General features: G+C 65.8%; 56 protein-coding genes (2 of these 56 running past the window's edge). 23 read left to right on the top strand and 33 right to left on the bottom strand.

All coding sequences use genetic code 11. The features are described 5' to 3' along the window. A protein-coding gene (gene apbC / locus HMPREF9710_RS12100; protein WP_005666710.1) for an iron-sulfur cluster carrier protein ApbC crosses the window boundary here: on the bottom strand, positions 1-444 show its 5' portion. Its footprint begins 645 nt before the window's first position; 444 of the gene's 1,089 nt are visible here — the first part of the coding sequence; the start codon lies at positions 442-444; the stop codon falls past the left edge of the window. 151 nt (positions 445-595) lie between these two features. On the opposite strand from apbC, the gene metG reads away from it, so the two are divergent. From metG to HMPREF9710_RS12070, 6 genes are all read left to right on the top strand, one after another. After that, a complete protein-coding gene (gene metG, locus HMPREF9710_RS12095; protein WP_005666708.1) occupies positions 596-2,737 on the top strand; it encodes a methionine--tRNA ligase in 2,142 nt (713 codons plus the stop codon). 163 nt (positions 2,738-2,900) lie between these two features. Further along, positions 2,901-4,217, top strand: a complete 1,317-nt coding sequence (locus HMPREF9710_RS12090) for an enoyl ACP reductase FabMG family protein (protein ID WP_005666707.1) — start codon at positions 2,901-2,903, stop codon at positions 4,215-4,217. 76 nt (positions 4,218-4,293) lie between these two features. Further along, complete coding sequence (locus HMPREF9710_RS12085; RefSeq protein WP_005666706.1) at positions 4,294-4,503, top strand: DUF3460 family protein; 210 nt, start codon at positions 4,294-4,296, stop codon at positions 4,501-4,503. A 16-nt stretch (positions 4,504-4,519) separates the two neighbouring features. Next, entirely contained in the window at positions 4,520-5,386 is an 867-nt protein-coding gene (locus HMPREF9710_RS12080) for a segregation and condensation protein A (RefSeq protein WP_005666705.1), read from the top strand. 26 nt (positions 5,387-5,412) lie between these two features. Continuing rightward, positions 5,413-6,252, top strand: a complete 840-nt coding sequence (panC, locus tag HMPREF9710_RS12075; RefSeq protein WP_040776163.1) for a pantoate--beta-alanine ligase — start codon at positions 5,413-5,415, stop codon at positions 6,250-6,252. 103 nt (positions 6,253-6,355) lie between these two features. Then, complete coding sequence (locus HMPREF9710_RS12070; protein ID WP_005666703.1) at positions 6,356-7,120, top strand: flagellar brake protein; 765 nt, start codon at positions 6,356-6,358, stop codon at positions 7,118-7,120. 10 nt (positions 7,121-7,130) lie between these two features. Here HMPREF9710_RS12070 and HMPREF9710_RS12065 read toward each other — a convergent pair whose 3' ends face one another. The 13 genes from HMPREF9710_RS12065 to HMPREF9710_RS12010 all read right to left on the bottom strand — a co-directional run bounded on the left by HMPREF9710_RS12065 (position 7,131) and on the right by HMPREF9710_RS12010 (position 18,496). After that, a complete protein-coding gene (locus HMPREF9710_RS12065; protein ID WP_005666701.1) occupies positions 7,131-7,694 on the bottom strand; it encodes a GNAT family N-acetyltransferase in 564 nt (187 codons plus the stop codon). 1 nt (position 7,695) lies between these two features. After that, positions 7,696-8,121, bottom strand: a complete 426-nt coding sequence (locus HMPREF9710_RS12060) for a F0F1 ATP synthase subunit epsilon (RefSeq protein ID WP_005666699.1) — start codon at positions 8,119-8,121, stop codon at positions 7,696-7,698. A gap of 11 nt (positions 8,122-8,132) precedes the next feature. Next, positions 8,133-9,002, bottom strand: coding sequence for a F0F1 ATP synthase subunit gamma (gene atpG / locus HMPREF9710_RS12055; protein WP_005666697.1), 870 nt, complete (start codon positions 9,000-9,002; stop codon positions 8,133-8,135). 37 nt (positions 9,003-9,039) lie between these two features. Then, positions 9,040-10,083, bottom strand: a complete 1,044-nt coding sequence (locus HMPREF9710_RS12050) for a hypothetical protein (protein ID WP_005666696.1) — start codon at positions 10,081-10,083, stop codon at positions 9,040-9,042. 12 nt (positions 10,084-10,095) lie between these two features. After that, the gene (locus HMPREF9710_RS12045; protein WP_005666694.1) at positions 10,096-10,356 is read right to left on the bottom strand and encodes a hypothetical protein; all 261 of its coding nucleotides are present in this window, start codon (positions 10,354-10,356) and stop codon (positions 10,096-10,098) included. An 11-nt stretch (positions 10,357-10,367) separates the two neighbouring features. Beyond that, on the bottom strand, positions 10,368-11,150 hold the full coding sequence (gene fabI, locus HMPREF9710_RS12040; protein WP_005666691.1) for an enoyl-ACP reductase FabI: 783 nt from the start codon (positions 11,148-11,150) through the stop codon (positions 10,368-10,370). Then, entirely contained in the window at positions 11,147-11,830 is a 684-nt protein-coding gene (locus tag HMPREF9710_RS12035) for a 3-oxoacid CoA-transferase subunit B (protein ID WP_005666689.1), read from the bottom strand. The genes fabI and HMPREF9710_RS12035 overlap by 4 nt, the downstream gene beginning before the upstream one ends. A gap of 20 nt (positions 11,831-11,850) precedes the next feature. Beyond that, entirely contained in the window at positions 11,851-12,498 is a 648-nt protein-coding gene (locus tag HMPREF9710_RS12030; protein WP_005666686.1) for a 3-oxoacid CoA-transferase subunit A, read from the bottom strand. Next, positions 12,495-13,697, bottom strand: a complete 1,203-nt coding sequence (locus HMPREF9710_RS12025) for an acetate/propionate family kinase (protein ID WP_005666684.1) — start codon at positions 13,695-13,697, stop codon at positions 12,495-12,497. The genes HMPREF9710_RS12030 and HMPREF9710_RS12025 overlap by 4 nt, the downstream gene beginning before the upstream one ends. Before the next feature lie 4 nt (positions 13,698-13,701). Further along, entirely contained in the window at positions 13,702-14,640 is a 939-nt protein-coding gene (locus HMPREF9710_RS12020) for a phosphate acetyltransferase (RefSeq protein ID WP_005666682.1), read from the bottom strand. A gap of 11 nt (positions 14,641-14,651) precedes the next feature. Further along, on the bottom strand, positions 14,652-17,039 hold the full coding sequence (locus HMPREF9710_RS12015; protein ID WP_005666681.1) for a DUF3141 domain-containing protein: 2,388 nt from the start codon (positions 17,037-17,039) through the stop codon (positions 14,652-14,654). Between the two features lie 446 nt (positions 17,040-17,485). Then, positions 17,486-17,944 carry a hypothetical protein gene (locus HMPREF9710_RS27870; protein WP_157225555.1) on the bottom strand — a complete coding sequence of 153 codons (459 nt, stop codon included), beginning with the start codon at positions 17,942-17,944 and terminating at the stop codon, positions 17,486-17,488. A gap of 12 nt (positions 17,945-17,956) precedes the next feature. Next, complete coding sequence (locus tag HMPREF9710_RS12010) at positions 17,957-18,496, bottom strand: lysozyme (RefSeq protein ID WP_005666679.1); 540 nt, start codon at positions 18,494-18,496, stop codon at positions 17,957-17,959. A gap of 125 nt (positions 18,497-18,621) precedes the next feature. On the opposite strand from HMPREF9710_RS12010, the gene HMPREF9710_RS12005 reads away from it, so the two are divergent. Then, positions 18,622-19,113, top strand: a complete 492-nt coding sequence (locus tag HMPREF9710_RS12005; RefSeq protein ID WP_005666678.1) for an Hcp family type VI secretion system effector — start codon at positions 18,622-18,624, stop codon at positions 19,111-19,113. Between the two features lie 431 nt (positions 19,114-19,544). Here the strand turns inward: HMPREF9710_RS12005 and HMPREF9710_RS12000 are convergent, their stop codons facing one another. The 15 genes from HMPREF9710_RS12000 to flhD form a co-directional block, all read right to left on the bottom strand. Further along, complete coding sequence (locus HMPREF9710_RS12000; RefSeq protein WP_005666676.1) at positions 19,545-20,759, bottom strand: EAL and HDOD domain-containing protein; 1,215 nt, start codon at positions 20,757-20,759, stop codon at positions 19,545-19,547. 32 nt (positions 20,760-20,791) lie between these two features. Continuing rightward, positions 20,792-21,433, bottom strand: a complete 642-nt coding sequence (gene cheZ, locus HMPREF9710_RS11995) for a protein phosphatase CheZ (RefSeq protein WP_005666675.1) — start codon at positions 21,431-21,433, stop codon at positions 20,792-20,794. A gap of 1 nt (position 21,434) precedes the next feature. After that, the gene (gene cheY / locus HMPREF9710_RS11990; RefSeq protein WP_005666673.1) at positions 21,435-21,833 is read right to left on the bottom strand and encodes a chemotaxis response regulator CheY; all 399 of its coding nucleotides are present in this window, start codon (positions 21,831-21,833) and stop codon (positions 21,435-21,437) included. 141 nt (positions 21,834-21,974) lie between these two features. Beyond that, positions 21,975-23,039: a protein-glutamate methylesterase/protein-glutamine glutaminase gene (locus HMPREF9710_RS11985; protein WP_005666672.1), complete on the bottom strand. Its 1,065-nt coding sequence runs from the start codon at positions 23,037-23,039 to the stop codon at positions 21,975-21,977. 23 nt (positions 23,040-23,062) lie between these two features. Beyond that, positions 23,063-23,662 carry a chemoreceptor glutamine deamidase CheD gene (gene cheD / locus HMPREF9710_RS11980; protein WP_005666670.1) on the bottom strand — a complete coding sequence of 200 codons (600 nt, stop codon included), beginning with the start codon at positions 23,660-23,662 and terminating at the stop codon, positions 23,063-23,065. A gap of 15 nt (positions 23,663-23,677) precedes the next feature. Next, positions 23,678-24,532 carry a CheR family methyltransferase gene (locus HMPREF9710_RS11975; RefSeq protein WP_005666669.1) on the bottom strand — a complete coding sequence of 285 codons (855 nt, stop codon included), beginning with the start codon at positions 24,530-24,532 and terminating at the stop codon, positions 23,678-23,680. A gap of 80 nt (positions 24,533-24,612) precedes the next feature. Continuing rightward, the gene (locus HMPREF9710_RS11970) at positions 24,613-25,116 is read right to left on the bottom strand and encodes a chemotaxis protein CheW (protein ID WP_005666668.1); all 504 of its coding nucleotides are present in this window, start codon (positions 25,114-25,116) and stop codon (positions 24,613-24,615) included. Positions 25,117-25,147: 31 nt separating this feature from the next. Further along, positions 25,148-27,310 carry a chemotaxis protein CheA gene (cheA, locus tag HMPREF9710_RS11965; protein WP_005666665.1) on the bottom strand — a complete coding sequence of 721 codons (2,163 nt, stop codon included), beginning with the start codon at positions 27,308-27,310 and terminating at the stop codon, positions 25,148-25,150. Between the two features lie 48 nt (positions 27,311-27,358). Further along, a complete protein-coding gene (locus HMPREF9710_RS11960) occupies positions 27,359-27,724 on the bottom strand; it encodes a response regulator (protein ID WP_005666664.1) in 366 nt (121 codons plus the stop codon). A 68-nt stretch (positions 27,725-27,792) separates the two neighbouring features. Continuing rightward, positions 27,793-28,341, bottom strand: coding sequence for a hypothetical protein (locus tag HMPREF9710_RS11955; protein ID WP_005666662.1), 549 nt, complete (start codon positions 28,339-28,341; stop codon positions 27,793-27,795). A gap of 40 nt (positions 28,342-28,381) precedes the next feature. Then, entirely contained in the window at positions 28,382-29,314 is a 933-nt protein-coding gene (gene motB, locus HMPREF9710_RS11950; protein ID WP_005666661.1) for a flagellar motor protein MotB, read from the bottom strand. A gap of 52 nt (positions 29,315-29,366) precedes the next feature. Continuing rightward, the gene (gene motA, locus HMPREF9710_RS11945) at positions 29,367-30,221 is read right to left on the bottom strand and encodes a flagellar motor stator protein MotA (RefSeq protein WP_005666659.1); all 855 of its coding nucleotides are present in this window, start codon (positions 30,219-30,221) and stop codon (positions 29,367-29,369) included. 147 nt (positions 30,222-30,368) lie between these two features. Continuing rightward, the gene (locus tag HMPREF9710_RS11940; RefSeq protein ID WP_005666658.1) at positions 30,369-31,175 is read right to left on the bottom strand and encodes a class I SAM-dependent methyltransferase; all 807 of its coding nucleotides are present in this window, start codon (positions 31,173-31,175) and stop codon (positions 30,369-30,371) included. Beyond that, a complete protein-coding gene (flhC, locus tag HMPREF9710_RS11935; RefSeq protein ID WP_005666657.1) occupies positions 31,132-31,731 on the bottom strand; it encodes a flagellar transcriptional regulator FlhC in 600 nt (199 codons plus the stop codon). The genes HMPREF9710_RS11940 and flhC overlap by 44 nt, the downstream gene beginning before the upstream one ends. 67 nt (positions 31,732-31,798) lie before the next feature. Next, complete coding sequence (gene flhD / locus HMPREF9710_RS11930) at positions 31,799-32,116, bottom strand: flagellar transcriptional regulator FlhD (protein ID WP_005666655.1); 318 nt, start codon at positions 32,114-32,116, stop codon at positions 31,799-31,801. A 600-nt stretch (positions 32,117-32,716) separates the two neighbouring features. Between flhD and kynU the strand changes: the two genes are divergently transcribed. From kynU to HMPREF9710_RS11890, 8 genes are all read left to right on the top strand, one after another. After that, complete coding sequence (gene kynU, locus HMPREF9710_RS11925; protein ID WP_005666653.1) at positions 32,717-33,991, top strand: kynureninase; 1,275 nt, start codon at positions 32,717-32,719, stop codon at positions 33,989-33,991. A 12-nt stretch (positions 33,992-34,003) separates the two neighbouring features. Then, on the top strand, positions 34,004-34,852 hold the full coding sequence (gene kynA, locus HMPREF9710_RS11920) for a tryptophan 2,3-dioxygenase (protein WP_005666651.1): 849 nt from the start codon (positions 34,004-34,006) through the stop codon (positions 34,850-34,852). A 59-nt stretch (positions 34,853-34,911) separates the two neighbouring features. Beyond that, positions 34,912-36,060, top strand: coding sequence for an acyltransferase family protein (locus tag HMPREF9710_RS11915; RefSeq protein ID WP_005666649.1), 1,149 nt, complete (start codon positions 34,912-34,914; stop codon positions 36,058-36,060). Next, positions 36,050-36,598, top strand: coding sequence for an RBBP9/YdeN family alpha/beta hydrolase (locus HMPREF9710_RS11910; protein WP_005666648.1), 549 nt, complete (start codon positions 36,050-36,052; stop codon positions 36,596-36,598). The genes HMPREF9710_RS11915 and HMPREF9710_RS11910 overlap by 11 nt, the downstream gene beginning before the upstream one ends. Further along, positions 36,595-37,122, top strand: coding sequence for a GNAT family N-acetyltransferase (locus HMPREF9710_RS11905; protein ID WP_005666646.1), 528 nt, complete (start codon positions 36,595-36,597; stop codon positions 37,120-37,122). Before HMPREF9710_RS11910 ends, HMPREF9710_RS11905 begins: the two co-directional genes overlap by 4 nt. Further along, positions 37,119-37,517: a GFA family protein gene (locus HMPREF9710_RS11900; protein WP_005666645.1), complete on the top strand. Its 399-nt coding sequence runs from the start codon at positions 37,119-37,121 to the stop codon at positions 37,515-37,517. The genes HMPREF9710_RS11905 and HMPREF9710_RS11900 overlap by 4 nt, the downstream gene beginning before the upstream one ends. 7 nt (positions 37,518-37,524) lie before the next feature. Beyond that, entirely contained in the window at positions 37,525-38,421 is an 897-nt protein-coding gene (yddG, locus tag HMPREF9710_RS11895; protein WP_005666643.1) for an aromatic amino acid DMT transporter YddG, read from the top strand. A gap of 132 nt (positions 38,422-38,553) precedes the next feature. After that, the gene (locus HMPREF9710_RS11890) at positions 38,554-38,841 is read left to right on the top strand and encodes a DUF3325 family protein (protein WP_040776157.1); all 288 of its coding nucleotides are present in this window, start codon (positions 38,554-38,556) and stop codon (positions 38,839-38,841) included. 52 nt (positions 38,842-38,893) lie between these two features. Here HMPREF9710_RS11890 and htpG read toward each other — a convergent pair whose 3' ends face one another. After that, positions 38,894-40,813: a molecular chaperone HtpG gene (htpG, locus tag HMPREF9710_RS11885; RefSeq protein ID WP_005666640.1), complete on the bottom strand. Its 1,920-nt coding sequence runs from the start codon at positions 40,811-40,813 to the stop codon at positions 38,894-38,896. Between the two features lie 201 nt (positions 40,814-41,014). Between htpG and HMPREF9710_RS11880 the strand changes: the two genes are divergently transcribed. Further along, positions 41,015-41,506: a VOC family protein gene (locus HMPREF9710_RS11880; RefSeq protein WP_005666638.1), complete on the top strand. Its 492-nt coding sequence runs from the start codon at positions 41,015-41,017 to the stop codon at positions 41,504-41,506. 5 nt (positions 41,507-41,511) lie between these two features. Here HMPREF9710_RS11880 and HMPREF9710_RS11875 read toward each other — a convergent pair whose 3' ends face one another. Then, entirely contained in the window at positions 41,512-42,921 is a 1,410-nt protein-coding gene (locus HMPREF9710_RS11875; protein ID WP_005666636.1) for an aminotransferase-like domain-containing protein, read from the bottom strand. Between the two features lie 112 nt (positions 42,922-43,033). Between HMPREF9710_RS11875 and HMPREF9710_RS11870 the strand changes: the two genes are divergently transcribed. The 4 genes from HMPREF9710_RS11870 to HMPREF9710_RS11855 all read left to right on the top strand — a co-directional run bounded on the left by HMPREF9710_RS11870 (position 43,034) and on the right by HMPREF9710_RS11855 (position 47,419). Beyond that, positions 43,034-43,954 carry a DMT family transporter gene (locus HMPREF9710_RS11870; protein WP_005666634.1) on the top strand — a complete coding sequence of 307 codons (921 nt, stop codon included), beginning with the start codon at positions 43,034-43,036 and terminating at the stop codon, positions 43,952-43,954. 75 nt (positions 43,955-44,029) lie between these two features. Beyond that, positions 44,030-44,491: a RidA family protein gene (locus HMPREF9710_RS11865; protein WP_005666633.1), complete on the top strand. Its 462-nt coding sequence runs from the start codon at positions 44,030-44,032 to the stop codon at positions 44,489-44,491. 163 nt (positions 44,492-44,654) lie between these two features. Continuing rightward, complete coding sequence (locus HMPREF9710_RS11860) at positions 44,655-45,848, top strand: aminotransferase-like domain-containing protein (RefSeq protein WP_005666631.1); 1,194 nt, start codon at positions 44,655-44,657, stop codon at positions 45,846-45,848. A gap of 212 nt (positions 45,849-46,060) precedes the next feature. Next, entirely contained in the window at positions 46,061-47,419 is a 1,359-nt protein-coding gene (locus tag HMPREF9710_RS11855) for a diguanylate cyclase (RefSeq protein ID WP_005666630.1), read from the top strand. Positions 47,420-47,556: 137 nt separating this feature from the next. Here the strand turns inward: HMPREF9710_RS11855 and HMPREF9710_RS11850 are convergent, their stop codons facing one another. Further along, complete coding sequence (locus HMPREF9710_RS11850) at positions 47,557-49,167, bottom strand: glycerol-3-phosphate dehydrogenase/oxidase (RefSeq protein ID WP_005666626.1); 1,611 nt, start codon at positions 49,165-49,167, stop codon at positions 47,557-47,559. After that, on the bottom strand, positions 49,164-50,771 hold the full coding sequence (locus HMPREF9710_RS11845) for an FAD-binding oxidoreductase (protein WP_005666625.1): 1,608 nt from the start codon (positions 50,769-50,771) through the stop codon (positions 49,164-49,166). The genes HMPREF9710_RS11850 and HMPREF9710_RS11845 overlap by 4 nt, the downstream gene beginning before the upstream one ends. 88 nt (positions 50,772-50,859) lie before the next feature. On the opposite strand from HMPREF9710_RS11845, the gene HMPREF9710_RS11840 reads away from it, so the two are divergent. From HMPREF9710_RS11840 to HMPREF9710_RS11830, 3 genes are all read left to right on the top strand, one after another. Next, a complete protein-coding gene (locus HMPREF9710_RS11840; RefSeq protein WP_005666623.1) occupies positions 50,860-51,900 on the top strand; it encodes an AraC family transcriptional regulator in 1,041 nt (346 codons plus the stop codon). Positions 51,901-52,153: 253 nt separating this feature from the next. Continuing rightward, positions 52,154-54,325 carry a TonB-dependent siderophore receptor gene (locus HMPREF9710_RS11835; RefSeq protein WP_005666621.1) on the top strand — a complete coding sequence of 724 codons (2,172 nt, stop codon included), beginning with the start codon at positions 52,154-52,156 and terminating at the stop codon, positions 54,323-54,325. Positions 54,326-54,335: 10 nt separating this feature from the next. After that, positions 54,336-56,084, top strand: the 5' portion of a protein-coding gene (locus HMPREF9710_RS11830; RefSeq protein WP_005666619.1) for an arylsulfatase. It continues 132 nt past the right edge of the window; the window shows 1,749 of its 1,881 coding nt (coding positions 1-1,749); it begins with the start codon at positions 54,336-54,338; its stop codon lies off the right edge, out of view.

Genomic DNA, 56,084 nt, shown 5'->3' with positions numbered 1-56,084 from the left:
CACGCCCAGCATCATCGGCTGCGATGGGCCGTAGATGTCGGCGTCGAGCATGCCGACGCTGGCGCCCTCGGCGGCCAGGGCCAGGGCCAGGTTGACGGCCGTGGTCGATTTGCCAACGCCACCCTTGCCCGAGGCGACGGCGATGATGTTCTTGACGTTCGGCATGACCTTCATGCCGCGCTGCACGGTGTGCGACACGATCTTGCTGTAGGCGCGGATGGCGACGCCTTCGACGCCGGGCAGTTCCAGCACGGCGGCGGCGGCCATGCCGCGCAACATTTCGACCTGGCTGGCGGCCGGGTAACCCAGCTCCAGCTCGAAGGTGACCTGGCCGCCTTCGATCTTGATGTTCTTGACCGACTTGGTCGTGACAAAATCTTTTTGGGTGTTAGGATCGATGACTTCCGACAAAGCGGTCTTGACGTCGTTCTCAGTGATGCTCATGGTGCTCTCCGGATGATATTGGGGCGAAGTGTAGCGCAAAACGGCCGGCTTGCTGGGCCGATGGACGCAAAACCGGGCAATACCCCCTGAGCGCGCAGGGCCATCCACTGGTAAAATGCTTCTTTTCATATAACCCGAGCGTTTCGACACCATGACCCGCAAGCTGTTCGTCACCACCGCACTGCCCTACGCCAATGCTGCCTTCCATATCGGCCACATGATGGAATACATCCAGGCCGACATCTGGGTGCGCTTCCAGCGAATGCAGCGCGACAATGGTACGCAACGCGAGGTGCATTTCGTCTGCGCCGACGATACCCACGGCACGCCGATCATGATCGCGGCCGAGAAAGAAGGCATCACGCCGCAGGAATTCGTGGCCAAGATCGCTGCCGGCCGCCCGCAATACCTGAACGGCTTCCATATCGCCTTCGACAACTGGTATTCGACCGATTCGCCGGAAAACGTCGAACTGTCGCAGGGCATCTACCGCAAGCTGCGTGATGCCGGCCTGATCGTCACCAAGACCGTCGACCGCTTCTACGACACCGCCAAGGGCATGTTCCTGGCCGACCGCAACATCAAGGGCGAATGCCCGGTCTGCCACGCCAAGGACCAGTACGGCGACAACTGCGAAGTATGCGGCGCCGCCTACCAGCCGACCGAACTGATCAACCCGTTCTCGGTGTTCACCGGCTCGACCCCGGTGCTGAAGCCATCGGAGCAGTATTTCTTCAAGCTGTCCGATCCGCGCTGCTTCCAGTTCCTGAAGGAATGGCTGAACACCCCGGGCCGCCTGCAGCCCGAGATGGTCAACAAGGTGTCGGAATGGCTGGGCGAAGAAGGCGAAAAGCTGGCCGACTGGGATATCTCGCGCGACGCGCCCTACTTCGGCATCCCGATTCCGGATGCGCCGGGTAAATTCTTCTACGTGTGGCTGGACGCGCCGGTCGGCTACCTGGCCAGCCTGAAAAATTACTTCGAGAAGCAAGGCAAGGACTTCGACGCCTTCCTGAACGATCCCGACGCCGAACAGCTGCACTTCATCGGCAAGGACATCGTCTCGTTCCACCTGCTGTTCTGGCCGGCGATGCTGAATTTCTCGGGCCACCCGATCATCGACAAGCTGAAGGTCGCGGTGCACGGCCACCTGACCGTCAACAACGAAAAGATGTCCAAGTCGCGCGGCACCGGCATTTCGCCGCTGCGCTACCTGGAACTGGGCATGAACCCGGAGTGGCTGCGCTACTACCTGGCCTTCAAGCTCAACGCCAGGGTCGAAGATTTGGACTTCAATGGCGACGACTTCGTGGCCCGCGTGAACAGCGACCTGATCGGCAAATACGTCAATATCGCCAGCCGCTGCGCCGGCTTCATCGCCAAGCGCTTCGACGGCAAGCTGGCCGACAGCCTGTCGCAGACCGCCCGCGACACCATTTGCAAGGCCCTGATGGCAGACGGCGCCGAGCGCCAGACCAGTATCGCCGCCGCCTTCGAGGCGCGCGAATATGGCCGCGCCCTGCGCGAGATCATGGAAATCGCCGACGTCATCAACCAGTACGTCGACGAGCACAAGCCCTGGCTGCTGGCCAAGGATGAAACCAAAACCGCGCAATTGCACGACGTATGCACCACGGCGCTCATCCTGTTCCGCCAGCTGACCATCATGCTGGCGCCGGTGCTGCCGAACGTGGCGGCGCGCGTGACGGAATTCCTGGGCGATGCCGAACTGAGCTGGGCCGACACCCATGGCGCCGCCGTCTACGAAACCATGCTCGGCCGCACCATCGGCGCCTATGCGCACCTGATGCAGCGCGTCGATGCCAAGATGGTCGAGAACCTGTTCGACAAGCCTGCGCCTGCCGCGGTTCCTGCACCGGCGCCGAAGGCTGAGGCAACGCAAGCACCGCAGGCCGAGTCGGCCGGCGACAGCGACATCGAAGCCCTGGCCCCGGAAATCTCGATCGACGACTTCACCAAGATCGACCTGCGCGTGGCCAAGATCGTCAACTGCGAACATGTGGAGGGCTCGAGCAAGCTGCTGCGCCTGACCCTGGACGTGGGCGAAGGCCGTCACCGCAATGTGTTCTCGGGCATCAAGTCGGCCTACCAGCCGGAAGACCTGATCGGCAAGCTGACCGTGCTGGTCGCCAACCTGGCGCCGCGCAAGATGAAATTCGGCGTCTCGGAAGGCATGGTACTGTGCGCCTCGAGCGCCGACGAGAAAACGAACCCGGGCCTGTACCTGCTGGACCCGATGCCGGGCGCGACGCCGGGCATGCGTATCCGCTGAATTGTTAAGGCATGAGGCCGCTCTACCACCGGCACGGCTGGTCGTAGAGCGGCCTCATGCAAGCCTCGGGAAGCATTCCCGAGCTTGTGGCGTGTGTGTACAATGCCATGTTTTAAATATGACAAAACGCCGCCACAAACTCTTTTGATAGGTAGCTAATAATATGACCGATTTGACTCCTCTCCGCCATATCCCAGAAGCCAATGTGTTCCGTAAGGGCGACGTCTTCGTCCTGTTCGGCGAACTGTTCGGCCGCGGCTATGTGAACGGCCTGATCGACCAGGCGCGCGCCGCCGGCATGACCATCGTCGGCGTCACCGTGGGTCGCCGCGACGACAGCGGCGCCCTGCGCGCCCTGAACGACGAAGAACTGGCCGAGGCGGAAGAGAAACTGGGCGGCCGCATCATCAATGTGCCGCTGATGGCCGGCTTCGACATGGACGCCCCGGAAGGCGAACAGAACCCGACCGAAATGCTGTCCGGTATCACCCTGAAGAACTGGCAGGAAGAAAAGCTGGACTGGGAACGCATCGAGCGCTGCCGCGCCGCCGGTGTGGCCCGCTTCACCGGCTCGGCCGCGACCGTGATGGCGGAGATCGACAAGCTGGTGCCGGAAGGCGCCAACGTCTTCTTCGCCCACACGATGGCCGGCGGCATCCCGAAGATCAAGGCCTTCCTGGCCATCGCCAACCGCATCTACAAAGGCCGCGGCGAGCGCTTCATGTCGTCGCGCGCCCTGCTCGACAGCGACTTGGGCAAGCTGATCCTGATGAACTTCGACGAAGTCTCGGCCAACACGCTCAAGTACCTGATCGATGCGTCCGCAGCCATTCGTGAGCGCGTGACCCAGGCTGGCGGCGAAGTGCGCTACACCGCCTACGGCTACCACGGCACCGAGATCCTGATTGGCGACGAGTACCAGTGGCAGACCTACACCAACTACACCCAGGGCTACGCCAAGATGCGCCTGGAATCGATCGCCGAAGCGGCCTGGAAGAACGGCACCTTCGCGACCGTGTTCAACTGCCCGGAGATCCGCACCAACTCGTCCGACATCTTCGTCGGCGTCGAGCTGTCGCTGTTCCCGCTGCTGCGCGCGCTGAAGAAGGAAGGCGGCGGCGCCTGGGCCGACGAGCAGTGGCGCATCTGTGAAGAGCTGCTGGGCGAAGGCACCTCGCTGCAACAGTTGCTCGACACCATCGAGGGGTACAATAACGATGCGACCAGCGCCACCTTCCGCAACTTCGAAGCCTGGCCGATGGACAACACCCCGGAGCTGGCCGACGTCATGATCGGCACCTCGGAAGCCATCACCGGCCTGCACAAGGACAAGAAGGCGCTGATCACCGATCACCTGTCGAGCCTGGTGCTGGAAGGCGCCGGTCCGTTGATGTTCCATGGCGCGTCGGAAAAAATCGCGCCGGTACTGTGGCTCAACCACGACATCATCGCCCGCCAGCTGAACGAGTTGCACAAGTAAGACTTGACGCCGGCGGCGGGTGGCAGAAGAATCTGCCCGTCGCCGGCAACCAGCCGTCATTTATCTTAAGCGAACCATGATCTTCTCGAAAAAACACGTGATGTACGAATCCGAGCACACCAAGTTCATCTCGGAGCTGAAGAAGCAGAATCCGCACCTGGACGCAGGCCAGGTCGCCGGCCGCGCCCTGCTGTGGGACAAGGAGCCGGTCTCGCTCGACGAGCAGGCCCGCATCCAGGAATCGCGCCTGCGCCAGCAGGCCTACCCGTACCAGACCAAGGTCTGAGGCCAGGAGCGCGCGCATGATGCCCCAGGGGGCGGCCGAGGGGGAGGATATCCCTCTGGAAGCCGCCGTGGATGACCAGCATGCCGCGCCATCCTCGCCGGAAGACGCCGCGATCGCGCGCCTGTATGGCGAACCGCTGACGCGCCTGCCCAACGACCTGTACATCCCGCCCGACGCGCTCGAGATCTTCCTCGACGCCTTCGAAGGTCCGCTCGACCTGCTGCTGTACCTGATCCGCAAGCAGAACTTCAACATCCTCGACATCCCGATGGCGCAGGTGACCCTGCAATACCTGGAATACGTGGAACAGATCCGCAAGAGCAACCTCGAGTTGGCGGCGGAATACTTGTTGATGGCTGCGATGCTGATCGAGATCAAATCCCGCATGCTGCTGCCGAAGCGCCAGGACGACCTGGTCGAGGATGTCGGCGACCCGCGCGCCGAACTGGTGCGCCGCCTGCTGGACTATGAGCAGATCAAGTCCGCGGCCGTCGCGCTTGGCAATGTGCCGCAAGAAGGCCGGGACTTCGTGCGCCCGCAACTGTTCGTGGAACAAGGCCTGAACACCGCCCTGCCCGACGTCGATCCCTGGGACTTGCAGCGCGCCTGGCTCGACGTGCTGCGCCGCGCCAAGCTGACCCAGCACCACCGGATCGGGCGCCAGGAATTGTCGGTGCGCGAGCATATGTCGGCCATCCTGCGCACCCTGCAATCGCAGCGCTTCGTCGAGTTCGGCGATCTGTTCGCGGGCCAGCATACAGTACCGATCGTGGTCGTCCATTTTGTCGCCATGCTCGAACTGGCGAAAGAAACACTGATCGAAATTACCCAGGCCGAGCCCTTTGCACCGATCTACGTGCGCCTCGCCTATTCGCCGGCTTGATGCCGGTTTATTCTCATCCGTTCACCATGAAAATCATTTCTTCCATTGACGAATTGCGCGACCAGTTGCGCGGCCAGCTGCGCACCGCTTTCGTGCCGACAATGGGCAATCTGCACGAAGGCCACCTGTCGCTGATGCGCCTGGCGCGCCGTCACGGCGACCCGGTGGTCGCCTCGATCTTCGTCAACCGCCTGCAGTTCGGCCCCAACGAGGATTTCGACAAATACCCGCGCACCTTCCAGGAAGACGTGGCCAAGCTGGAAAAAGAAGGCGTCTACGTGCTGTTCGCGCCGACCGAGAAGGATTTGTATCCCGAGCCGCAGGAATACCGCGTGCGTCCGCCGGAAGGCCTGGGCAATACGCTGGAAGGCGAGTTCCGCCCCGGCTTCTTCGAGGGCGTGTGCACCGTCGTGACCAAGCTGTTCTCGTGCGTGCAGCCGCGCGTGGCCGTGTTCGGCAAGAAGGATTACCAGCAATTGATGATCGTTCGTAATATGGCGCGCCAGTTCGCCCTGCCGACCGAAATCATCGGCGCCGAGACTTTCCGCGCCGAGGACGGCCTGGCCCTGTCCTCGCGCAATGGTTACCTCTCGAGCGACGAGCGGGCCGAAGCCCCGGTGCTGTACCAGCACCTGAACGTGGTGGCCGACACCATCCGCGGCGGCGAGCGCGACATCGAAGCCGTCGAAGCACGCGCGATGGCGGCCCTGGCCGGCCGCGGCTGGAAACCGGACTATGTTTCGGTGCGCAAGCGCATCGACCTGCAGGCGCCGGAAGCTGCCGACCTGGAGCGCGGCGAGCCGCTGGTGGTGCTGGCGGCGGCCAAGTTGGGCGCCACCCGCCTCATCGATAACCTGGAAATTTGATCGATGCCAATGCTGCACGATTGATTTCCGGATTGCAACAAGATTGCAAAGAGCGTTATACTTCCGTGCAGCAGCATTTTACAATCACGTCCAGGACCCCGCCGTGAACGTCTCCGATGCCGTCGCCATTGCCCGCAAGGGCCCGCCAAAGTCTTCCGACCTCTTGAGCCGCATTCCCGGCAATGCCGCGCCACACCAGATGTCGGATCCTTTCGACATCGGCGAAGCCTTGACCGCCCTGTCGCTCAGCGGCGATCCGGTGACCGTCTATTCCGGCATCCAGGAGCCGATCCTGGTGCGGATCGAGTCGGTCGATCCGGAGTTGCCACACTTCGTGCTGGATTTCACTGGCAGTGAATTGCCAATGACCCACCACGCCACCTTCGTCAGCGCGATCGGCGGCAACGCCAAGCTGCAATTCGAACTCGAAAGCGACTGGGACAGCCTGCCCGGCCAGCCGCACCTGGTGCCGGCGACCTTCCCCGAACACTGCCTGGTGCTGAACCGGCGCTCGGCGCGCCGGGTCGAGACCCCGGTCGGCGCCAACTACAGCGCCAGCTTCGGCCTGTCGGGCCGCCAGGTCGAACTGCCGCTCTACGATTTTTCCCAGGGCGGCGTCGGCATGCGGGCCACGCCCGAACAGTGTTTCGGGCTACACGTCGGCAAGAAACTGATCGGCGTGCGGCTCGAACTCGGGCCGGCGCTGGTCATCACGGCCGACCTCGAAGTGCGCCTGATGCGCCCGTTCCGCACCTTCCTGCTGGGCGACCAGGTGCAGATCGGCTGCAGCTTTTGCAGCATCTCGATGCAGATGCAGCAGACGCTGGAGCGCTTCCTGACCAGCGAGCGCCGCACCGCGGCGCGCTGACCGGCGCCCTCTATCCTGCGTCGGCGACGCCGCCGGCCAGGTCCAGCCTGACCACCCGCAGCGTGGCGTCGTCGTCGCATTGCCGGTCGACGAAGCCCAGGCGCCTGGCCAGCCGCCGCATCGGCGTGTTGGCGGCAAGCACATACCCCTCCATGCAGCGCAATCCGCGCGCCGTGGCCTGCGCGATGAGTATCTCCAGCAAGCGCCGCGCCAGGCCGAGTCCGTGCCAGTCGTCGGCGACGGTGACGGCGAACTCGCAGGTATCAACGCCCTGCGCGCCGACATAGCGCGCGCCCGCGACGATGTCCTGGTCCGGCCCGCCCTCCCCGCTGACGGCGACCAGCGCCAGGTCATGGTCCGGGTGTGGGCGCGTCGCCGCCGCCAGCATGGCGGGCGACGGCTCGCGCACCGGCATCATGAAGCGCGCGTAGCGCGAATCCGCCGACAGCCGATGGAAGGCGTCGCGCAGTTCGTCTTCGTCCTGCGTCCGGATCGCGCGCAGCCAGACCGTGCGGCCGTCGCGCAGTTGTACCAGGGCCGGCAGCCCCGCTCTGCCAGGTGGGTCGTTCTGCATCTCAGCGCCGTTTCTTTTGCCGCGACAGGGTCTGGATTTGCGCAATCGCGATCGCCAGTTCCGACTGCGCCTTGGCGTAGTCGATCTTGGTGTCCCGGTTGCGCAGCGCCTCTTCGGCCTGCCTGCGCGCCTCGTTCGCGCTGGCTTCGTCCAGGTCGCGTCCGCGGATGGCGGTGTCCGCCAGCACCGTGACCTCGTACGGCTGCACTTCCAGGATGCCGCCGGCGACGAACACCAGTTCTTCGTCCTCCTGCCCCGGCACCTTGATGCGCACCGCCCCCGGCCGGATCCGTGTCATCAGGGGCGTATGCGTGGGATAGATGCCGAGCTCGCCGCTTTCGCCGGGCAGCGCGACGAACTCCGCGTCGCCCTCGAACACTCCTTCCTCGGCCGAGACGACGCTGACGTGGATCGTAGGAGTTGCCATGATGTTCTCGCTCAGACCGCCGCCGCGCCGGAGACGATCTCGGACAGTTCCTTCGTGATCGCCGCCTGGCGCGTCTTGTTGTAGACCAGCTTGAGGTCGTCGATGATGCTCGCCGCGTTGTCGCTGGCCGCCTTCATCGCCATCCTGCGCGCCGAATTCTCGGACGCGAAGCTTTCGGCCACGGCCTGGTAGATCAGCGCCTCGACATAACGGATCAGCAGGTCGTCGATCACCTGGGCCGGTTCGGGCTCGTACAGGTAGTACCAGCCATGCGTGCCCCGTTCGGCCCGCACGTTTTCCGGCACCAGCGGCACCAGCTGCTCGATGACCGCTTGCTGGCTCATCGAATTGATGAACTTCGTGTAGCACAGGTGAATCGCGTCGACCTGCGCGTTCTGGTAGGCGTCGAGCAGCACCTTGGCCGGGCCCAGCAGCCGTTCGAGGTGCGGGGTGTCGCCCAGTTGCACGGCATGCGCGACCACCCTGGCGCCGATGCGGTTCATGAAGGACAGTCCCCGGTTGCCGATGACGACCAGGTCGCTGCCGATGCCGCGTTCCTGGTGTTCGCGCATGGCCTGCGTCACGGTGCGCAGGATATTGGTGTTCATGGCGCCGCACAGGCCCTTGTCGGTCGTGACCACGATGAAGCCGACCCGCTTGCCCTCGCTGTGCGTGATGAGGAAGGGATGGCTGTATTCGGGGCTCGCCTCGGCCAGGTGCCCGGTGATGTTGCGGATCTTGCGCACATAGGGACGCGCGGCGCGCATCCGCTCCTGCGCCTTGCGCATCTTGGACGTGGCGACCATTTCCATCGCCTTGGTGATCTTCCTGGTGCTTTCCACGCTCTTGATCTTGTCGCGTATTTCCTTGCCCCCAGCCATGATGTCTGCTCCTTGTAAGCTGCCTGGTGAACCGGCATCAGGACCACAGTCCCGACGCCAGCAGTTGCTCGGCTTCCTCGAACACGCTTTTTTCCGGTAGCAGGCTGGTCCGCGCAAAGCGCACCAGCGCGAATGCGCGCACCCGCGGTGGCAGCGTCGGCAGGCGCGCGATCCGGAATTCGAGGTCGCTCATTGGCGCGCCCGTCGGCGTGCCCGGCTCGACCACGACGTTCATCCGGTCCAGGGTCAAGCGTCTGGTCGACACCGACAGATGCCGTGCAGGCTGGGCGAACACCGCGCGCACCTGCTCGAGTTCGCGCTCCAGCGCGTCTTCGCGCAGCCCCAGCCCGGCCAAGTCGCGCGCGTTTTCCTCGACCCGCTCTTTCAGCCGCGCCAGCTCGCCAAGGTCGCTCGCGACGTCGCCGCCGATCACCGAGCGGATGCCGCGGCCCTGGCGTTCGAGCAGTTGCAGCCGCGTCTTGAGCAGCGCACGTTCGCACTCGAGCGCGGCGCGGCGCGACTTGTCCGCGGCGCTGCGCGCCAGTCCCGCCAGCGCGAGCTCGTCCAGCAGGCGCCGCACGATCTCATCCCTGAGTTCGGCGTCGACGCGGCCGCACATCCTGACCTGGTGGTCGCCGAAACTCAGCGTGGTCTGCGGCACGTCGCGGCGCATCGTTTCACCCTCTGCCCTGGCGCCCAGGACGTGGCGTTCGACCAGCTCCATCCCCAGCACCGCATACGCTTCGGGCACGTCGCCGTTGTCGGCGAAATAAGCCCGCAAGTCAGTCGAGTGGCTGATCCGCAATGCGACGTCGTCGGGTCCGGCGAACCAGGCGTGGATATAGGGGTCGCCATCCCAGGCCGCGGCGCTGGCCTCGCGCGCCGCCGGCACGGCATCGACCAGCGCGCGCACATAGGCGTACGAGGTCGCCACCGCCGGCGCGAGATGCTTGCGGCAGTGGCGCGCCAGGCCCAGCTGCGGATGCAGCGCCAGCAGGCGTTCGATCGCCGCGTTGACGCTTTCCCTGTCCTGCGCCGTGGCGTTATCGCCCTCGCGCCTGATCCTGTCGAGCAAACCCATCGCCGGTCCTCGTTACTGCTGGTTATAGCGTTCGTTGACGATATGCACATGAATCTTCCGGTTGTTCCAGAACATGTCCTGGACGCGCGGCAGCAGAGTGCGCAGCGCTTCCGGCGGCGCATCCCGGAACGTCAACAGCACCGCAGGCCGCGAACCGTTGCCGGGCAGGTGTTCGATCTCGTCGAACGGCGGAAACCCATACTTGACCAGGAAGGCCTTGATATCCTCGTCGCTGGTGCCCGCCTCCACGTTTCCCATCACTAAGTCAGCCATCGCAGCTCCTTTCAGGCCATGATGTGCACGCCGCCATCGACATACATGGTTTCGCCGGACAGCCGCCTGGCATACGGCGTGGCCAGGAAGGCGCAGGCGAAACCGACGTCCATGATGTCGACCAGCTCCCCGAGCGGCGCGCGCTCGGCCGCCTGCGCGAGCAGCAGGTCGAAGTCCTTCAGGCCCGAGCCCGCGCGCGTCTTGAGCGGCCCCGGCGACATGGCGTGCACCCGGATATGCCTGGGCCCGAGTTCGTAGGCCAGATAGCGCGCACACGCTTCCAGCGCCGCCTTCACCGGCCCCATCAGGTTGTAGTTGGCGACCACCTTGTTGGCGCCGTAGTAGCTCATCGTGAACATGCTGCCGCCGTCCTTCATCAGGCGCGCCGCCTGGCGCGCCATGCGCACGAAGGAGTGGCACGAGATGTCCATCGCCTGGCCGAAGCCCTCGGCGCTGCTGTCGAGCAGCCCGCCCTGCAGGTCTTCCTTCGGCGCCCAGGCGATCGAGTGCACGAACAGGTCGAGCTTGCCCCATTGCCGTTCGATTTCGCCGAACACGGCCTGGATGTCTTCCGGCCTGGTCACGTCGAGCGGCATGAAGATCGGCGCGCCGAGCTCGCGCGCGAGCGGTTCGACATAGGTCCTGGTCTTTTCGCCGGTATAGGTGATGGCGAGTTCCGCGCCGAGCTCGCGGAATGCCTTGGCGCATCCGTAAGCGATCGAATGCTCGTTGGCGATCCCGGAGACCAGGGCCTTCTTGCCCTCCAATATCGGGCGGTGGCGTTCATTCGTCATGACGAAGCTCCTTCGATTGAATTCATGCCCTCGATCCGCATCTGCGGCACCTGGCCCGGCACCACCAGCTCGGCCTCGGTGGCGGCCAGCACCTGTTCCACCCCGACGCCGGGCGCGGTTTCCAGCAAGGTGGCGCGTCCGCCTTCGAAGCCGATGACGGCCAGTTCGGTCACCAGGAGGTCGATCGCGCGCGTCGACGTCAGCGGCAGCGAGCATTGCCGCACGATCTTCGGCTTGCCCTTGGCGGTATGCTGCATGGCGACGATGACACGCCTGGCGCCCGTCACCAGATCCATGGCGCCGCCCATGCCGGGCACCATCTTCCCGGGAATCATCCAGTTGGCCAGCAAGCCCCCCTGGTCCACCTGCAGGCCGCCCAGCACCGTGAGGTCGAGGTGCCCGCCACGGATCAGGCCGAACGAGAGCGCGCTGTCGAAGGTCGCGGCGCCAGGCAGGGCCGTGACCGGCTGGCCGGCGGCGTCGGTCAGATAGGACTGCGCCAGGCCTTCCTCCGGAATCGGCCCGGTGCCGATCAGGCCGTTCTCGGACTGGAAGTAGATGTGCATCCCGGGCGGGACGTAGTTGGCGACCAGGGTCGGAATGCCGACGCCGAGGTTTGCCAGCATCCCCGCGCGCAGTTCCTGGGCGATGCGTCTGGCGATCAGGGTGGGAGCGTCCATGGTACGGCCTTCCTCGTTTATCACCTGTGGGCCACGAGGTAATCGACCAGCACCGCCGGCGTCACGACATGGTCGGGCGAAATCATCCCCACCGGCACGATATGGGCGGCATCGACGATCACGGTGTTGGCGGCCATCGCGATCACGGGATTGAAATTGCGGGCGGTCAGGGCATAGACCAGGTTGCCCTCGTAATCGGCAAGAAAGGACTCGACCAGGGCGAAATCGGCCCCGAGCGCGGTCTCCAGCAGATAGGGCGCGCCGTCGACCTCGATCTTGCGCTTGCCCTCTTCGACCGCGGTGCCGACGCCGGTCGGCGTCAGGACGCCGCCCAGGCCATGGCCGGCGGCGCGCAGGCGCTCGATCAGGGTGCCCTGCGGCACCAGTTCGACCTCGATGGCGCCGGCGATCATCTTTTGCTGGGTTTCCGGGTTGAGTCCGATATGGCTGACGATCGCCTTGCGCACGGCCCCGGCCGTGACCAGCTTGCCAATGCCACGGCCTGGGGTGGCGGTGTCGTTCGCGATCACGGTCAGCTCGCGCTTGCCCTGGCGCGCCAGTTCGTCGACCACCCGCTGCGGCGTGCCGACGCCCATGAAGCCGCCGATCATGAGGCTGGCCCCGTCCGGTATCATGGCGACCGAGTCCTCCAGGCTGACCGTTTTCATGCCGCCGCCCTCACTGCTTCCTTGCGCACGACTGCTCTCGTATGGCGCGCGATCATCAACTCCTCGTTGGTCGGAATCACCCAGGCCGAGACCTTGCTGCCCGCCGTGCTGATGCGCGGCCCACCGGCCGCATTGGCGGCCGGCTCGAGGTCGACCCCGAGCCAGCGCGCCGCGCGGCAGACCCGTTCGCGGATCAGCGCCGAATGCTCGCCGATGCCGGCGGTGAACACCAGGGCGTCGATGCCCTCGGTGGCGGCGGCCAGCGAGCCGAGTTCGCGGCCGATGCGGTAGACGAACAGGTCGACCGCGAAGCGCGCCCGCGCATCGTCGCTGTCCAGCAAGGTCCGCATATCGCTCGAGATGCCCGACACGCCGAGCAGGCCCGACTGCTTGTAGATCAGGTCTTCGATGGCGCGCGCATCCATCTTGAGATAGTCGATCAGGAACAGCACCACGCCCGGGTCCAGGTTGCCGCAGCGGGTCCCCATCGGCAGGCCGTCGACGGCGGTGAATCCCATGGTGCTGGCCACGCTCTTGCCGCCCGCCAGCGCGCACAGGCTCGAGCCATTGCCCAGGTGCGCCACCAGGGTGGCGCGGGCGGCGCCCAGCTCCGGATAGGCCGGCAGCACCGACGCGATGTATTCGTACGACAGGCCATGAAAGCCATAGCGCCGCACCCCCAGCCTGGTGATGCTGTCCGGCAGCGCATAGGCCTGCGCCACCTCGGGCTGCGCGCGGTGGAAGGCGGTGTCGAAGCAGGCCACTTGCGGCAGGTCCGGCCGCGCATCAAGCAGGGTGCGGATCGGCGCCAGGTTGTGCGGCTGGTGCAGCGGCGCGAGCGGCGTCAAACGGTCGAGCGCTTCGATCACGGCCGGGGTGACGAGCGCCGCTTCGGTGAACTGCACGCCGCCATGCACGACGCGGTGGCCGACCGCCACCAGCCGGTGCTCTGCGCGGTGGCTGCGCAGGAAGTCGCCGATGTAGTCGGTCGCCTCCTGGTGTCCGAGCGCGGCGTCGGCTTCCCAGCGCCGCTCGCCGATCAGCGCCCCGTCGGCGTCCTTCGCGCTGAATTTCGCCGCATTGTAGAGCCCTTCGACCTGGCCGTGGAGCACGAGCTCGGGTTCGGCCGGGCCGGCGTCGAAGGCGCGGAACTTGATGCTCGACGAGCCGGCGTTAAGCACGAGAATGAGGTCGGCCATGGCGTCACCTCACCGGCTTGCCGCTCTCGCGGCGCGCCTTGACCACCAGCGTGGCGACCGCGCACGAGGCCAGCCGGGTCACCATCGAGTCGGCGCGGCTGGTGAGGATGATCGGCACCCGCGCGCCGAGGACGATGCCGGCCGCATCGGCGCCGGCCAGGAAGGACAGGCTCTTGGCCAGCATGTTGCCGGCCTCGAGATCGGGCACCAGCAGCACGTTGGCGCGCCCGGCGACGGGCGAATCGATCTTCTTGATCCTGGCCGCGTCCGGGTCGATCGCGTTGTCGAGCGCCAGCGGGCCGTCGACCAGGGCGCCGTGGATCTGGTGGCGGTCGACCATCTTGCACAGTGCGGCGACCTCGACCGTGGAAGGCACTTTCGGGTTGACGGTTTCCATCGCCGACAGCACCGCCACCCGCACTTCCCTGAACTGCAGGGCGTGCGCGAGGTCGATGGCGTTCTGCAGGATGTCCATCTTTTCTTCCAGCGTCGGCGCGATATTCACGGCGGCATCGCTGATGACCAGCGCATCGGCATACCCGGGCACGTCCATGACGAAACAGTGGCTGACGCGGCGCGCGGTGCGCAGCCCAGTCTCGCGCTTGACCACCGCGCCCATCAGCTCGTCGGTATGCAGGCTGCCCTTCATCAAGGCCTCGGCCTTGCCCTCGCGTACCAGCTCGACGGCCTTCGCCGCCGCCGCATGGCTGTAGGCCGCCTCGACGATCGGCACGTCGCCGATCCGCAAGCTATTCTCTTGCGCCACCGCCTCGATCCGTGCGCGCGGCCCGACCAGGACCGGGGCGATCAGGCCGATCCGCGCGGCTTCCAGCGCGCCGGTGAGCGAGCTGGCGTCGCAGGGATGGACGACGGCGGTCGGCAACGGCGGCAGTTCCTTGCAATAGTCGATCAGCCGCTGGTATTTCTCGTGCTTCGGTTCCATGTCGGGTCCTTTCAATGAAGGCGCGTGGAGGTCCGCGAATCCGGCACCGGCCGGAAGGCGGGCCGCTGGCCGTCCTGGCCGTCGGGTTCGGCCCCGGGTTCGCCACTGAGCAATGCATGCAGCCGCTCCACCATGGCCAGCTGCGCGCTCGTCGGCGGCGTCGCCTGCACGCGCTCGTCGGCCATCAACTCGTCGATCAGGCTCAGGAGCCGCTCGCGGTCGCCCGGGTCGCTCAGCAGCGCCGGCAAGGTGGCGATCGCCTTCTCGGGTTCGTAACTGGTGATGATTTCCTGCTCGCCGCGCAGGCGGCGCCACTGGTCGAGCGGCACGTCCGGCAGATAGTCGGCATAGGCCTGCGCCAGTTCCTTGCGCTTGACCAGACGCGACAGCGGCAGCAGCGCGCCCTGCTGGGCGCGCAGGCTGGCCAGGCGGGCGAAGGCCTCGGCATAGCCACCCTCGGCGATCGATTCCAGCGCTTCCTGGACGTAAGGCAGCGCGCGCGCATCCTGCGTCTCGGGCGCCGCTTGCGCCGGTTTGCGGTCCGCCAGGTAGAGCGAGTACATGTTCGCGTAGATGCTGAAGAAGCCCGCTTCGGTGTTGGCGTCGCGCACCGCCCGATACAGGTCCAGCGACGCGCTGACCAGTTCGGCGCCGGCGTCTTCCAGGCGCCGCCACGGATCGCCTTCGCCCAGCGCTTGGCGCTGCTCCCGGACTGCCCGCGCCGCGGGTTCGAGCCACGCCATCCAGGGGTTGCGGCTCGACAGCGCCCAATTCTGCACGCGCAAGGGATGGAAGATGCGCAGCAGGCGCGCGCTCAGGTCGTTGGACATGGCCTTCACCAACGGTTGCACGAACAGCTCGTAGCCCCGCTGGTTGAAGTCGGACAGCGCCGCCACCGCCTCGAACGGCTGTTCGTCGACGCGGTTGAAGCGATTGAACTGGGTGCTGACGTCCTCGAGCCGGCGTTCGTGGAAGGTGACCTCGTATTGCGGCTTGCCATCAAGGCTGCCGTCCCTGGTTTCGGTGATCTGCATGCCGTACAGGCCGGGCGGCAGGAGCTCGACTTCATTGAGCACCGAGACCAGCTGCGTATACTCCTTCTTGGCCACCTTGCCGGAGACGAAAATGCCGAGATGGCCGATATTCTGGTGCAGCAGGCCCACGATCACCTGGCCGCGCGCCTTGATTTCCTCGGTGCTGCCATAGATGTCGGCCACCCAGTTGAAGGCTTGCTCCGGCGGCGTGATGTTGTCGCCCATCGATGCGAACAGGACGATCGGCATCTCGATGGCGCGCAGGTCGAAGGCCTGGCCGGTATTGCCCTTGACGTCGCCGGACCACAGCTTGTTGCCGACGAACAGGTTGCGGGTGATGAATTCGATCTCTTCGCGGTTCAGCAGGTAATAGGTGCCCCACCAGCGCTCGAAGTCCAGATAGCGTGCCGGCTCGGTGTCGGCATGCTGGTACACCTTGTAATACTTGTCCCAGAGCGAGTTGGCCGGGTTCAGGTTCTCGAAGTTCTGTACCAGGTGTGCGCCGTCGAATACGCCGTTGCCGAGGTCGGCGACGAAGGAGGACAGCCAGGTGCCGCCCAGCATCCCACCGGCATAGCGCATCGGATTGTCGCCCTCGCCTTCGTTCCAGGCGCCGCTCACATACGACATCGGCGCCCCGTTGATCAGGAGCGGTCCGGTATCGTCGGGGCTGGAGGCGGCCAGCATCATCGCCGCCCAGCCCCCCTGGCAGTTGCCGATGATGGCCGGTTTCTCGCTGGCCGGGTGCAGCGCGCGCACGTGTTTCACGAACTGCCCTTCGGCGCTGCACACGTCCAGCATCGTCTGCCCCGGTTCGGGGTCGCGGAAAAAGCTGACGAAGTACACCGGATGGCCGGCGCGCATCGCCACGCCCGCCTGCGAATCGTCCTTGAAGCCGCCGATGCCGGGGCCATGGCCGGCGCGCGGATCGATGATCAGATAGGGGCGCTTGGCGGGGTCGAGCGTGACGCCGGCCGGCGGAACGATCCGCAGCAGCGCATAGTTGACCGGCCGCGCGAAGCCGCGCCCGTCGAGGACGGTTTCGTAGTCGAAATGCAGGACCGGCGCCGATCCCTTCGCCGCGCGCTCGAGGAAGTTGTCTCCGCGCTGGCGCAAGGTGTCCCAGAACAGGATGGAACGCTGGAAGGCGTCGACCGCATAATGCTGGTACGACCAGGGATTGAGTCCGGCCATCCAGGCCGCAGGCCCAACCTTGGCGTCCGGGACCTTGTCGCCCGCCGCCTCTTCCACCGCCGCCCGGGCGCGCTGGCCGAACTGCGCCAGCGCGGTCTTCACGCGCTTTTGATGGATGAGACTGATCTTGGTGCCGATCTCATGGCTCCGTGCAAGGTGCTTAGTGTCCATGTACGAACCTCAAAGGGAGGAAAGCCGTTGCTCGGGAAACGAAGGTGCGTGCCGCTTGATCCGCTGCAGCTCCCATTCTCGGCTTATCTGATCAAGCCACAATCAGACCATGGTCCCACTTTGCCGCCGCTTCATGGCGGTTGCGGGCGGGCCGGTGCGCCGGCTGTTCAGCCGAAAAGTATGGGAGTGGAAGTCGCACGCGCCCTGGACACGTCGGGCTGCGGATAAGTGATGGCACGGATGGGAAGCAGTGTCAGCTCGCTGCGAATCCGTCCTTACAATTAGATGTCCGCGATGGCTAACTACTCGCATCGAACGCTCAGGATTCGGCCTTATCGGGAAACGCGCCGAATCTGTGCGATGAGTCTTTGAACTGACACTGAAAATTATTTCGCCGGAGCATCTGGAATATTTGCGCAGATACCCGGCGCAATGCAAGCCGCTGATTACTTCCTTACTCGCACGGCATCAAAGAACCAACCGTCCCAGAATATAACAAGCCTGTTCCGATTTCTAATAAAAACTGAGGTGCAACTAATTTCAACAACCGTAACCGGATTGGGGAGTTTGAGCCCTTCGACGGTTGAGTTAAATGCTTTACGCAAGTATAGGGTCGGCTCAACTTTCTTTGCTTCAAACCCGGTCTCTCCGCAGTCCTCCTTACCGAACGCGACTTTATCTTTCCCTATCGTGAAAATTTGGCCGACTAGCTGCGCTGCCTCACGGTCATCGAGAGAGGTGACATTAGCGCTATCAATCGGCTTGGTAAATCGCCATTTACCCGTTACCATACGTTCTATCGAGTCTGAGGCTTTGACTGAAGGCGCTGCCACAAGAACAAGTAACAAGAAGAATTGCAGAATACTGGCGCGTCGGATCAAGGGTAAAAGTCGAAGCAACGACATTTGCAGTTCTCCTTAGTTGCGAGTGGCGGTGGTGGCTTTCTCGTTCCGGAATGGCGCGCTCTCTTCAGCACGTCTCTTGATAAGTCCAGGAGCTATCACGCGCTTTTTTCTGCCTTTCTCGACTACCGTGACGTTAATCAGTGACGACATATTGTTGGCGGCTCCGGCAAAATCTCCACGATTCACATATCCGAAAGTTTTGCTGGCGCCGGTTGCTCCCGTGTTATAAGCGAGACTGCAAAGCGCATCAAACTGTGCCTGATTGAGTTCGACTCTAATATTGCGGTGAATGATTGCCTCGGTCTCTGCAATCTTGCGTTCGAATTCCTGGTCAACCATTTCGACCGATACCTTCTTTTCCAGCTCCTCTTTTGTGCAAACGCCCTTGTGAGCGAGAATGCCTACTCCCCAAGTGCAATGCCCCTTGTTTTTCCCCATATCATTGTAATATCGATATATCGCCTTTTCAGTTGCTCGGAGGCGAGCGCGCCCCTCAGGAGACATTCTCATTTTGGCAGTAGGCCTTACGGGGGCGGGCTTGTTGCTAGTCATATTTCGCTCCATAGTGATGGAGATAATCAAGCTATCATTACGGACGAAAGAGCTATTGACTCTGCACAAGTGGACCCGGCATTAGCTGAGGCAGCATAACAGGCTCAACAAACACCGGAGGAATCATGGCAATCGATGTTTATCTGCAAATCGATGGGATTAAGGGCGAGTCGCAGGATGACAAGCATAAGGATTGGATTGAGTGCGCGTCGGTGAACTGGGGACTCATTCAACCCCGCAGCGCAACCGCATCGACCGGCGGGGGCCATACGGCAGAAAGAGTCGAACTGGAAGAAGTCACGTTCAGCAAAATGGCGGACTTGTCGTCGCCAATTCTTATGCAGACCTGCGCAATGGGAAAAACCATACCAAAAGCCAAGTTCGAATTCATGCGCGCCGACGGGAACGGAAATCCAATCAAGTATTTCGAAATCGAACTGGATAACGTTCTCATCGGCGCCATTTCGCCCGGCATCGAAGCCGGTGCGATTTTACAGGAGCATGTAAGCCTGAAATTCTCCAAGGTAAAATGGAAATACACTCAACAGAAGATCGGCGGAGGCGGAGGTGGCTCGACTGTCGGCGGGTGGGATTTAGCGGCTAATAAAGTCGCGTAAGCAGGGAGTATATTAGAAGGCCCGGAATGCTCCGGGCCTATTTGCTTCACCACCTTCGATTTGTCACGAAGCAAAGAAAAGCGCCCCGGCGAGAGTTTTCGGGGCTTTTTATTTTCACTTCGCGAACAGCATCTTACTTACACATGTAGAAACTGCTTAAAAGCAGATGCAGAGAGTTTTCCACCGAGTAGCCCTGGCCCAGTGAAGAGGGCATGAGGGGGAGGAGCGATGGGTAACTCGCGCCGGGGTCGCGCTGCCTCATCCGTGCCGCCCACGGCGCGGCAATCGACCGCGAAAGCGGCGCGAGCGAGAGCGAGCGTTCTCGCCCCAGCGAGAAACGGCGGGGGGCGCTGGTGGACGACATCCAGCCCCAGCGGCATTCGCCTTCAGTGGGACGCAGCCCGGGGCGACCGGAAGCCCTTGGTCAAACGCTAGTTGTCGACTGCCACGCTCTGCGCCCAGGCCAGCGCCGACAGGTGGGCCTGGTTGACTTCGGAGGGCGTGATCGCGAGCGCATCGGCCAGCGACGCCACCAGGTTCGAGTTGAGCTCGCAGGCCTCGGCCAGCGCCAGGTAGGGCCCATACGGGCCTTCGCGCCGCGTCAGCGCCTGCACTACCCCGTCGGGCAGCTGGATGGTCTCGAGCACCTGCTGCATGCTCAGCCCCAGCAGCCGGTCGAGCAGCGAGAACATGCCGGCCACGAACAGGTTCTCGGCCTCGCCTTTACCCAGGTACTTTTGCCCCAGCAACTCGGCCAGGCGGCCGCGCACCACGGCGGTTTCCATCAGCACCGGCGAATAGCCGCTCGAGCTGGCCGTGGCCAGCAGCAGCACCAGCCAGCGGTACAGCGGCGCATAACCCAGCAGGGAAATCGCCTGGCGCAGCGACTGCACTTCGCGCCCGGCGCCGAAGCCCGCGGTATTGATGTAGCGCAGCAGCTTGTAGGTCAGGGCCGGGTCGCGTTTCAGCACGCTTTCGAGCTTGGGCACGTCCTCGTTATTCTGGACCAGCTGCATCAGCTGCAGGATCACGTTCTGGGTCGGGTTCATGCCCTTGACCGGATTGCCCGGCCGCGGCGTCAGGTGCAGCTTGCCCACGAAGGCGTCGAGCCCGAGCGCGGCGCAGGCGTCGAAGTCGGCCCAGGTGCCGACCGGCCGCCCCACCATGCGCAGCGACGAATGCTTGGCGGCGGCGTAGGTGCGCGCCTGGTCGGCGACATTGGAACCGGTGAAGCGCACCTCGAGGTAGGACGCATACGGCGCCAGGTTGCGCCCCAGCAGGTTGATGTCGCAGCCGCGGATCGCCACCCCGACGCCGCCCGCGCGCACGGCTTGCACGGCGGAGCGCACATCCTGGTCGGTCAGCTGGCGGATATCGAAGGCGAGCACGGTGCGTTCCGGCGGCAGCGCGTGCAGCGCGTCGGTCGACAGCATGGCCGGCACGGCATCCAGGAACAGGATCTTGTCGCGCAACAGCCAGCCATGTTCCTGGTGGTTGACGTGTTCTGCCACGAAACCGACCAGCCCTTCCAGGTCATGGTCGGTGGGAATGCGTCCGTCGTGCTGCTGCCACGACAGCTCATAGCCGAGAACGCGCTGCTTTGGATCGAGCAGCGGTTCGCGGACGATGAAGTTGGTGCGATGCATGAAGACGCCGTAAGTGAATGCGCGGCGCCGGTTCAGAACCCGAGGCTGTCGAGCAGATCGTCGACCTGCCCCTGGTTGGCCACGACTTCGGTGCCGGTCGGCTTGATCTGCGGCCCGTTCAGCAGGCCGTTGTCCAGCTCGCGCTTGATCTCGCTCGGCGCGAAATCGATCAGCACCTGCACCAGTTGCTTCTCGAGGTTTTGCGCGATGCCGGTGATGCGGCCGATCACCTGGCCGGTCAGGTCCTGGAAATCCTGGGCCATCATGATGTTCATCAGCTCGCCGCGTGTGGCGACCGCGCCGGCCGCCGACTCGTTCAGGCTGGCGATCGTGCGCTGGGCCATCGCGCGCCATTCGGCCTCGCTGGCGCCCTTGTCGAGCAGCGCCTGCCAGCCGTCCGACAACTCGGCCGCGCGGGTCTCGATGGCGTCCTGCAGGGGGCCGGCCGCGTCGGTCGCGTCCAGCACCTTCTTGGCCGCCTGTTCCGACAGGCGCGCCACGTAGTCCAGGCGGTCGCGCGCATCGGGGATGTCGCTCGCCGCCTTCTCGATCAGCTTGTCCAGTCCGAGCCCGCGCAGGCTTTCATGCAGCGCGCGGGTCATGTGGCCGATCCGGCTCAGCACCTCTTCGTTCGAGGCGGCCCCGGCGTCGAGCGCCGAGTTCATCTCACCCATCTCAGGCTCCGGCTTTGTCCAGTTTCTCGAAGATCTTGTTCAGCTTCTCGTCGAGGGTCGCGGCCGTGAACGGCTTGACCACGTAGCCGCTGGCGCCGGCCTGGGCGGCGGCGATGATGTTCTCCTTCTTCGCTTCCGCGGTCACCATCAGCACCGGCAGCTTGGCCAGCGCGGGATCGGCACGGATGTTCTGCAGCATGGTCAGGCCGTCCATATTCGGCATGTTCCAGTCCGACACCACGAAGTCGAACGATTCGCTGCGCAGCTTGGCCAGCGCCATCACGCCGTCTTCTGCCTCGTCGACGTTGGCATAACCCAGTTCTTTCAACAGATTCCGGACGATGCGGCGCATCGTCGAGAAATCGTCAACAACCAGGAAACGCATCTTTGGATCAGCCATGAATAACTCCGTTTGAATCTTATACTGTGGTTTGTTGGGTGAGCTGCCCTGGTGGGCTCGATAACAGGCTCAAGAATAGCATTTTTGTTGCCTTACGGCGATAAAATAGCCCCTAAAGCCTGTCACCAGTTCTAATTCGGATCAAACACGCAACGCCCGGCCGCCCTGCGCCGCCAGATGGTCGAGCACCATGCGCGGCAAGGCCGGCAAGGGGCCGACGTCGTGGGCGGCGCCCAGCGCGATCGCTTCGCGCGGCATGCCGAACACGACGCAGCTGGCTTCGTCCTGGGCGAAGTTGTGGGCCCCGGCCTGGCGCATCTCGAGCATGCCGGCCGCGCCGTCCTTGCCCATGCCGGTCAGGATAACACCAACGGCGTTTTTACCGGCCGCCTGCGCGGCGGAGCGGAACAGCACGTCGACCGAGGGACGGTGGCGGTTGACCGGCGGCGACTGTTCGATGCGGGTCATGTAGTTGGCGCCGGAGCGGGTCAGCAGCAGGTGCGAGTGGCCCGGCGCGATGTAGGCGTGGCCGGGCAGCACCCGCTCGTTGCCGGCGGACTCGACCACACTGATCCTGCACAGCGAGTCGAGGCGCTTGGCGAAGGAACTCGTGAAACCCTCCGGCATGTGCTGGGCGATCAGGATGCCCGGGCAGTCGGACGGCATCTGCATCAGGAATTCGCGGATCGCTTCGGTGCCGCCGGTCGAGGCGCCGATGATGATCAGTTTTTCGGAAGAAATCAGGGGACTCCTCAGGGCCGACAGCGGCGCGCTGGGCACCGAGGGCGTGCGCGAACGCGGCGCGATGCGAGCGCGCGCGGCGGCGCGGATCTTGTCGGCGATCATGTCGGCATACTCGCGCATGCCGGTCTGGATCGAGATCTTGGGCTTGGTCACGAAATCGACCGCGCCCAGCTCGAGCGCGCGCATCGTGATTTCCGAGCCGCGCTCGGTCAGCGACGACACCATCAGCACCGGCATCGGCCGCAGGCGCATCAGCTTTTCCAGGAAGTCGAGGCCGTCCATCTTGGGCATCTCGACGTCCAGGGTGAGCACGTCGGGGTTATGCTTTTTGATCAACTCGCGCGCGACCAGCGGATCGGGCGCGGTGGCGACCACTTCGAGGTCGGGCTGGGAATTGACGATCTCGCTCATCACGCTGCGGATCAGCGCCGAGTCGTCGACGATCAGCACCTTGGTCTTCATGCTTATTCCTTTCAACTAACAGGTCAGAACAGGTCGATGGCGCCGCCGACGGGTTCGACCTTGAGTCGCTTGGCGTAGTCGAGTTCGCGCTTGGCCAGCGTGTCGTTCTGGGTTTGCATCAGTTTCTTGACCAGCACCTTGCCCGTGCGCGGGAAGAAGAACACCTTGCGCGGGTAGATGTCGTTCAGGTCTTCGGCCAGCACCGGGATGCGTTCGGTCTTCAGGAACTGCATCACGAAGGCGGCGTTGCGCTCGCCGACGTTCATCGCCGTGAAGCCGCGCAGCACGGCGCCGCCGCCGAATACCTTCGCTTCAAGGTGTTCGCGGCGGGCGCCGGCCTTGAGCAGGTCATTGATCAGGATCTCCATCGCGAACGAGCCGTAGCGCATCGAGGCCGAGACCGGGTTGCTGCCGGCGTCCGCCCCCCCATCGGGCAGCATGAAGTGGTTCATGCCGCCCAGGCCGGTCAGGCGGTCGCGGATGCAGGCCGAGACGCATGAGCCGAGCACGGTGGCGATCAGCATGTCCTTGCCGGTATAAAAATACTCGCCCGGCAGGATCTTGGCCGCATCGACGTTGAAGGTGCGGTCGTGATAGAGATTGGTGGCGAACTGGCTGTTCATGGTCGTCCCACGCCTTCAGGCACTGCGTCCATCGAGTTCATACACCGTCTTGCCGCGCAGGCGCAGCGCGTCCGACACGTACAGGAAGTTCTCGGAGTGGCCCGCGAACAGCAGCGCATGCGGCTTCATCAGCGGCACGAAGCGGCCCAGGATCTTGCGCTGGGTCGGCTTGTCGAAATAAATCATCACGTTGCGGCAAAAGATGGCGTCGAACTGTCCTTCCAGCGGCCAGCCGTCGGCCAGCAGATTGAGCTGCTTGAAGGTGACCAGGTTGCGCAGCTCGGGGCGCACGCGCGCCATGCCCTCGTGGGCGCCCTTCCCCTTCAGGAAGAAGCGGCGCAGGCGCTCCGGCGACATCTTGTCGAGCCGCTCCATCGGGTACACGCCGTTCGAGGCGGTCGACAGCACATTGGTGTCGATGTCGGTGGCGACGATGTGCACCGGCGGCGTGAGCGTGTTGAAGGCCTCGCAGGCCGTCATCGCGATCGAATACGGCTCTTCGCCGGTGGACGCTGCCGAGCACCAGATCGTGAGCGGCCGCGTGTCCTTCTTGCGCACCGCGACCAGGTGCTCGAGCAGGAGCGGAAAGTGATGCGCCTCGCGGAAGAACGAGGTCAGGTTGGTGGTCAGCGCATTGGTGAACGATTCCCACTCGCGGTCCATGCGGCCCGCTTCCAGGTCGTCCAGATAGGTGGCGAACGACTGGATGCCGGTCGCGCGCAGGCGCCGCGCCAGGCGGCTGTAGACCATTTCCTGCTTGCTGTCGGCCAGCGAAATGCCCGCGCGCTGGTGAATCAGCGCACGCACCCGTTCGAAGTCACGGCGGGTGAAATCGAATTCCTTGACCGTCTCTGTTTTCTGCTGCGGCACGTTTGTTGCCTTATGAATGCTGGTTGGTCCGCGCCGTCATGGCGCGGTCCGGATGGTTGGTGCTGCGTGCCGCCGCGAAATCAGGCGGCCAGCTTGTCGATCAGGCCCATTTCGCCCGAGGACATCAGCTTGTCGATGTCGACCAGGATCAGCATGCGCTCGTCGACCGTGCCCAGGCCGATCATGTAGTCGGAGTTGAAGGCGGTGCCCATCTCCGGCGCCGGCTTGATCTGGTCGGCGGTCAACGTGGTCACGTCGGACACGCTGTCGACCACCATGCCCATGATGCGGCCACCGATGTTCAGGATGATCACGACGGTGAACTGGTCGTATACCGGGGTGCCCAGGTTGAACTTGATGCGCATGTCGACCACCGGGATGATGATGCCGCGCAGGTTGATCACGCCCTTGATGAATTCGGGCGCGTTGGCGATGCGGGTCACCGCTTCGTAGCCGCGGATTTCCTGCACTTTCAGGATGTCGATGCCGTATTCTTCCGAGCCGAGGGTAAAAGCCAGGAATTCGTTGCCGGCGCCGTCGTTCGCGGTCCCGTCAGCCGAGGTGGTGTTTGCCAGGTTGGACATGGGTTTCCTCTTTTGTTAATGATGTAGAAATTTATAGAACGACGGGGTCGTCGGCCAGCTGACGCGACGAGCGCACCAGCGCCGCCACGTCGAGGATGAGGGCGACGCCGCCGTCGCCCATGATGGTTGCGCCGGAGATCCCGGCCACTTTGCGGTAATTCGCTTCCAGGTTCTTGACCACCACCTGCTGCTGGCCCACCAGCTCGTCCACGAACAGCGCCGCCTTCTTGCCCTCGGTCTCGAGGATGACGACGATGCCGTCGCTCGGCTCGCGGTGGCGCGGCTCGATGTCGAACATCTGGTACAGCGGAATCAGGGGCAGGTATTCGCCGCGTACCTTCAATACGCGCCCGCGCCCTGCGATGTCGCGCACGTCTTCGGGCGCCGGCTGCAGCGACTCGACCACGAAGGACAGCGGCAGGATATAGATCTCGTCGCCGCTCCTGATCGACATGCCGTCCAGGATCGCCAGGGTCAGGGGCAGCGAGATCGAGATCGTGGTGCCGAAACCGGCCGCCGAACGGATGTCGACCGTGCCGCCCATGGCGGTGATGTTGCGCTTGACGACGTCCATGCCGACCCCGCGGCCGGAGACGTCGGTGACCACTTCGGCGGTCGAGAAGCCGGGCGCGAAGATCAGCTGCCAGACTTCCGAGTCCGTCATGTTATCGGACACCGCCAGGCCGTTCGAGGCCGCCTTGGCCAGGATCTTCTCGCGATTCAGGCCGCCGCCGTCGTCCGCGACTTCGATCACGATGTGGCCGCCCTGGTGGCCGGCCGACAGGAACAGGCGCCCCGCTTCCGATTTGCCGGCGGCGACGCGCGCGGCCGGCATCTCGACGCCGTGGTCGATCGAGTTGCGCACCAGGTGCGTCAGCGGATCGACGATGCGTTCGATCAGGCCCTTGTCCAGTTCAGTGGCGGCGCCGTGGGTGATGAAGTCGACCTTCTTGCCGAGTTTGCCGGCCAGGTCACGCACCATGCGCGGGAAGCGCGAGAACACGAAGTCCATCGGCATCATGCGGATCGACATCACGGCCTCTTGCAGCTCGCGCGTGTTGCGCCCCAGCTGGCTCACCGACGACAGCAGGCGCTCGTGCAGGATCGGGTCGAGCACATTGCTGCGCTGCTCGAGCATGGCGTTGGTGATCACCAGTTCGCCGATCAGGTTGATCAGCTGGTCGACCTTCTCCACCGAGACCCGGATCGAGGACGACTCGTTCTTATCGTCCTTCTTCGCGGCCTTTTTCTCGGCGCTCAGTTCGGCCAGGTGCTCGACCATGTTTTGCGCCTGGGCCGAGATGCTGGCGGCCACGGGTTCCGGCGGGGCGGCAACGATGCCGGCCGCGGCGCGGATCTGCTCGATCGGCTGGAAGAAGCCATAACCGAGATCGTCTTCCGACAGCTCGCCGCCGGCCGGGCTGATATCGTCGTCGGGACCGAAGAAACCGTAGCCCTGCGCATCCTCGATGCGCTTGCGCTCGGCCGCCTCGATCGCGCGCTGTTCCGGCGTGAGCGCCGGCGCCTCGAAGATCTTCAGGTCGTCCGGGTCGAGCACGAAGGAGCAGATCGCGATGATGTCGTCCAGGCTCTCGTGGGTGGTGATGATCAATGCCGTGCGCCCGCCCTCGAGCGGCGCCACCGAGACGCGGCCCATCAGGCCCAGTTCGTCGACCAGGGCGTTGATGTCGCGCTGGGCCACCTGCGGCAGTTCGATCTTGTAGCGGTGCGCGCCTTCGATCTGGTGCTCGGTGCGCGGCTGGGCCGTCAGGTAGGACGGCGCCACCACCGGCGCGGCCGGCACCAGGCCCTCGGCCAGGTCGTGCAGGGCCATGCGCACGTTGGCGATGGCCTCGTTGTCGACGTGCGCGCCGTGGCGGTGGCCGTCGAGCTGCATCTTGAGCCCGTCCTTGGCCGCCAGGAAGGCGTCCACGTGGTTCGAGGTCAGCGCCATCTCGCCCTTGCGGATGCGGTCCAGCAGCGACTCCAGCACGTGGGTCACGTCGCACATGTCGGTCAGGCCGAAGGTCGATGCGCCGCCCTTGACCGAGTGGGCGGTGCGGAAGATCGCGTTCAGGTCTTCCGCATCGGGCGCGGCGACGTCGACGCCCAGCAGCAGGCGTTCCATTTCGGCGAGCAGTTCTTCTGCCTCGTCGAAAAAGACCTGGTAAAACTGGCTGATGTCGATGGTCATGATGCCGTCCGCTCGAGTGAAAGCATGGTCAGGGCGTCGCGCATGGCGTCAGCCGATCACTTTTTTGACCACCTCGATCAGGCGCTGCGGATCGAAGGGCTTGACCAGCCAGCCGTTGGCGCCGGCGGCGCGGCCCTTGTTCTTCATCTCGTCCGACGATTCGGTGGTCAGCATCAGGATCGGCGTCTTGGCGTAACCCGGCAGGGTGCGCAAGGTTTTAATCAGCTGCAGGCCGTCCATCTTCGGCATGTTCTGGTCGGTCAGCACCAGGTCGACGTTCTGCAGCTTCGCCTTGTCCAGGCCATCCTGGCCGTCCACCGCTTCCACCACGTTGTAGCCAGCCGCCTTCAGGCTGAAGGCCACCATCTGGCGCAGCGAACTGGAATCGTCGACCGCGAGAATCGTTTTTGCCATTTTATGCTCCTGCTATTTTGTATCCGGCTTCACGCCGGTTGAATTATTCGTTAATACGCCGACAGCGCTCAGAACAGCTCGACGTCGCCGCTTTCCAGGTGCTTCTGCTCGACCGAGCGGCGCAGCATGCTGCGCAGTTCGAGCGACTGGATCGCCAGCGCCATGCTGACCTTGCCGAGCCGGTCGACGATCTCGTCGCTGTCGGTCTCGGGCGCGATGTCGGCGCCATGCTCGCTGAGCGTGCCCAAAAAGTCGCGCAGCCCCGCCACGCGCCGCAGTGTACGTTCAATCAGTTGCGCCGTCATGTCCTGGAACTGCATGCTGGTGATCGCCGTGTTCACGTGCGCGCCCACCTCGGACGACATCGACGACAGCAAGGATCGATCTTCAAGCGATAGCGCACCGCCCTCCAGCAGCCGCTCGATCGCTTCCTGGCGCGCGCCGACCGCCGTATGCACCGCCATGAAGCTGGCGGTCAGCTTGTCGATCGCTTCTTCCAGCAGCAGCTCGGTCTGCAGCAGGTCGGTCTCGACCTCGGTCAGGTGGCGCCGCCCGTGCATGGACACGCCCGACAGCAGGCGCTTCACATGCGAACCCAATATTTTTTTTCTTGTCATTTCACTCTCTCCAGTGCCGCCCTGGCCTGCTGTTTCACTGTTACTTCTTCACCGCTTCCAGCGTGGCGGTGGCCGCCGCCTCGGCGTCCTCCGCCGGCACGTCCAGCGTCGCCGCGTCGCGCCGCACCGCGTCTTCGGTGCGCTTGTTCATGACGATGATGCTGATGCGGCGATTGACCGGGTTGAACGGGTCCTTCGCATCGAGGTGGGCGGCCGAGGCCAGGCCCACCACGCGCAGCACCTTGTCGTCCTGCAGGCCGCCCAGCACCATCTCGCGGCGCGAGGCGTTGGCGCGGTCGGCCGACAGTTCCCAGTTGCTGTAGCCGGCATCGCTGTAGTACGGCGTCGAATCGGTATGGCCCGAGATCCCGATCTTGTTCGGCACTTCGTTCAGCACCATGCCGATGATGTGCAGGATTTCCTTGGTATATGGCTGCAGCTCGGCCTTGGCCAGCGCGAACATCGGACGGTTCTTCTCGTCCACGATCTGGATGCGCAGGCCTTCGCTGGTGATGTCGAGCAGCAGCTGGTTCTGGTACTTCTTGAGCATCGGGTTGACCTCGATGGCCGACTCGATGCGCGCCTTCAGCATTTGCAGTCGCTGTCCTTCTTCACGCGCCAGCGCGGCCTTGGCCGCCTGCAGGTCGTAGGTCTTCTTCTCGGGCACCGAATCGCCGCGCTTGACCTGGCCCGCGGTACGGGTCAGGTCTTCGCCGCCGCCCTTGATCACCGACGACGAGTCGCCCGAACCGGAGCCGCCCGCCATCGCCACCTTCAGCGGCGTCTTGAAGTATTCGGCGATGCCGACCAGGTCGCCCTTGGCGGTCGAGCCCAACAGCCACATGAGCAGGAAGAACGCCATCATCGCGGTCACGAAGTCGGCGTAGGCGATCTTCCAGGCGCCGCCGTGGTGGCCGCCGGCCACCTTCTTGATGCGCTTGACGACGATGGGCCGCGCGTTGTCGTCAGCCATGCGCGCCTCCCTTCATGCAGCCGGAGATGAAATCGAATGCGGTCATCGCGGCTTACTTCTTCTTCTTGATGTGCTCTTCGAGCTCGGCGAAGGTCGGGCGCTCGGTCGAGTACAGCACCTTGCGGCCGAATTCGACGGCCAGGGCCGGGGCATAGCCGTTCAGGCTCGCCAGCAGCGTGACCTTCACGCACTGGAACATCTTGGTCGATTCCTCGAGCTTCTGTTCCAGCACGCTCGCCAGCGGGGTGACGAAGGCGTAGGCCAGCAGGATGCCCAGGAAGGTGCCGACCAGCGCCTTCGCGATCAGGATGCCCAGCTCGGCCGGCGGCAGGCCAACCGATTCCATGGTGTGGACCACGCCCATCACCGCCGCCACGATGCCGAAGGCCGGCAGGCCGTCGCCGACCTTGGCGATCACGTGGGCCGGCACGGCGCCTTCGTGGTGGTGGGTCTCGATCTCGTTGTCCATCAGGTTTTCGATCTGCATCGCGTCCATGTTCCCCGACACCATCAGGCGCAGGTAATCGGTCATGAATTCGATGATGTGATGGTCGGCCAGCACCGCCGGATACTTGGAGAACAGCGGCGACGATTCAGGCGCCTCGATGTCGCCCTCGATCGACATCAGGCCTTCCTTGCGCACTTTCGACAGCACGTCGAATTGCAGGGCCATCAGCTCCATATACATGTCTTTGGTGAACTTCGAGCCCTTGAAGACACTCGGCAAGGCCTTCATGGTGGCCTTGATCGACTTGCCGTTGTTACCGACAAAGAAGGCGCCAAAGGCGGCGCCGCCGATCATCAACAGCTCGATCGGCTGCCACAGCGAAGCCAGGTGGCCGCCGGCGAGCGCAAACCCGCCGAACACGCAGGCGCAGACGATGATGTAACCAACAATCACTAACAAGGGATTTTGCTCCAGAAAAGCCTGTTCCGACCTCGTCCTGAGGACCCGAAACCGGTAATTTCAGAAAAAGTTTATTCAGGGAACTACTCTAGCTGGAGAATGGTCCACGGGCAAGTAAAACCACCCCGAATACTCACCATTTGTCGCCTAAAAGTCCCACATGTACAGCGCCGGCCCGTCTGTGGCCGGATGGATAACGCGGCTCGGCGGCCGGTCTTCGATGACGAATTCGTAACTGAAAAGCGTCGATCCGGGCCGCATCTCGCGCGCGGCCTTGTGCCACAGCGCGCTCATCGCGGCCGGCGACAGATAGGCGAACACGGCGTCGTAGTCGCCGAGGTCGAGTCGTTCGTAGTCGCCGCGGATGAAGCGCGCGCGGCTACGGGTGGCCAGCGCGCGCAGGTGGCTGGCCAGCCAGGGCAGCGGCGCCAGTTCGATGCCCTCGAAGCGCGACTCCGGCCGGCGCCGCTGCAAGTCGAGCACCAGGCCGCCGATGCCGCTGCCGATGTCGATCACGCGCACCGGCCGGTCTTGCGGCAGCGCGGCCGCGACCGCCGCCCACACCTTGCGTCCGGACGGGTAATACGGCACTTGCGTGCGATAAGTCGACCAGTACAGCAATAACAGGAGCAGGAAGACGGCGAGAAAGGCGACCGGCGGAAGTTCGAGCGCGCTGGCGCCCGGCAACGCCAGCGGAAAGCCGAACTGGATCGCGCGCCACCAGCTGGCCAGGCCACGCCACCAGGACAGCAGCGCGGCCAGCACGCCCTGCACCAGGGCGACGTGCCAATACGACAATATCAAGCCGCTGCTGGCGAGCAGGTAGACGATGGCGAGCGTGAGTGGAAAGGCGGCGACCTGGATCAGGAGCGCCCGGACCGCCGGAAAGCGCAACAGACGCGGCGCCAAGTCAGGCGCTGTCCCGGCCGGCGGAATCCTCGTCGTCGGCCGCATCGGCGACGGCGCGCTCGGCCGCCTCGCGGGCATCCTTGGCCTTGCGGGTCTTGCCGGCGCGCGAAGGCATGTGGCACAGGCCGCACAGGTAGTCGGCGTTCAGGTCGAGGGCGTTGACGATGAACTTGCCCTGGCAGCGGCTGCACGGGGCCAGCAGCAGCATGCCGCTCTGGAAGAAACGCACCAGGGTCCAGGCGCGCGTGAGCGACAGCAGCGGCTCTTCATCCGGCGCCGGCGGCATCTGTTCGAGGTAGAGTTGATAGGCCTTCATGACGGCCTGGATGCCGGAGGCGCCGGCATGCTCCACCAGGAACTGGTGGATGTTCATGAACAACGAGGAGTGGATGTTCGGTTGCCAGGTCAGGAACCAGTCGGTGGAGAACGGGAGCATGCCCTTGGGTGGAGAGACACCCTTGAGCTCCTTGTACAGCTTGAGCAAGCGTTCGCGCGACAGCGAGACCTCGGTTTCCAGCAACTGCAGGCGTGCGCCCAGGTTGATCAGTTCGATCGCGAGCTGGATTTCCTGCGCTTCGGATACGACGCTTTTTTTGCTCATGGTTTGTTGCTCATCCGCTGCTCCCAGCCTGTTCGGCGCGGCCCCACCAAGTGGCCGCTGGCAGGGATTATACGATCTCTTCGACCGGCTGGCCCGCCATCAGGATGGCTGCGTGCGATTGCGCCAGGCTGCGTTCCTTGGTGTGGCTGGTCAGCATGCCCAGGATCGCGGTGTCGTCGAAGCGGAAACGGGCCAGCATCATGTTGCCGCCGGCGAGCTTCAGGATCTGGGCATTGCTCATGCCTTCGATCAGGTCGGCGATCTCGGCCGACACGCCCAGGCGGAAGATGGCGGTGACTTTGTCGGCACGAATCATCTGCTGGGCCAGCATCAGGTAGCTCAGGTTTGCGTCGCGAATCTCAGCCATCATGTCGTTCATCGTCATCTTCTCTCTCCGTTAGTTGTTTCGGCGCTGTTTGTGTTGCCGACGAGATAGATTCTGACTGTGGGGAAACTTTTCAGGAATTGGACAAAACCTGTATTTTGGGTAGGCGAACGACGAGATGGAGCCGTAGGAGTTTGTCTGACAAACGCCTCTGGCTCCCTATGAAAACCCATGAAAAAACCGGGCTGAAATGGCGCCGGGAAGCGCCTTGATCTGGGTCTACGTCAGACGTCGTCTGTCGCAGAATCACTACAGGTTTTGCTGAATTTACTGCTGGAAACTCAGAATTTTCAGCTTTGTCGTGGCTGCGAGTGTCGCTTTTATGCACTCCACTCATCCATTAACGGCAGCCCGACGACGGACTTTAGGGCTGTTTGAAAATATTTTTTAATATTTTTTTCGACGCCTTGCCGCCCTTCTGACTCGTTATCGGACAGCTCATCAGGAACTTTAGGGTTGGATGCAAAAAAATTTCAAAATTTTTTCGTCAAGACATTTAATGTCGTAACAGCAACATCCAGCTGTCGACGCAAGCTGGAACTTGCTACACTGCCGACCTGCGCGCATTCTTGAAGCGTCAACTATTCATATGGGACCGGCATGACCGCACCAATCCTCACCCGCGCCGATTGCCTGGCGCGCGACGCGCTCGACCCGCTGGCCGGGTTGCGCACCCGCTTCGACCTGCCCGACGGGGTCATCTACCTGGACGGCAACTCGCTCGGCGCCCGCCCCCGCGCCGCCCTGAGCCGCGCCCAGGACGTGGTGGCGCGCGAATGGGGAACCGACCTGATCAAGAGCTGGAACACGGCCGGCTGGTTCGACATGCCGAAACGCCTGGGCGATCGCCTGGCCCCGCTGATCGGCGCCGGACCCGGCGAAGTGGCCGTCACCGACACCACCTCGCTCAACCTGTTCAAGGCGCTGGCTGCGGCGCTGCGCATCCAGTCCCAAGGCGCCAGCGCGGCCCGCCGCGGTGACGACCGCCGCACCATCGTCACCGAACGCAGCAACTTCCCGACCGATATCTATATGGCCGAGGGCCTGAGCCGCTGGCTGGAACGCGGCTACCGGGTGCGCCTGGTGGACAGCGTGGACGAGATTCCGGCCGCGCTCGACCACGATGCCGCGGTGCTGATGCTCACCCACGTCAACTACCGCACCGGCTACCAGCACGACATGGCCACGCTGACCGGCCTGGCGCACGAGGCCGGGGCGCTGGCGGTCTGGGACCTGGCCCACTCGGCCGGCGCGGTGCCGGTCGACCTGCGCGCCGCCGACGCCGACTTCGCCGTCGGCTGCACCTATAAATACCTGAACGGCGGACCGGGCGCCCCGGCCTTCATCTGGGTGCCGCAAAGACACCAGGCGGGGTTCGACCACCCGCTGTCGGGCTGGTGGGGCCATGCCAGCCCGTTCGCGATGGCGCCCGCCTTCGCCCCGGTGGCCGGCATCGGGCGCGCGCTGTGCGGCACGCAACCCATCGTCTCGCTGGCGCTGGTCGAGTGCGGCCTCGAGATCTTCGAGGCGACCGACATGGCGGCGGTGCGCGCCAAGTCGCTGGCCTTGACCGACCTGTTCATCGGCCTGGTCGAACGCCGCTGCGCCGGCCATCCGCTGGGCCTGGTGACGCCGCGCGAACACGCGCGCCGCGGCAGCCAGGTGAGCTTCACCCACCCGCACGGCTATGCGGTGATGGCGGCCCTGATCGCGCGCGGCGTGATCGGCGACTACCGCGAGCCCGAGATCATGCGCTTCGGCTTCACGCCGCTGTATACGAGTTACGCGGACGTCTGGGATGCGGTCGAGATCCTGAAGGACATCCTGGACCGCAACGACTACGACGTGGCCGCCGCGCGCGGCGCCGTCACCTGACAAGGCGCCGACATGAACAAGGAACAGAACGAGGGCCAGCCGGCCGAATGGCATGGCGCCAGGATGGACTTCCGCGAAGCCATGAGCTACGGCGACTACCTGGGCCTGGACCAGATCCTGAACGCCCAGCATCCGCGATCGCCGAATCACAACGAGCTGCTGTTCATCATCCAGCACCAGACCAGCGAACTGTGGATCAAGCTGATGCTGCACGAGCTGCAGGCGGTGCGGCGCCACATCCGCGAAGGCAACCTGCCGCCCGCCTTCAAGATGCTGGCGCGGGTGGCGCGCATCATGGACCAGCTGGTGCACGCATGGGACGTGCTGGCCACCATGACCCCGCCCGAATACACGGCAATCCGCCCCTACCTGGGCGCCTCGTCGGGCTTCCAGTCGTTCCAGTACCGCGAACTGGAATTCATCCTCGGGAACAAGAACCCGGCCCTGCTGGCGGTGCACGAGAAGGCCCCTGACGCGCATGCCATCCTTGCGCGCGAACTGGCCCTGCCCTCGATCTACGACGAGGCGGTGATGCTGCTGGCGCGCAGCGGTTTCGCCATCGACCCGGCGCGGCTCGACGCCGACTGGACCGGGCCGACCCGCGCCGACGACTCGGTCAAGGCGGCCTGGCTGCAGGTGTATGGCGACACCTCCCGTCACTGGGCGCTGTACGAGCTGGCCGAAAAGCTGGTCGACCTGGAGACGGCGTTCCGCTTCTGGCGCTTCCGCCACGTCAGCACGGTCGAGCGCATCATCGGCTTCAAGACCGGGACCGGCGGCACCGCCGGCGTGAGCTACCTGCGCAAGATGCTGGACGTGGTGCTGTTCCCGGAACTGTTCGCGCTGCGCACCGAGCTCTGACTGCCGGCGGCGGACCGGTTGGCGTCGCCATCGGTCCGTTTTGCATTAATATAAACGCCATGCGCGCCGCCCCCTCCCCACTCGACCAGCCGTTCTCGGTCTACCTCGACCTGGTCCGCTTCCTGGCGGCGCTGGCGGTCGTGGCGATGCACGTGCGCCAGTTCGGCCTGGTGGAAGCGCCCGGCGCCGACCACCTGACCCTGTTCGGGCGCGAGGCGGTGATGGCCTTCTTCGTGCTGTCGGGCTTCGTGATCGCCTATACCACCGCGCAGCGCCGCCCGAGCGCGCGCGAATACGCGCTGGCGCGCGCCGCCCGCATCTATTCGGTGGCGCTGCCGGTGCTGCTGCTGGCCTTCGCCTGCGCCAGCCTGGTGCGCGGCCACCTGATGACCGGCATGGACCTGCATTACCAGCTGGCCAAGCCCTGGCTCTACATCCCGTTCCACCTGCTGTTCCTGGGCGACCTGTGGGCCCTGGCCGAAGTGCCGCCCTGGCTCGGCCCCTGGTGGTCGCTCAACTACGAGGTCTGGTACTACGTGCTGTTCGGCGTCGCCTGCTACGTGCGCGGGCCGTGGCGCTTGCCGGCCCTGGGCCTGGTGCTGGCCGTCATGGGCATCAAACTGTGGCTGCTGCTGCCGGTCTGGCTGGCCGGGGTCGCGCTCTACCACTGGCAGGCAAGGCATGCGCTCCCATGCGCCCTGGCGCGCCTCGGCTGGATCGCCAGCCTGGTCCTGCTGGTGCTCTACGAAGCCAGCGGGATCGAGGAAACCCTGCGCGCGGCCGGCCGCGCTTCCTGGCTCGGACAAGCCTTCACGCTCGGGAATGCCGACCGCTTCCTGGCCGACTACGTGTTCGGGCTGATCGTCTGCCTGAACTTCGCCTGCGCGCGCTTCGCCCGCTTCGACGCCCTGCTGCGCTGCGCGGCGCCGATCCGGCGCCTGGCCTCGTACACGCTGACGCTCTACCTGTCGCATGCGCTGGTGCTGATCGCCTGGCCCGCGCTGTATCCGCACGACCCCGGCGGCATGGTGGATCTGCTGGCCCTCGGCCTGGCCGTGGCCGTCGCGACCGCCGTGCTCGGCATGCTGACCGAGCAGCGCAAGGACGTGTTCCGGCGCCTGCTCGCGCGCCTGGCGGCGCTGTGGCGCCCTGCCCGGCTGGCTCCCGCCTGCGCTGCCCCCATCAAGGAGAAGCAAGATGAAGTGTGATGTCCTGATCCTGCCCGGCCTGTGGAATTCCGGCCCGCGCCACTGGCAAACGCTATGGCATGAACGCAATCCGCACTGGCGCCGCGCCGCGCACCGCGACTGGACCAATCCCCATTGCGACGAATGGGTGGCCGAGCTGGACGCCGCCATCGCCGACTGCCAGGGCGCGCCGATCCTGGTGGCGCACAGCCTGGGCTGCATGCTGGTCGCGCACTGGGCGCTGTCCGGCTCCCCGCTCAAGGTGGCGGGCGCCTTCCTGGTCGCGCCGAGCGACGTCGAGGCGGCGACATATCCGGCCGACCTCAATTGCTGGGCGCCGATCCCGCTGCAGCCGTTGCCCTTCCCCAGCGTGGTGGTGGCCAGCGCCAACGATCCCTTCGCCAGCCTTGACCGCACGGGCGCCTTCGCCGGCGCCTGGGGCAGCCGCCTGGTCGAGATCGGCGACGCCGGCCACCTGAATGCCGATTCGGGCCATGGCGACTGGCCCGAAGGCCTGCGCCTGCTGGAGCAGTTCTGCGACGAGGTCTCCAGCACATGACGGTCCTGCACAGCGCAAGGCTGCGCTTCGAGCCGGTGACCGATGCGCACTACGACGGCATGCGCCTGCTGAACGGCGATCCCGAGGTCATGCGCTACATCAGCGGCCAGGCCGAGACGCCCGAGGAAACCCGCGCCGTCATCGCCCGGGTCAAGGCGCGCTGGGAGACGATCGGCTACTCGTGGTGGAATTTCATCGAACATGACACGGGAGAACTGGTCGGCGCCGGCTGCATCCAGCACCTGGCGCAAGACCCCGCCAACCCGCACGAGATCGGCTGGCGCCTGCGGCCCGACCGCTGGGGGCGCGGCTACGCCATCGAAGCCGCCGAGCGCATGGCGCGCTTCGCCTTCGATGAACTCGAGGTCCCGCTGCTGTGCGCGATCTGCGATCCCGGCAACCTGCGCTCGGCACGCATCATGGAAAAACTCGGCATGCGGTTTCGTGGCGAGGAAGTCTGGCATGGCCGTCCGACGCTGGCGTACGAGATCGGCCGCGCCGCGTGGCAGGCGCGCCAGGCATGAAGACCTACCACGGAAGCTGCCACTGCGGCGCGGTGCGTTACGCGGCCGACATCGACCTGGCGCTCGGCACGGTCAAGTGCAACTGCTCGATCTGCAGCAAGATGCGCTTCTGGGCCGTCCAGCTCGCGCCGACGGCCTTCCGCCTGCTGCAGGGCCAAGGCTTCTTGCGCGAATACCGCTTCCATACGCGGCGCGACGGTCACCACTTTTGCGGCGAATGCGGCATCAATGTGTTCTCGACCGGCGCTGCGCCGCGCTCGGGTCCTTTCGTGGCCGTCACGGTCGCCAGCCTGGACGACCTGCCGGTCGCCGATCTGCTGGCCGCGCCGGTGCGCCATATCGATGGACGCAACGACAACTGGATCACGCCACCGGCCGAGATCCGCCACTTATGACGTAAGCATGCGCAGTACGAGCAAGACCACGCGGGCCACACTGATCGGCCTGCTTGCCATCCTGTTGTGGAGTTCCATCGTCGGCCTGATCCGCGGCGTGAGCGCGAGCTTCGGCGCCACCGGCGGCGCCGCGCTGATCTATACGGTCGCCTCGATCCTGCTGCTGCTGACAGTCGGCCCGAGCAAGGTGCGCGCGTTTCCGCGCGCCTATCTGGTATGGGGCAGCCTCCTGTTCGTCGCCTACGAGATGTGCCTGGCGCTGTCGATCGGCTACGCCAATACCAACCGCCAGGCGATCGAAGTCGGCATGGTGAACTACCTGTGGCCGGCCTTCACCATGGTGTCCGCCATCGTGTTCAACGGCCAGCGGACGACCTGGCTGATCGCTCCCGGACTGGCGCTGGCGATCGGCGGCGTGTGCTGGGTGCTGGGCGGCGACGCGGGTCTGGACCCGGCCGCGATGGCGGCGAACGTGCGCGACAACCCGCTCAGCTATGGCCTGGCCTTCATCGGCGCCCTGATCTGGGCCAGCTACTGCACCGTCACCGCGCGCATCGCCAACGGCAGCAATGGGGTCACGCTGTTCTTCATGCTGACCGCCACCGCGCTGTGGATCAAGTACCTTGCGTTCGGCGGCGAGCCGATGCGGGTCGACCTGCGCGCGCTCGTCTACCTGGCGCTGGCCGCCGCGGCCATGGGCTTCGGCTATGCGGCCTGGAACGTGGGCATCCTGCACGGCAACGTCACGGTCCTGGCCGGCGCCTCGTACTTCATACCCGTGCTGTCCGCCGCGCTGGCGGCGCTGGTTCTGCAGACGCCGCTGTCGCTCGCGTTCTGGCAAGGCGCGGCGATGGTGTGCGCCGGTTCCATTCTATGTTGGCTGGCCACACGCAGAAAGGCCTGAGCTTGCATATTGCATAAAGTTCACATATATATCATGCTGCGAATAATTCTCATTTGCATTCTCGCTAATCTAAGGGGGCGCGATGCCGTCGCTGCTTGCCACGCTGTTCGGCCTGTCCGCCTCGCCGCGGCGGTGACCGGCTTCCTGGCGCTCGGGCTGGCGATGGAGCGCCACTGGCGCGATGCCCGCGGCGCCCAAGCGCTCGGCGCGTTGGCCCTGCTGGTGTCGCTGCTGTACTGTCGAGCGTTGCGCGCGCAGGGATACGGCTTCGTGCCGTGGATCGGCTGCCTGACGGCGGCGGCATGGATCGCGATCGGCCTGCTGTCGCATGACGTGGCGATAGCGACGCGCGCGGCGCGCCTTGCCGCTGCCGCGGCGGCGCTGGGCGGCATGGCGGCGCTGGCACTGCGCTTGGGATGAAAAAAAGCCGGGACATCGCTGTCCCGGCTTTCTGTTTACCTCGCGCTCAGGCTTATTTGCCGCCCGCCAGCAGCATCTCGTTCAGGCGCTTCACGAACGAGGCCGGATCCGCCAGGCTGCCGCCTTCGGCCAGCGTCGCCTGGTCGAACAGGATGTGCGACCAGTCGGCGAAGCGCGCGCCGCTCGCGTCCTCGTACTTCAGGCGCTGCACCAGCGGGTGGTTCGGGTTGATCTCGAGGATCGGCTTCGACTCCGGCGCTTCTTGCCCGGCGGCCTTCAGCATGCGCAGCAGATTGCCCGACAACTCGTTTTCGTCCGCCACCAGGCAGGCCGGCGAGTCGGTCAGGCGGAAGGTCACGCGCACGTCCTTGGCCTTCTCGCCCAGGGCGCCCTTCATGCTCTCGACCAGTTCCTTGTAGCCGGCTTCGGTTTCGGCGTGCTCCTTCTTTTCAAGCTCGTCTTCCAGCGCGCCCAGGTCCAGGCCGCCCTTGGCGACCGACACCAGTTCCTTGCCTTCGAACTCGGTGAAGAACGACAGCATCCACTCGTCGACGCGGTCGGTCATCAGGATCACCTCGACGCCCTTCTTGCGGAAGATCTCGAGGTGCGGGCTGTTCTTCGCCGCCTGGTAGTTGTCGGCGGTGACGTAATAGATCTTGTCCTGGCCTTCCTTCATGCGGCCGACGTAGTCGGCGAACGACACGGTCTGCTCGGCCGAGTCATTGGCGGTCGAAGCGAAGCGCAGCAGCTTGGCGATGCGGTCCTTGTTGGTGGCGTCCTCGCCGATGCCTTCCTTGAGCACCTGGCCGAATTCCTTCCAGAAGGTCGCGTACTTGTCCTTGCCGGCCTGTTCTTCGGAGTTCGCCATTTCCTCGAGCATGCCCAGCACGCGCTTGGTCGAGCCTTCGCGGATCACGCGCACGTCGCGCGACTCCTGCAGGATCTCGCGCGAGACGTTCAGCGGCAGGTCGGCGGAGTCGATCACGCCCTTGATGAAGCGCAGGTAGGTCGGCATCAACTGCTCGGCGTCGTCCATGATGAACACGCGCTTGACGTACAGCTTGATGCCGCCGCGCTTGTTGCGGTCCCACAGGTCGAACGGCGCGTGCGCCGGCACGTACAGCAGCTGGGTGTATTCGCTGCGGCCTTCCACCCGGTTGTGGGTGTAGGTCAGCGGGTCCTGGAAGTCGTGCGAAACGTGCTTGTAGAACTCGTGGTACTGCTCTTCGGTGATGTCGCTCTTCGAGCGCGCCCACAGCGCGCTGGCCTGGTTCACGGTCTCGAGTTCGTCCTTGAGAACCGTTTCTTTCTTCTCTTCGTCCCACTCTTCCTTCTGCATCACGATCGGCAGCGAGATATGGTCCGAATACTTGCGGATGATCGATTTCAGCTTCCACGACGACAGCAGCTCTTCCTCGCCTTCGCGCAGGTGCAGGATCACGTCGGTGCCGCGGCCCGTCTTCTCGATCTGCTCGATCGAGTAGTCGCCCTCGCCGCGCGATTCCCAGCGCACGCCCTGCTCGGCGAAGGCGCCGGCGCGGCGGGTATTGACGACGATCTTCTCGGCCACGATGAAGCCCGAGTAGAAGCCCACGCCGAACTGGCCGATCAGGGCCGCGTCCTGCTGCTGGTCGCCCGACAGCTTGCTGAAGAATTCCTTGGTGCCCGACTTGGCGATGGTGCCCAGGTGGGCGATCACCTCGTCGCGGCTCATGCCGATGCCGTTGTCCGAGATCGTGATGGTTTTCGCATCCTTGTCGAACGAAACCTTGATCTTCAGTTCATGGTCGTTGCCGTACAGGGCGTCGTTGTTGATCGCCTCGAAGCGCAGCTTGTCGGCCGCGTCGGACGCGTTCGAGATCAGTTCGCGCAGGAAGATCTCCTTGTTCGAATACAAGGAGTGGATCATCAGTTGCAGCAGCTGCTTTACTTCTGCCTGGAAGCCAAGGGTTTCTTTTTCGGCGTTCGCCATCTTGTTCCTCGTTAAAAACATGGGGTTGGTCAGACTCGGAGGCATATAAGGATGCCAGGGAGGATTTCAAGAGGTCTTTTTGATAAGAAATAGGATGAACTGAAGAAAATCGCACTTTCATGCATCCGCCATGTCGAATCCTGCCCCGCCCATTCGTCGTGGAGATGGCAGCACCCCATCCACACAACCCAGGAGAACACCATGAACCAGGCAGTGCGTCCCATCCCGGAAGGCTACCGTACCGTCACCCCGCACCTGGTGTGCGACAAAGCGGGCGAAGCGATCGACTTCTACAAGAAAGCGTTTGGCGCCGTCGAGCTCGCCCGTATGCCCGGACCGGACGGCAGGATCATGCATGCGGAGCTGCGCATCGGCGACTCGGCCATCATGCTGGCCGACGCGTTTCCCGAATTCGGCAGCCAGGGCCCGCTCGCCCTGAAGGGCTCGCCCGTGACCATCCATTTGTACGTGAACGATGCCGACGCCGTGTGGGCCAGGGCGCTGGAAGCCGGCGCCCGGCCGACCATGGAACTGGCCGACATGTTCTGGGGCGACCGCTACGGCCAGGTCGCCGACCCGTTCGGCCACCTGTGGTCGATCGCCACCCACAAGCGCGACATGACGGACGAGCAGATCATGGAAGCGATGCGAGACATGCAGCCCGGCGATTGTCCCGCCCAGCAGGCCGGCTGACCCGGTCAGCCGGCCCGCGCCTCGAGAAAACGCCATACGGCCGGATCCTGCAGCGCCGCCAGGTTCAGCCGCATCCGGGTCGACGGCTGCTGGCTGGGCGAGAACAGGCTGCCCGGCGCCAGCAGCAAGTCCTGCCGCATGGCGCGCGCGGTGAGCGCATTGGTGTCTGCGCCGACGTCGACCCACAGGAACATCCCGGCCGCCGGGGCCGGGTCGACCCGCATCCCGAGCGCCTCGAGCCGGCGCAGCGCGCCCGGCCGCGCCGCATCCAGGCGGCCGCGCACGCGATCGAGGTGCTTGCGGTGGTGGCCCTCGGCCAGGATTTTATAGACCACGCGCTCGCCGATGTCGCTGGTGCTGAGCGTGGCCAGCATCTTGCGGTCGGCCAGCAGCGCGGCCCGTTCGCGCGAGGTGGCGACGAAGCCGACCCGCAGGTTGGCCGCCATCGACTTCGAAAAACCGCCCAGGTAGATCACGCGCCGCAAGCCGTCCAGCGCGGCCAGGCGGGTGGCGCCGCCCGGGTGCAGGCCGCAGTAAATGTCGTCCTCGACCACCAGGAAGTCGTGCTGCTCGGCCACGCGCAGCACCTGGAAAGCCTTGGCCGCCGACACCGAGGTCGAGCTGGGATTGTGCAGCACCGAGTTGATGACGAACAGGCGCGGGCGATGCAGGGCGGCGAGCTCCTCGAGCCGCGCCAGGTCGGGGCCGTCGGCCAGGCGCGGCACGCCGACCACCTTCAGGCCCATCGCCGCGAACGAACCGAACATCAGGAACCAGGCCGGATCGTCGACCAGCACCGTGTCGCCCGGCTGGCAGAACGCGCGCGCCACCAGGTCCAGCGCCTGGGTCACGCCCAGCGTGGTCACCAGCTGCTCGGGCGCGGCCTCGATCTCGAGTTCGGCCAGCGTCCGTTGCAGCTGCTGGCGCAATGGCAAAAAACCGTGCGGCAAACCGTAATTGAGCAAGCCGTCGCAGTTCTGGCGGCTGAGCGCGCGCAGCGCATTGGCCACCGCCGCGCCGTCGAGCCAGTCGGCCGGCAGCACGCCGGAACCCGGCGCCAGCCCGAGCGGGGCCTGGCGGAACATGCTGCGCACCAGCCAGGCGATGTCGAGTTCGGCCGGAACCGGCGCCGGCTGCGATGATGCCGGCTTGTGCGCCGGCGCCTGGCGCTCGCGCACGAAGAAACCGGCGCCGCGGCGCGATTCCAGGTAACCCTGCGCCACCAGCCGGTCATAGCTGGCCACGACGGTGAACGGCGACACCCCGTGGCTGGCGGCGAAGCGCCGGATCGAGGGCATGCGCGCGCCGGGGCGCAGCAGGCGCTCGTCGACGCGCGCCGCCACCGCGCTCACGATCTGGTCGGCCAGCGGCGCGCCGGCGTCGCGCGCCAAGGCGAAGGCGAGTGTATCGGTCATTTCACCACCACAGTCGGCAAATTATCGGTAGAAGTGTACTGGGACTGTATTGGTCCGTGCGGCTAGGATAGACCCACTGCCGCGTTGCCGCAAGCCCGACCAAGGACACCCGATGACCACCCTCGCCCGCCCCATCCCGACCGCCAGCCGCGACGAAGCGCGCGGCATGCTCCTCGGCCTGGCCGGCGTGGCGATGTTCAGCCTGACCTTGCCGTTCACCCGCATGGCGGTGGCCGAACTCGATCCGCTGTTCATCGCCCTCGGGCGCGCGCTCGGCGCGGCGCTGCTGGCCGGCCTGTGGCTCGGATGGCGCCGGGCCCCGCTGCCGCCGCGCGCCGCGCTGGCGCCGCTGGTCCTGGTGGCGCTGGGCGTGGTGATCGGCTTTCCGCTGCTGAGTTCGATGGCCCTGCGCTGGGTGCCGGCCACCCACGGCGCGGTGCTGGCCGGCCTGCTGCCGCTGCTGACGGCCCTGTACAGCGCCATGCGCGGCGACGAGCGGCCATCCGCCGCCTTCTGGCTGGTAGCCGTGTTCGGCGCGGCGCTGGTGATCGCATTCGCCCTGTCCCAGGGCGGCGGCGCCCTGCACCTGGCCGACCTGCTGATGTTCCTGGCCGTGGCCGCCGGCGCCGTCGGCTATGCCGAAGGCGGCAGGCTGGCGCGCACCCTGGGCGGCCCGGAAACGATCTCGTGGGCGCTGCTGCTGGCCCTGCCGCTGGTGGCGCCGCTGCTGGCCTGGCACTACATCCCGCGGCCGGAGGCGTTCGCCGGCGCCGGCGCCGCGGCCTGGGTAGGCCTGGCCTATGTGACGGTGTTCTCGATGTTCGTCGGGTTCTTTTTCTGGTACCGCGGCCTGGCCCTGGGCGGGATCGCCCGGGTCGGCCAGGTGCAGCTGCTGCAGCCCTTCATGAGCCTGGTCGGCGCCGCCGTGCTGCTGGGCGAACCGCTGACCCTGCACGACAGCCTGTTCGCATTGGCCGTGATCGGCGTCGTGTTCGCCGGACGGCGGCTGCAGGTGCGGCGCCGGCCTGGCTGACCGAGCCGTTCGATGTGCATGGTCCCCGCTCGACGTACAATACCGGCTTCATTCACGCAACTTATGGAAAACACCATGTCCGTCTACGACAAACTCAAGGAACTGAACATCACCCTGGAAGCGCCGGCGACCCCGGCCGCGGCCTACGTCATGTACGTCCAGACCGGCAACCTCGTGTTCATCTCGGGCCATATCGCCAAGAACAAAGATGGCAGCATCAATGCCGGCATCCTGGGCCGCGACAAGACCACGGCGGACGGCCAGGCCGCCGCGCGCTCGGTCGCGATCGACCTGATCGGCACGCTGCAGGAAGCCGTGGGCGGCGACCTGAACCGCGTCAAGCGCATCGTCAAGGTGATGAGCCTGGTCGCGTCGACCCCGGACTACAACGAACAGCACCTGGTCACCAATGGCGCCTCGGAACTGATCGGCGAGGTGTTCGGCGACGCCGGCAAGCACGCGCGCTCGGCCTTCGGCGTTGCATCGCTGCCGCGCGGCACCTGCGTCGAGATCGAAATGATCGTGGAAGTGGCATAAAGCCGGCGATAACGTGTCTACAACCGGCATTAATTTGTCGGCAAATCAATTAATGTTGTACCTCGCGCGGCTGACCCGGCTCCATTCGCCGACGTGAAGCCGCCAACGCGGCGTGTTTTATATAATGGCCCGGCACGACCGTGCACCTTCCTGTGAGACCAGTATGAAAATCGAAAACCCCAATCCCATCCAGTGGCAGTTCTCGGAACGCGCCCAGCAGCTGCAAAGCTCGTTCATCCGCGAGATCCTGAAGATCACCCAGCGTCCGGAGATCATCTCGTTCGCCGGTGGCCTGCCGTCGCCAGCCACCTTCCCGGTCGAGCGCATGAAAGCCGCTTACGACAAGGTCCTGAGCGACAACGGCAAAGTGGCGCTGCAATACGGCCCGACCGATGGCTACGCGCCGCTGCGTGAGTGGATTGCCGGTTCGCTGTCGACGGAAGGTTCGACGATCCTGCCGGAACAGATCCTCATGACCTCGGGTTCGCAGCAGGCGCTCGACCTGCTGGGCAAGGTGCTGATCGACGAAGGCAGCCGCGTGCTGGTCGAGACCCCGAGCTACCTGGGCGCGCTGCAGGCGTTCTCGGTCTACCGTCCCGAGTTCAAATCGGTCGACACCGACGAACACGGCCTGGTGCCGTCGTCGCTGGAAGGCATCGCGCAAGGCGCGCGCATGCTGTACGCGCTGCCGAACTTCCAGAACCCGACCGGCCGTTCGCTGTCGGTCGAGCGCCGCCAGGAACTGGTGGAAACCTGCGCCCGCCTCGGCGTGCCGCTGATCGAGGACGATCCCTACGGTTCGCTGAGCTACAAGGGCGCGCCGAGCCCGAAAATGGTCGCGATGAACCCGGACGGCGTGATCTACATGGGCTCGTTCTCGAAGGTGCTGACCCCGGGCATCCGCCTGGGCTACGTCTGCGCCCCGCTGCCGCTGGTGCGCCGCCTCGAGCTGGCCAAGCAGGCGGCCGACCTGCACACCGCCCAGCTGACCCAGATGGTGGTGCACGAGGTCGTCAAGGACGGCTTCCTGGACCAGCACATCCCGACCATCCGCCAGCTGTACGGCGACCAGTGCCAGGTGATGCTGGACGCGATGCAGGAACACTTCCCGGCCGGCGTGAGCTGGACCAAGCCTGAAGGCGGCATGTTCATCTGGGTCACCCTGCCGCAGCAGATCGACGCCATGAAGCTGCTGGAACAGTCGCTGGCCGCGCGCGTGGCCTTCGTGCCGGGCGCGCCGTTCTACGCCAACGACCCTGCCACCAACACGCTGCGCCTGTCCTTCGTGACGGTGCCGCCGGAGCGCATCCGCGAAGGCATCGCGGTCCTCGGCAAGCTGATCGCCGGCATGCTGTAAGATCCCACGGGGCCGCGAATGCGGCCCTGTTTCTTTGTCGACGGTCAGTCGATACCGGTATCAGCCTGCCTGGGCAATACCGGCGCAATGGCGGGTCAGTTGCGATAGTGCAACAATTGCATCAGGTAGTGGATTTTAGGCAAGGTGTGTGTCCAAAATCTCCGTGTAAAAGAGTATGATTCATCGACACTGATGAGGTCTGCCCGCCACCGATGATGCATCCTGCCCTAGCGCTCGCCGCACCGGCGCGCCAATCCGCGATTCTGATCGTCGACGACGCTCCCGACAGCCTCGGGCTGCTGCAGGACATGATGCGCCAGCAGGGCTACCAGACCTTCGTCGCCAATACCGGCAAGCGCGCGCTCGACATCGCCACCCGCATCCAGCCCGACCTGATCCTGCTCGACGTCATCCTGCCCGACCTCGACGGCCTGGAAATCTGCCGCCGCCTGAAGCGCCAGCCCGACACCGCCCACATCCCCGTCATCTTCGTCAGCGCCTGCGGCGAGACCGAGGACATCGTCGCCGGCTTCGACACCGGCGCCGCCGACTACATCGCCAAGCCGGTGCGCATGGCCGAAGTGTGCGCGCGCGTGCGCGCCCAGCTGCGCCTGCGCAGCAGCAGCGAAAGCCAGAAGCAGCAGGCCGAGCGCCTGCAGCTGATCGTCGACGGCATGGACGAGGGCCTGATGCTGGTCGACTGCGAGGGCCGCGTGGTGTACGCCAACCCGGCCTGCGAACGCTTCCTGTCGCAGCCCAAGGAAGTGCTGGAAGGCGAGCTGCTGGCCGACCTGGTCGAGCCGCCCGCCGCCTGCGACTACGCCGACTATTTCTCCCGCCCGCTCGACGCCGAGGCGACCGCGCGCTGCCGCGGCACACGCGAAGTGCTGGTGCGCCAGTCGGACGGCACGATGCGCGCGATGGACCTGAGCCTGTCGCCGGTGGCGGGCGGCGAAGCGCTGTTCGTCGCCCTGCTGCACGACATCACCCACCACAAGCAGTCCGAGACGGCGCTGCAGCGCGCCGCCCTGATCGACCCGCTCACGCGCATCGCCAACCGCCGCCACTTCGACGCCTTCCTGGACAAGGAATGGCAGCGCGCCATCCGCAGCGGCCAGCCGCTGTCGCTGATCGTGCTCGACGTCGACCATTTCAAGGGCTACAACGACAGCCTGGGCCACGCCGCCGGCGACGCCTGCCTGCAGGCCATCGCCGAAGCGCTGCAATCGCATGCGATGCGCCCGACCGACCTGGCCGCGCGCTACGGCGGCGAGGAATTCGTGGTGTTGCTGGCCGACACCGCGTCCAGCGCGGCGGCGCGGCTGGGCGAGGCGATCCGCGCCCATGTCGAGCGGCTCGCGATCCCGAATCCGCGCGCGGAAGGGGCCGGCGTGGTGACCGTCAGCATCGGCGTGGCCGGCATCGTGCCGACCCTGTTCGACGATATCCGCTCGTTCTTCATTTCGGCCGACCGCGCGATGTACGAGGCCAAGGCGCGCGGGCGCAACCAGGTGGTGGCGGCGCAGGCGGGGGCGGCGTGGGAGCAGGCGCGGGGTGGGATGGCGCATTGACATCCGGCGCCCACATTCGATACCAGGCACATAATCATGCGCGACTCACATTACCCCCAATCCGGCGCCCCGATCGTCTTCTTCGATGTTGAAACCACTGGCCTCTGCGCCAACAAGGATGTGATCATCGGGCCCGGTCAGGCGACAGGCGGAACCCCGTACTGCTTGCCCCACTCGGCCAGGTAGCGCCGCTCCTGCGCTTCCCAGCGCGCATCGTCCCAGCCGAGCTCCGGCTGGCAGATGGCGCGGATGCGCGTCATCTGATCGAGGCCGCCGTTGGGCAGCTGAATGCCGAGCCGGGTGCGGCGCAGCAGCAGGTCGTCCAGCTGGTAGACCTGCTCGGAACGGGCAGCCCAGCGCAGCTCGGCCCACAGGGTCTGCGTGCCCGGGATGCATTCCAGCTCGCCCTTGCGCGCCGCCAGCAGCAGCGGCTTGGCCTGGGCGCCGTAACGGCCGGCCAGCCGGCGCAGCACGCCGGGCGGCAGGTCGTGGCGCGCCGGCACCGACACCCGCGCGAACACCGGCCCGCGCTCGGCGCGCAGCTGCCAGCCGGGCAGCTGCTGCGACACGTGGCGCAGCACGTCGAGGGCGATCGCGCGGAAGGTGGTCAGCTTGCCGCCGGCCACCGAGACCAGGCCCGGCTCCGACCACACGAAATGGTCGCGCTTTTCGGACGACGGCGCGCCATGCTGGCCGCCGTCGATCACCGGCCGCACGCCCGCGAAGGTGGCGACGACGTCCTGCTCGCTCAAGCCCAGCTGGGGGAACTGGGCGTGCAGGGCCGCCATCAGGTAGTCGAATTCGGGACGGGTGATGCGCGGCTCGGTGTTCAAACCCTGCTCGTGGTCGGCGTCGGTGCCGACCAGGGTCACGCCTTCCCATGGGAAGGCGAACACGGGCCGGCTGTCGGCCGGGTGCAGCAGGCTGACCGCCTGCGCCAGCGGCAGGCGCCGGGCCGGCAGCACCAGGTGGCTGCCGCGCAGCGGCCGCAGGCGCGGCGCGCGATCGGGCTTAGTGCTGCCTGCCTTGCCGCCTGCCTTGCCGCCTGCCTCCCCGCCCGCCGCGCCGCCGAGCAAATCGGACCAGGCGCCGGTGGCGTTGACCACCACCCGCGCGCGCACCGCCGTCTCGGCCTGGCTGCGTTCGTCGCGCAGCATGGCCCCGTGCACCTTGCCGCCGTCGCGCACCAGCGCCTGCACGGTCACGTAGTTGCAGGCGACCGCGCCGTGGGCGCGCGCCTCGTCGATCACGCGCAGCACCAGGCGCGCGTCGTCGGTCTTGGCGTCGGTGTAGCGGATGCCGCCAGCCGGGTTGGCTTCTGGGCTATTCGGCGACGGCATGCGGGACGATTCCGGGCGTTCCCAGCGCGGCTCGCGGCGGCCGGCCAGCACTTCGTACACGCGCAGCATGGAAAGAAAGCCCAGCCGCCGCTTGACGTCGGTGCCATGGTCGGCAAAGGCGAAGCCCTGCGGCTCGACCAGTCCGGGCGCGGCGCGCAGCAGCGACTCGCGCTCGCGCACGGCGTCGCGCGTCAGGCGCAGGTCGCCGGAAGCGAGGTAACGCAGGCCGCCGTGCACCAGCTTCGACGAGCGGCTCGAGGTGCCCCAGGCGAAGTCCTTCTGCTCGACCAGCAAGGTCTTGAGGTCGCGCCGCGCGGCTTCGAGCAGGATGCCGGCGCCGGTGATGCCGCCGCCGATCACCAGCAAGTCCCAGTCGCGCCCGGGCGGAAAGACGTTGGCACCGCTCATGGCGTCACCAGCTTGCCCGGGTTCATGCGGCATTCGGGGTCGAAGTGACGGAACAGCGCCCCCATGGCGCCCAGCCCCAGCTCGCCCTTCTCGGCTGCCAGCCACGGCGCGTGGTCGACGCCCACGCCGTGCTGGTGGCTGATGGTGCCGCCGCAGCCGACGATCGCGCTCGAGACGCGGTCCTTCAGCTGGCGCCAGCGCGCCAGGTCGGCCTGGTAGTCGCCCGCCAGCCGGTAGACGAAGGTCGAATACACGCTGGCGCCCTGGGGATACAGGTGCGACAGGTGGGTGTAGGCGTGCACGCGCTCGCCGAACGCCTCCAGCGCGGCCGCCGCGGCCTGCTCGATCGCGGTCACCGCCTGCGTCACGTGCGGCCAGTCGAGCGCCGTCTCGACCGTGTCGATCGCATAGCCCTGCTCCCAGGCCGCGTTGCGCAGGTAGACGCTGCGAAAGCGGTTGCGGCGCCAGCGCTCGCCCAGCGCGCGCCCGACGTGCACGCCGTGCAGGCGCCGTGCCAGCGCCGCCGCCGTGCGCAGCGCCTCGCGCGCCTGGCCCCTGGCGCCGCTGGCGCCGACCAGCAGCATGCATTTGGACTGGCCGCAGCCGCGCCAGCCCAGGTAGCGCTCCAGCAATCCCACCCGGCGACCGTGGCCGGCCAGCGCCAGCATGGTGCGCGTCTCGCCGGCGTTCGACAGGCGCAGCATCGACAGTCCCAGGCGCGCCTGGGCCAGCATGCGCGCCGCCTGCACCGCATGTTCCCAGTCGGGGAAGAACAGCGCGTGGAAGGCTTCGTGCTCGGGCAGGCGGTTGATGCGCACCACGGCGTGGGTCAGCACGCCCATGCGGCCCTCAGAGCCGAGCACCATCTCGCGCAGGTCGATGCCGCTGCTCGAAGCCGGAAAGGTCGGGATGTCGAGGGTGCCGGACGGCGTCTCGATGCGCCCGCCCGCGAACATCTGCTCGATGCGCCCGTAGCGCAACGACTGCTGCCCCGACGAGCGGGTGGCGATCCAGCCGCCCAGCGTGGAGTATTCGAACGATTGCGGATAGTGTCCCAGGGTATAGCCGTGGGCGCGCAGCTGGGCTTCGAGATCGGCGCCGGACACGCCGGCCCCGAAACAGGCCAGCTGCGCCTCGCGGTCGAGCGAAATCATGGCGCGCATGCGGCCCATGTCGATGGAGAGGCTCGGGCGCAGGCCGCCGTTGGAACTGTGGCCCACGTCGAGGTGGCCGGCCACGCTGGTGCCGCCGCCGTAGGGGATGACCACCGCGTCATGCAGGGCGGCGAAGGCCAGCAGTTCGCGCACCTGCGCGCCCGATTCGGGAAAGGCCACGCCGTCCGGCACCTTGCCCAGGCGGCCGTGGCGCAGGCGCAGCCAGTCCGGCAGGCTCTGCCCATGGGCGTGACGCGCGCGCGTGGGGCCGGTGGCGTCGATCAGCGGATGGGGCGGCAGGCGGCCAGGGGGCAAGCCGGCGCAGGCTTGTTCGAAGGTCGCGTCCTGCGGGGCCGTCCCCCGGCCCAGCCGTGCGCCGAGGAAGGCTCTGGCCTCTCCTTCGAGCTGCACCGTAATCGACTCGTCACCCCAACCGTTCCAACGCCGCATCAATGACTTTCCGTTATACTTCGAGTTGCTCTTTTTATCACCTCAAATAGCACATTAAAGTCGCTCCCGCCAACCGTATTGCGCTTTCATGACACAGCCTTGCTCAATCACGCCACTGCCGCCCGATGACGCGCGCGTGACCGGTTCCTATCTGCAGCCCCTGCTGGAAACCGCCCTCGAGCGCGGCCTTGCCCTGCCCGTATTGGCCCAGGCCGCCGGCCTGGCCGCTGGCGCACTCGATCCGCTGCCCGAGAGCCTGCCCGCACGACGCTACATCGGCTTGCTCGAAGCCGGCGCGCGCCTGGCGAACGATCCGTTCTTCGGCCTGCACGTGGGCGAAAAAGCGCGTCCGGCCACCTACAGCGCCTACGGCATGCTGCTCCTGGCCTGCAACAGCTTCGGCCATGCGCTGGAACTGACCCAGCGCTACGAATCGCTGGCCCACGACCTGGGCCGCAGCCGCCTGGCGCAGCATGGCGCCCAAGCGCATTACGAGTGGATCAGCCACTATCCCGACGCCACCCGGCACCTGGTGGAAAGCGTGTATGCGGGCATTCGCGTGTTCGGCAGCTGGCTGGCCGGGCGGCCGCTGGTGCCGCTGGCGCTGCGCTTGCGGCATGCCGACCCGGGCCACGGCGACGCCGAATACCGGCGCGTGCTGGGCATCGCGCCGGAGTTCGGCGCACCGCTGAACTGCGCCGCCGTCGATGCCGCCCTGCTGGCGATGCCGGTGCCGAACGCCGACACCAGCGTGTACCCGCTCCTGCTGCACCACGCCGAACGACTGCTGGTAGAACGCGCCGCGCGGCAAGAACCCATCGTGGCGCGCGTGCGGGCCGCGCTGCTGCCGCGCCTGGCCAGCGGCGAGGCGCGGCTGGCGCCGGTGGCGGCCGAGCTGGGGCTGTCGGCGCGCACCCTGCAGCGCAAGCTGGCCGATGCCGGCTCGAGCTTCCAGCAGGTGCTCGATGCGGTGCGCTACGGCCTGGCCAAGGACTACCTGCGCCGGCGCGAACTGGGCCTGGTCGACGTCGCCTTCCTGCTCGGCTTCCGGGAACAGAGCGCGTTCACGCATGCGTTTCGCGAGTGGAGCGGCATGAATCCAGGCGCATGGCGCGAGCAGGCCGCGTGAACACGGTTCATGCCGCATCTTATTTCCGCATATCGATCATCGTAATCAATCGTTCTACACGCGGCGTGTAGAACTTACCATGCCAACTCATCAACGCGTCGCCGTTACCCACGGCGCGCTGCATCGGCTCGCATGCCCGCCCGGATTCGCTGCACGCAAGCGCCGGGCCCGCGGCCCGCCGGACCTTCGAACCTGCCACATCCGTATGGTGCGACGTCCTGCAACAAGCCCTCGATAACGACAGGAACTCATCATGCAACCTCTTACCCAGCCGCGCCGCAGGCGCCTCGGGCTGATCGTCGCCGGCGCATTGGCGGGCGCCGCGCAGGCGAATGCGCAAGGTCCGCTCGCCGCTCCCGACGCCGCCAACCTCGAACCCCTGCAAGTGCAGACCGTGACCGTCAACGGCGAGCGCGCCCGCGACGAGCGCGGCGCCCTCGGCGCCCTCGGCGCCCTCGGCAACCGCTCCGACCTCGATACGCCATTCGCCACCGCCAGCGTCTCCAGCCAGCAGATCGAGGATCGCCAGATCGCCACGCTGGGCCAGGTGTTCGCCGACGACGCCTCGGTCAGCGCGCAGGGCGGCACCTACACCCAGGCCGCCCACGCGGTGAACGTGCGCGGCCTGCGGCTCGACTTCACCAACGGCTTCAAGATCGACGGCCAGCCATTCCAGATGTTCGGCGTCGAGCTGCCCCTCGAAACCGTCGAGTCGGTGCAGCTGCTCAAGGGAGCCTCGGGCTTCCTGTACGGCTTCGCCGCGCCTGGCGGGATCATCAACTACATCACCAAGAAGCCGACCAGCGAGACGCTCCTGAGCGCCGACGTCGGCTGGTCGAGCGCGAGCCTGAAACGCGCGCACGTCGATGCGGGCGGCCGCTTCGGCGCCCAGGGCCGCTTCGGCTACCGCGCCAACCTGGCGCGCGAGGAAGGCGGCACCTATAACGGCGCCGCACTGGAACGCCAGGCCGCCTCGCTGGCCGTGGACGCGCGCCTGACGAGCGACCTGACCTGGAGCGCGAACTTCCTCTACCAGGAGCGCGACATCGACGGCGCCGTGCCGACCGTCTCGCTGCAGAACTATCCGGCCCGGACCGGCCTGCCCGCGCCCGTGGATGGCCGCAAGGATTTCGGCGCCTATGACAGCTCCTACTACAACTCGACCCTGTGGATGGGCGCCACGGCGCTCGACTGGCGCATCAGCCGCGCCTGGCAAGCCAGCCTCAGCTATGGTCACACCGTCAAGCGCATCGTCAGCGCCAACGAGACGCTTTATCTCAGCAACCAGCGCGGCGACTACAGCAACCGGCTGGCGCCGTTCTACCGCCCGAACCTGACCTATGACGCGCTGCAGGCCAGCGTGGAAGGCAAGTTCGACACCGGCCCGCTCCGCCATCGCGTGACCTTCGGCGCCGGCTACCAGACGCTCGAACGCACCCTGAATCCCGAATCGAACCTCAGCCTGTTCGGCCCCGCCACCGTCGGCAACCTGTACACGACGCCACCGGCGCTGGTCGACAGCTCCACCTTCGACCGCAGCATCTTCTACAAGATCTCGGAGTGGACCCACAAGTCGGTGTTCGCCAGCGACACCATCGAGTTCGGCGACCACTGGTCGGTGCTGCTCGGCGCGCGCCATGTCGACTACGAAAACCTGAACTGGAACGCGCGTGGCGCGTCCACCTCGCGCTACAACAAGAAGCCGCTGTCGCCGAGCGCCGCCCTGCTCTACCAGCCGACGTCCTACGCGACCGTCTACGCCAGCTACGTCGAGGCGATGGAAGATGGCGGCACGGTCGGCGCCACCTATGCCAACGCCAACGAAGTGCTGGCGCCGCTGACCAGCCGCCAGGCCGAACTCGGCGTGAAGGTCGACCAGGCCGGCTGGGGCGCGAACGCGGCCCTGTTCCGGGTCAAGCGCGGCGCCGCCTATGCCGACTACGGCAGCGATCCGCGCGGCGTCTACACGCAGGGCGGGGAACTGAGCTACCGCGGCCTGGAAGTCAACGCGCGCGCCGACCTCGCGCGCTGGCTGAAGGCCAACGGCGGCGTCACCTGGCTCGACGCCGAGTACAAGGCCACCAGCCCCGCATTGATCGGCAACCGGGTCGAAAGCACGCCGCGCCTGCAGGCGGTGCTGGGCCTCGAAGCGCGGCTGCCGCAGGTCGACGGCTTGTCGCTGCACGCCAACGCCAGCTACCTGGGCGAGCAGGAAGCCAACAGCGCCAACACGATCCAGGTGCCGTCGATCGCCCTGTTGCACGCGGGCGGCGCCTGGCGCACCCGCGTCCAGGGCCGCGACCTGACCTTGCGCCTGCAGGTCAACAACCTGGCCGGCAAGGATTACTGGTATTCGGCGGGCTCGAACTCGCTGCAGATCGGCGCGCCGCGCACGGTCTCGTTCAACGCCCGCATCGACCTGTAGGAGGAACACCATGAAAACATCGACACCCGTGCTGGCCCTGGTCGCGGCAACCCTGCTCGCGGCCTGCCACTCCGCGCCCACGCCGACCCTGCAGGCCAGCGCGCAGGGCGCGCCGGCGGCGCCTGCCGCGCCTGCCAAGCGCCCCAACATCCTGTTCATCATGGCGGACGACCTGGGCTACTCCGACATCGGCGCCTTCGGCGGCGAAATCGACACGCCGAACCTCGATGCGCTCGCGCGCGACGGGCGCGTGCTGTCGAACCACCACACCGGGCCGGTGTGCGCGATCACGCGCGCGATGCTGATCTCGGGCACCGACCACCACCTGGTCGGCATGGGCTCGCAAGGCGCGCCGCGCGACGAGCGCAAGGGCGCGCCCGGCTACGAGGGCTACCTGAACGAGAACGCGCTGTCCTTCGCCGACCTGTTGCAGGACGCCGGCTACCATACCTATATGGCGGGCAAATGGCACCTCGGCTTCGGCGACGGCCGCGGCAAGACGCCGGACCGCTGGGGCTTCGAGCGCAGCTACGCGCTGCTGCCGGGCGCCGCGCGCAACCACTTCGGCAAGGAAGCGCCGGACGCGCGCAACTACGTCGAGGACGGCAAGCACGTGCAGCCGGGCGCCGGCTTCTACTCGACCGACTTCTACACCGACCGCCTGATCTCCTACATCGACGCCAACCGCGCCGACGGCAAGCCGTTCTTCGCCTACGCCGCCTACACCTCGCCGCACTGGCCGCTGCAGGTGCCGGAGCCGTACCTGAGCAAGTACAAGGGTCGCTACGACGCCGGCCACGACGCCATCCGCCTGGCGCGCATCGAACGCATGAAAAAGCTGGGCATCATCCCGGCCGACTTCACGCCGTGGGCCGGCGCACCCGACAGCCCGGTGCGGGCGCCCGCGTCGCCCAACAACGACACGCCGGAAGCGCGCTATGTCAACGCGCTCAAGGGCGCGGCCGAGGGCCACGCCGACCACGGCCAGGGCCGGGTCGACAAGCAGTGGGACAGCTTGACCCCGCTGGAAAAGAAGGCGCAGATCCGCTACATGGAGATCTACGCCCGCATGGTCGACAACCTCGACCACAATATCGGACGCCTGGTCCGGCACCTGAAGGACATCGGCGAATACGACAACACCTTCATCCTGTTCCAGTCGGATAACGGCGCCGAGGGCTGGCCGATCGATTCGGGCGCCGACCCGAAAGCCACCGACGAGGCCAATGCCGCGCCCGAGGTCTACGCCAGGCTGGGCACCGACCAGGTCAAGCGCATCCAGTACGGCCTGCGCTGGGCCGAAGTGAGCGCCGCGCCGCTGCGCAACGTGAAGAGCATGCCGCACGAAGGCGGCGTCTCGACGCCCCTGATCGCCAAGCTGCCCGGCCAGCGCGGCCCCGCCACGCCGGCGCCGGTGCTGCACGGTTTCACCCACGTCACCGACAACGCCGCCACCTTCCTGGCGCTGGCCGGCGTCGCGCCGCCGCACGAGCCCGCGCCGGCGGACATCGACCCGGCGTCGGGGCGCGACCGCAACGCAGGCAAGGTGGTCTACAAGGGCCGCAACGTGTATCCGGTCACCGGCACGTCGCTGCTGCCGCTGCTGCAAGGGTCAAACATCGGCCAGCGCGGCCTGCCGGTGGCCGGCGAAGCCTATGGCCGCGGCTATGTGTTCAGCGCCGACGGCCGCTGGAAGGCGGTCTGGATCGAGCCGCCCCACGGTCCGCGGGATGGACACTGGCAGCTGTTCGATATCCAG

This window comes from Massilia timonae CCUG 45783, assembly GCF_000315425.1.
Classification (GTDB): Bacteria; Pseudomonadota; Gammaproteobacteria; order Burkholderiales; family Burkholderiaceae_D; genus Telluria; species Telluria timonae.
This window is presented reverse-complemented; position numbering and strand designations above follow the sequence as displayed.

Coding starts and splice junctions, on each gene's coding strand:
- htpG (WP_005666640.1), bottom strand. CDS start 40,813: ATGGCGAACGCCGAAAAAGAAACCCTTGGCTTCCAGGCAGAAGTAAAG.
- HMPREF9710_RS11850 (WP_005666626.1), bottom strand. CDS start 49,167: ATGAGCGGTGCCAACGTCTTTCCGCCCGGGCGCGACTGGGACTTGCTG.
- HMPREF9710_RS12080 (WP_005666705.1), top strand. CDS start 4,520: ATGATGCCCCAGGGGGCGGCCGAGGGGGAGGATATCCCTCTGGAAGCC.
- HMPREF9710_RS11955 (WP_005666662.1), bottom strand. CDS start 28,341: ATGACAAGAAAAAAAATATTGGGTTCGCATGTGAAGCGCCTGCTGTCG.
- HMPREF9710_RS11845 (WP_005666625.1), bottom strand. CDS start 50,771: ATGCGGCGTTGGAACGGTTGGGGTGACGAGTCGATTACGGTGCAGCTC.
- cheY (WP_005666673.1), bottom strand. CDS start 21,833: ATGGCTGATCCAAAGATGCGTTTCCTGGTTGTTGACGATTTCTCGACG.
- HMPREF9710_RS12050 (WP_005666696.1), bottom strand. CDS start 10,083: ATGGGTTTGCTCGACAGGATCAGGCGCGAGGGCGATAACGCCACGGCG.
- flhC (WP_005666657.1), bottom strand. CDS start 31,731: ATGAGCAAAAAAAGCGTCGTATCCGAAGCGCAGGAAATCCAGCTCGCG.
- HMPREF9710_RS11960 (WP_005666664.1), bottom strand. CDS start 27,724: ATGGCAAAAACGATTCTCGCGGTCGACGATTCCAGTTCGCTGCGCCAG.
- yddG (WP_005666643.1), top strand. CDS start 37,525: ATGCGCAGTACGAGCAAGACCACGCGGGCCACACTGATCGGCCTGCTT.
- HMPREF9710_RS27870 (WP_157225555.1), bottom strand. CDS start 17,944: ATGTCGTTGCTTCGACTTTTACCCTTGATCCGACGCGCCAGTATTCTG.
- HMPREF9710_RS12005 (WP_005666678.1), top strand. CDS start 18,622: ATGGCAATCGATGTTTATCTGCAAATCGATGGGATTAAGGGCGAGTCG.
- HMPREF9710_RS11905 (WP_005666646.1), top strand. CDS start 36,595: ATGACGGTCCTGCACAGCGCAAGGCTGCGCTTCGAGCCGGTGACCGAT.
- HMPREF9710_RS12045 (WP_005666694.1), bottom strand. CDS start 10,356: ATGGCTGACTTAGTGATGGGAAACGTGGAGGCGGGCACCAGCGACGAG.
- HMPREF9710_RS12065 (WP_005666701.1), bottom strand. CDS start 7,694: ATGCAGAACGACCCACCTGGCAGAGCGGGGCTGCCGGCCCTGGTACAA.
- flhD (WP_005666655.1), bottom strand. CDS start 32,116: ATGACGATGAACGACATGATGGCTGAGATTCGCGACGCAAACCTGAGC.
- HMPREF9710_RS12035 (WP_005666689.1), bottom strand. CDS start 11,830: ATGGACGCTCCCACCCTGATCGCCAGACGCATCGCCCAGGAACTGCGC.
- HMPREF9710_RS11915 (WP_005666649.1), top strand. CDS start 34,912: ATGCGCGCCGCCCCCTCCCCACTCGACCAGCCGTTCTCGGTCTACCTC.
- HMPREF9710_RS11970 (WP_005666668.1), bottom strand. CDS start 25,116: ATGTCCAACCTGGCAAACACCACCTCGGCTGACGGGACCGCGAACGAC.
- HMPREF9710_RS11865 (WP_005666633.1), top strand. CDS start 44,030: ATGTCCGTCTACGACAAACTCAAGGAACTGAACATCACCCTGGAAGCG.
- HMPREF9710_RS11880 (WP_005666638.1), top strand. CDS start 41,015: ATGAACCAGGCAGTGCGTCCCATCCCGGAAGGCTACCGTACCGTCACC.
- HMPREF9710_RS12090 (WP_005666707.1), top strand. CDS start 2,901: ATGACCGATTTGACTCCTCTCCGCCATATCCCAGAAGCCAATGTGTTC.
- HMPREF9710_RS12010 (WP_005666679.1), bottom strand. CDS start 18,496: ATGACTAGCAACAAGCCCGCCCCCGTAAGGCCTACTGCCAAAATGAGA.
- cheA (WP_005666665.1), bottom strand. CDS start 27,310: ATGACCATCGACATCAGCCAGTTTTACCAGGTCTTTTTCGACGAGGCA.
- kynA (WP_005666651.1), top strand. CDS start 34,004: ATGAACAAGGAACAGAACGAGGGCCAGCCGGCCGAATGGCATGGCGCC.
- panC (WP_040776163.1), top strand. CDS start 5,413: ATGAAAATCATTTCTTCCATTGACGAATTGCGCGACCAGTTGCGCGGC.
- HMPREF9710_RS12020 (WP_005666682.1), bottom strand. CDS start 14,640: ATGGAACCGAAGCACGAGAAATACCAGCGGCTGATCGACTATTGCAAG.
- fabI (WP_005666691.1), bottom strand. CDS start 11,150: ATGACGAATGAACGCCACCGCCCGATATTGGAGGGCAAGAAGGCCCTG.
- HMPREF9710_RS11985 (WP_005666672.1), bottom strand. CDS start 23,039: ATGAAGACCAAGGTGCTGATCGTCGACGACTCGGCGCTGATCCGCAGC.
- kynU (WP_005666653.1), top strand. CDS start 32,717: ATGACCGCACCAATCCTCACCCGCGCCGATTGCCTGGCGCGCGACGCG.
- HMPREF9710_RS11870 (WP_005666634.1), top strand. CDS start 43,034: ATGACCACCCTCGCCCGCCCCATCCCGACCGCCAGCCGCGACGAAGCG.
- HMPREF9710_RS11940 (WP_005666658.1), bottom strand. CDS start 31,175: ATGCGGCCGACGACGAGGATTCCGCCGGCCGGGACAGCGCCTGACTTG.
- HMPREF9710_RS12015 (WP_005666681.1), bottom strand. CDS start 17,039: ATGGACACTAAGCACCTTGCACGGAGCCATGAGATCGGCACCAAGATC.
- metG (WP_005666708.1), top strand. CDS start 596: ATGACCCGCAAGCTGTTCGTCACCACCGCACTGCCCTACGCCAATGCT.
- HMPREF9710_RS11860 (WP_005666631.1), top strand. CDS start 44,655: ATGAAAATCGAAAACCCCAATCCCATCCAGTGGCAGTTCTCGGAACGC.
- HMPREF9710_RS11875 (WP_005666636.1), bottom strand. CDS start 42,921: ATGACCGATACACTCGCCTTCGCCTTGGCGCGCGACGCCGGCGCGCCG.
- atpG (WP_005666697.1), bottom strand. CDS start 9,002: ATGGCTGGGGGCAAGGAAATACGCGACAAGATCAAGAGCGTGGAAAGC.
- motB (WP_005666661.1), bottom strand. CDS start 29,314: ATGGCTGACGACAACGCGCGGCCCATCGTCGTCAAGCGCATCAAGAAG.
- HMPREF9710_RS12000 (WP_005666676.1), bottom strand. CDS start 20,759: ATGCATCGCACCAACTTCATCGTCCGCGAACCGCTGCTCGATCCAAAG.
- HMPREF9710_RS11840 (WP_005666623.1), top strand. CDS start 50,860: ATGACACAGCCTTGCTCAATCACGCCACTGCCGCCCGATGACGCGCGC.
- HMPREF9710_RS11900 (WP_005666645.1), top strand. CDS start 37,119: ATGAAGACCTACCACGGAAGCTGCCACTGCGGCGCGGTGCGTTACGCG.
- HMPREF9710_RS11855 (WP_005666630.1), top strand. CDS start 46,061: ATGATGCATCCTGCCCTAGCGCTCGCCGCACCGGCGCGCCAATCCGCG.
- cheD (WP_005666670.1), bottom strand. CDS start 23,662: ATGAACAGCCAGTTCGCCACCAATCTCTATCACGACCGCACCTTCAAC.
- cheZ (WP_005666675.1), bottom strand. CDS start 21,433: ATGGGTGAGATGAACTCGGCGCTCGACGCCGGGGCCGCCTCGAACGAA.
- HMPREF9710_RS11835 (WP_005666621.1), top strand. CDS start 52,154: ATGCAACCTCTTACCCAGCCGCGCCGCAGGCGCCTCGGGCTGATCGTC.
- HMPREF9710_RS12025 (WP_005666684.1), bottom strand. CDS start 13,697: ATGGCCGACCTCATTCTCGTGCTTAACGCCGGCTCGTCGAGCATCAAG.
- HMPREF9710_RS11910 (WP_005666648.1), top strand. CDS start 36,050: ATGAAGTGTGATGTCCTGATCCTGCCCGGCCTGTGGAATTCCGGCCCG.
- HMPREF9710_RS12085 (WP_005666706.1), top strand. CDS start 4,294: ATGATCTTCTCGAAAAAACACGTGATGTACGAATCCGAGCACACCAAG.
- HMPREF9710_RS12030 (WP_005666686.1), bottom strand. CDS start 12,498: ATGAAAACGGTCAGCCTGGAGGACTCGGTCGCCATGATACCGGACGGG.
- HMPREF9710_RS12060 (WP_005666699.1), bottom strand. CDS start 8,121: ATGGCAACTCCTACGATCCACGTCAGCGTCGTCTCGGCCGAGGAAGGA.